The sequence below is a fragment of the Pseudomonas sp. SC11 genome (genome assembly GCF_047039205.1).
Lineage (GTDB): Bacteria > Pseudomonadota > Gammaproteobacteria > Pseudomonadales > Pseudomonadaceae > Aquipseudomonas > Aquipseudomonas boreofloridensis.
The window spans coordinates 1084692-1139692 of the sequence record NZ_CP178183.1; the positions used below are offsets into that span (position 1 = coordinate 1084692).

Below are 55001 nucleotides of genomic sequence, written 5' to 3' on the forward strand. Positions count from 1 at the left end.
CCGAACAGGCGCTGGCGCAACAGCGCAACTTCCTCTTCGAGATGAACGATCCTGCCCTTGTCGCACGTGCGCTCGTTGATCATCTGCTCAAGCAGTTGCTTGAGCAGAGCAGGATCGTCAGGGAGGTCTTCGGGCATGGAAATCATGCCGCGGATTATACCGAATCAGGCGACGTATCGAGGCGTCAAAACCTGATGCGGACGGTTGCGCCAGAGGTAGAAGCCGTCGAGTAGCCAGTTCAGTTCCTGAACGGTCAGTACGATGGCCACGTCAGTCGGATCGGGTGAGGTTTTGAACCGCTCGGAGTCCAGGCGTTTGAGCCAGAGGCAGAAGCCGTTGCGTTCCCAGTACAAGATCTTCACGCGGTTGCGCGGCTTGTTGAGGAAGACGAAAAGCACCGGGTCGAACACCGCCACTTTGATATCGAGTTCGACCAGCGCAGCCAGGCCATCGATGGACTTTCGGAAGTCGACGGACTTGGGGTAGAGGTAAACTTTTTCGACTTTGGCGTCGGGTCGCATCATGGTCGGCGAGCTCCAGAAAAAAATCGGGAGCACAGCATCGGGGATCAGGTAAGCGCTTTGAATGTGGGGTTCATGGAGCGCTTACGAATAATCCCTAGGCTTCCACACCTCAGTGTATGGATTGCCGGAAACCCTCACAATTTTGCGCGCAGGCTTGATTGTGGGTGTGAAACCAAATCGCGCCCAGCACACTCGATCAGTCACAATGGCGAAACTGCCGTCCTCTTGAATGCGAGCGTAGGCGCCTGGATGAGCGTCGGTACCTGTCCACCAGATCGGTTGATGGGCGGAGTTGTAAATCACGAACTGGCCATCATTCTGCATGGCCGCGAAAGCGCCATCTTTGTTCTGGGTGTAGGAGGCCCAGATCACCTTGTTGTTTTTTCCATAAAAGACCAAATTGCCATCGTTTTGGAAAATCAGGCGCGACGTACCAATTTCAAAGCTGTCACCATGGTTGATTATCGTGCCGGGTGGAATGATGGTGGCGGGTGTGCTTGGATCTTGAAGTGGCGAGCCAGGTGCATACCAGACGGGGAACAGATCAATAATGACGATGTTTCCATCATCTTGCAGCTGGAGATATGTACGAAGTGCCGCGCTGAAAGTATCTCCAACAGGAACAGAGGCGTTCACTGTATGCCAAATACGGCCATGTTCGAGATCATACACAGTAAGCTCATGACTGATATAAGTCTGGGATACATCACCTTTACTCCATCGTTTAGGATAGACCTGGCTGGAGTAGGCAGCACTTGCATTCGCGACCCACACTGCATTTGCTCCATCATAAAGAGCAAGATTACGATCATTCTGAGCATACAGTTTGTAGCGGCCGTTAGGCGACTGAAGATATTGATCAACGCCCAGCGTGGTGCGGGGCGGGAGAACTGAGCTGCCATTTCTCGTGAATGGACGTAGGTTCGTTTCCATACTATTCACCTTTGAGTCGATTTAATGTACAGGATGCCCTGCATGTCGTTCGCTCATAGGCGGTGGCTCGGGGCTCAAGTCCCTCGTGCTGACAGATTCAGGCTTAATGCTTTATGCAAGCTGGAATCTGAAGCTGATGGAATAAACCATGCCATACCAGAACTGTATATGCAACCAGTATTTTACGTTTTCAAATCTCCACGCTCTGCTGTGCTCGATTACTGCCGTGAGCATCGCGCTCTTTGGCCTTTGAACACTTGGGAGGGGTCACTGTGCTCTTTGGCGTGTGGGTAGGTCCGGCGCCTGTTCTCCTCGGATCCTGCGACACGCGAAGTCGGCTGGGTGGCCGTGTGGATTGGCTGTATTCATCGCGATGACTGCCCCGTCTAGTTTAATCGCACACTTCACGTCCTCAAGCTGGCCAGCCTCAGCAGTCTGAAGTATGTAATGGCCGCGCAACGCTGGCAGGTTGACTTGCAATGGAGCGCGGCCTTCAACGTTCACCGGGTCGACCGCTAGATAAGCTCCACCACGTTGCTCGTTGGCCGGAAACGGGCTGCTTGGAGACACTAAAAAGTCTGACTTTCAGCCGCTGGCAATTGGCTAATCAATAGAGCTATGGCTAGCCGCTACGGATATCTCTCTCCCGTAGCGAATCATAGCGGTTCGCGCACGATGTACAGTTTCGGAGATTCCACCGGAGTTTATGCTTTAACGTTCTCGACTTTGGATCTGGCTCTGCAGTGGCTAAGTTCTGATCAAGGCGGCTGCCTTTGCATCAATCGCTCAGCGCAAGCATTTCTCAGCCGCTCAACCCGCACTGCAAGAGGGTCAAGAATTCGTAAAATCAGCCAGGTGTAAAACGAACTGATGCCCAACTCAGCCCCCTTGCTCCAGGTCCTCCAAACCCCCCCCATCCTCAGCAACGGCCAAGCGGTGTGTCAACCCAACACCCTCTAGAAACGCCTCATCATGCGACACCACTACCAACGCACCCCGATACCCGCTCAGCATCACCTCCAACGCCTGAACCGAAGCCAGATCCAAATGATTACTAGGCTCATCCAGTAACAACAACTGCGCAGGTGGGGCAGCGTAGAGCACGCAAGCCAGCGCCGCCTTCAGGCGTTCCCCGCCACTGAGCGAACCGCTCGGCACGGTAATTTTCTGCGCATCCAGCCCAAGTTGCGCAAGGCGCATCCGCAGTTCCCCCTCTGTGGCAGCGCGGTTGGCCGCCAGCATCTGCTCCAGCACCGTACGCTGCGGCGCCAGATTCGATAGCCGCTGGTCTAGATAGAAGCCTTCCACAAACACTTGGCAACTCCCGGACAACGGCTGAAGTTGCCGGGCGAGCACTTTCAGCAAAGTGGACTTGCCGCACCCGTTGGGGCCGACGACGCCAACCCGCTGTTGTCCGGTCAACATCAAGCTGATGGTGCGAGTAGCACCCGACACGAACGGAAGTTCCACGTTCTCCAATTCAGCGATTCGTCTCTGGGAAGGGGATACCACAGGTAAAGCGTGCACCGTGATCGCCATGTTGTCTTCGACCTGTTGAGCGGCCTCACAGACGCGCTGGGTGAGTCGTTCGCGGCTCGCCGCCTGTTGTTGACGCAACTTGCCAGCCGAGCCCTCGCTACGTTCTTTCTGACGGCCCAGCAGCACTTTGGCTTGATTAGCGTCCTGAGCCCGACGATTACCACGGGCCTGGCGGCGTTCCAGGCCCTCGCGTTGTTCTTGCAAGGATCGTTCTTCGCGTTGACGCTCGAGCTTGCGCTGTTCAAGTTGCTGCTGGGCGTTCTGTAATTCCAGCGCTTTGCATTGCGCGTAAAACCCGTAGTTACCGCCATAGCTGCGCAGTCCCAGAGAGGACAACTCCACGATTCGCGCCATCGTTTCCAGCAACTGGCGGTCGTGACTCACCACCAGCAGCCCGCGCGTCCACTGCTGCAACTGCGCGATCAGTGCCTGACGGCTAGGTCGGTCGAGATGATTGCTGGGCTCGTCCAGAATGAGGAAGTCCGTGTCCGACAAGAAGGCGCCGATCAGCGCGACGCGCATGGCCTCGCCGCCACTGAGTGCGCTGGCAGGCGTGCGGGCATCGAGATAAGTCAGGCCGGCGCGGTCCAGCGCGTGTTGCAGGCGTGCGCGTATGTCCCAGCGCTCGCCCACCGCCTCGAAATCTTCGACCTCACTGCTGCCTGCCTCGATACGTTCGAGCGCGTCGAGGGTGGCCTGCACGCCGGCAAGGCCTGCGACGGTGATATCCGGCGCGGGCGATAGGTGCTGGCTCAGGTAATGCACGCTGCCCGACCGCGCGCAGCGCCCGGTCGTGGGCTGCACCTGTCCCGCCAGTAGGCGCGCCAGCATCGTTTTGCCGACACCATTGCGCCCGACCAGACCCGTGGGGCGCTGGTCGAATTGTTCGTTGAGTTCGCGGAATAAAGTGCTGCCGTCCGGCAGCACATGAGACACGCCTTCCAGCGTGAGAAAGGGGCTCGTCATAAGTCATTTCCATGGATGCCAAGAACTCCCCCTGCTCGTGGGGGTAGGTGGAGACTGGCCGTCGTGAAGACGGCGGCATCAATGGCGCATGACGAACACCTCGGGATGTGGGTTGTGGCGCAATTCTAGAAGCAACTGCGAGGGTGTGCAAAATCGTGGGGCATTGAGCGCCGTTTTCAGCACAGATTTGCTGTCTGAGATATCAGCGCTTGCTGGATCGCCTATGGCCCCACGCTTATCTGCCGTATAAGTCCTGCCAACACTTGGGCACTGAGAAAAAGTCCGGCCCCGAACACCAGGTGCGTGACCAAGCTCTTGATGCAATTAACCAACGGCGTCTGAGTTTTACACGCGAAGAACCCCGCCCCCATGGCCGGCTGCAGGATGCAGAGCGGTGCAACGACTGTAACGACCCCAACCATCAGCGCCGGCGCTAGCGTAGGTGCCAACAACCAACCCGTGCCCATGACAGCCACTAACGCCACCGCGAACATCACGCCAACGGCGTAATGAATCACCCAGCCCACCCAGCGCTCACGCCGCACCGACTCCGCTTTGGCAATCGCCGTGTGCTTGAAACGCCCCTTCAGCAAGTGCCCCGCCCAGCGGCCGACCATCGCGAAGTCGAGTGTGGCGACGCCCAGCCGCTTCAAGATCAAACTCCACATATCCATCACTACGGTGGCGCCTATACCAATCGTCAGGGCTGCAAAGAACAGTGCAGTGATCGTCATGTGAAACCCTCTCGTTGATTGACGTGGATCTTTACGCCGCGCAGCATACAAGTTGAAGTCGACTTCAACTCAAGAGGCAAAGATGGACATTGCAGACGTCGCCCGGCGCACGGGCGTGCCCGCTTCGACATTGCGTTACTACGAGAAGAAGGGCTTGCTCACTTCGCTGGCCGGTCACGGGCAACGGCGGCAGTTTGCGGCGGACGTGATAGACCGTCTGGCACTTATCGCGCTCGGGCAAGCGGCGGGTTTTTCCTTGGAAGAGGTGGGGGCCATGCTGGTCGAGGGGCAGGTCGATCGCAGCAAGTTGGTCGCCAAGGCCGATGAACTGGATGCACGTATCAAACGTCTGCAGGCCATGAGCAAAGGGTTGCGGCATGCGGCGAAGTGTCCCGAGCGTGATCATCTCAGTTGTCCGACATTCCAGAGAATCACCAAGATCGCTGCTGCGGGGTATTGGCTGGGAGGCAGGTCAGGGCAAACGCGGCTCAACGCGTGGGCGAGCGCCCGGGTGCCAGCCTTGGGCGCTGTGCGGTAGCGTGGATTACGAGGCCAGGACGATGATCCCGTCGTCCGTGAGCGCCCACTGGGCATGGACTTTTACTCGTGGTGTTGTCACCAGAGCGCGAACTCGTAGGTCAAGTAGATCCGGTTACTGTCGCGTCCGCGGGCGAAGTCAGAGCGGTAGACATAGTTGCGCAGTCTGACGCCCAGCCCTTTGATGGGGCCGGACTGCACGACATACGCCAGCTCCATGTCCCGCTCCCATTCGTTGATTTCGGCGTCGTCGGAGCGTCCATTATCTCCGCTCAGGTAGCGCGCCATGAAGGTAAGCCCTGGAACCCCTGCGGCAGCAAAATTGTAGGCGTAGCTGGCCATCCAGGTCTTCTCGTCTTCTTCGATGAACTTGCCGATGCCGACGTTGCTGAACGAGTAGACCGTCGCCCCGCTGATATAGGGCAAGCCCGCTTCGCCATTGAGAACCTGGTAGCCGGCCCCAACGGTGTGGCCGGAGTGGGTATAGGACAATTGCCCGCTGAACAGGTCGTTATCGATCACGCCCCCATAAGCGGCGCCACTGTCGCGGCTCTTGAAGTAGCGCAGGTCGGTAGTCAGAGCGCCGCCGGCGACGGGGAGTGTGTGGACCATGCCCAGGTAGTCCTGGCGATAGAAGTCTTCCAATCGGCCGTGGAAATAGCTGAGGCGTAGTTGCTTGCTCAGGGCGTAGTCAGCGCCAGCAAACGTGAAGTCCCCCGATTGCCCGCCGCCATAGCCATCAAGGTACAAGCCAGTGCTGTTGGACGAGTCACGCTGCTTGAAACGATCCAGGTAACCGGCGCTCAAGGTGAGCCCTTCGATGTCAGTGCTGGTCAGTTGGGTGCCTTGGTAGGTCTGCGGCAGCAACCGTGCGTCGTTGTAGACCAGCACTGGGATCTTGGGTAGCAACGTGCCATGTTTGACCACAGTCTGTCCCGCACGCAGCTTGGCCGTCACCCCGGCACTGGCGAATTCCTCGGCGGCGCGGCCACCCTCGTGTACCGGTAGCAGACCGGTCCCGCTGCGACCGCGCCCCGAATCCAGGCGTAGGCCAAAGAGCCCCAAGGCATCGACTCCGACGCCCACGGTGCCTTGGGTGAAGCCTGACTGGTAATCGAGCAGGGCACCTTGCGCCCATTCCACCCGCTCGCTTTTGGCGTTGGCGGCCGCGCGGGGGCTCATGCCCTGTTCGTCACGGAAATTTTCGTTGAAATACACGTTGCGCAATTGCAGCTTGAGCGCGCTGTCTTCGATGAAACCGGCAGCGCCGGCCACAGGCAACCAACCGCAGAGCACGCCACAGGCGGCCCCACGGAAAAGGATTCGGGACATGTGCGGTACTCTCTTGTTGTTATTGGATAAGCGGGCGCGCGCTGCGCCCTGGACAGATCAGACGAAGAAGGACAGTGCCCCGGTGAGCAACGCCAGCGCGGTAATGACCAGTGATGTCAGCACCGCCCATTTCACGGTCGCTTTCTGGAAGTCGCCGATATCCCGATCCACCATGCCGACCAACAGCAGGGTCGAGGCCACCAGCGGGCTCATCAGGTGCACCGGTTGGCCCAGTACCGAAGCGCGTGCGATTTCGATGGGATCAATGCCATAGGCAGCGGCGGCGTTGGCGAGAATGGGCACCACGCCGAAGTAGTACGCATCGTTCGAGAGAACGAACGTCAGCGGCATGCTGGTCAACGCCACCACGAGTGGGAACCAGTGGCTCCAGGCTTCCGGAATCCAGTCCACCAGCGTTTGGGCCAGCGCATCGACCATTTTCGTGCCGGAGAAGATGCCGGCGAAGATGCCGGCTGCAAAAACCAGCAGCACCACAGTCATGGCATTGCCCGAATGGGCCAGAATGCGTTCTTTCTGCAACTCCAGTTGCGGGTAGTTGATCATCAGGGCGGCGACGAAACCGATCATGAACAAGATGGCGGCGTGCATCACCCCCAGCACCAGTGCGGTCATGACGGCGATCACCAACACCAGGTTCACATAAGCCAGTCGCGGGCGTTTATGCGGCGCCTCCCCGAGAATCTGCTTGATGTAGCAATTCCCGCCGCCGGACTCCAGGGCAATGTTGCCGATACGCTTGCGCTCGGCTCGGCCCAGCAGGTACGCCGTGAAGACCACCCAGGCGGCTCCGCCGATCACAGTCGGCAGCATCGGGATGAAGTATTCGGTCGCATCCAGCCCGAGCGCTGCGATAGCGCGGGTCGCCGGTCCTCCCCAAGGGCTCATGCCACTCATGATGCTCAGCGACAGCATCGATACCGTGGCCAGGATCATCGGATTCATGCCGATGCGCTTGTACAGCGGCAGCATGGCTGCGCAGGTGATCATGTAAGTGGTGGTGCCATCACCGTCGAGCGCCACGAGCAACGACAGCAGCGCAGTACCGATGGCAATCTTGATCGGGTCGCCGTTGACGCGTTTGAGGATCATCCGGATCAGCGGATCGAACAGGCCAGCATCGATCATCAGGCCGAAGAACAGAATGGCGAACAGCAACAGCGCCGCTGAGGGGGCCACCATCTTCAAGCCATCGAGCATCATTTTTCCCAGCTCGGGGGCAAAGCCTCCGATCACCGCAAAGACGATGGGGACGACGGTCAGGGCAACGATTGGCGACAGGCGTTTACTCATGATCAGGTAGGTGAAGGTCACCACCATGATCAGGCCCAGAAGTGCGAGCATGGTTTTCTCTCTTGTTTTTATTGTCATGTGGCCATCTGCAAGGCAGACGGCCTCCTGTCCCATGGCATCTCTCAACGAGGTGCCGTGGGATTTCGATGCGACAGGAGGCGAATGAGGCGTTTAGCTTTGATGCCCAGACTCGGCAGACCAGGCGACCTGCGTTTTGGGCGAATCCGATGGGCGCTCATTCAACTGGCGCAGCAAGGTTTCGCGATCGCAGGCGTTTTCCGACAGGGACATGACCACGGTGGCCACGGCATTGCTGGCCAGGCTGGTCAGGGCACGTGCCTCAGACATGAAACGATCGATGCCGATCAACAACGCCAGTCCTGCCAGTGGGATGTCATGAATGACGGTCAAGGTCGAGGCCAGTGCCACGAATCCGCTTCCGGTGACCCCGGCCGCGCCCTTGGACGACAGCAACATGATCGCCAGCATGGTGACGGTCTGGCCGAGGGTCAGATCGATGTTGCAGGCCTGGGCGATGAACAGCGCGGCCAGCGACAGATAGATGGCTGTACCGTCCAGGTTGAAGGAGTAGCCGGTGGGCAGTACCAGTCCGACCACGCCTTTCTTGCAGCCCAGCCTTTCCAGCTTTTCCAGCATCCGCGGCAAGACCGGTTCGGTGGAGGAGGTCCCGAGCACGACTAGAAATTCCTCTCGGAAATAGCGCAACAGCTTCCACAGGCTGAAACCGTTGGCCCGGCACAGGCCACCGAGCACCACCAGCACGAAGAACGCGCACGCGATATAGAGCGTACCTATCAGCTTGGCCAGGGAACCGAGGGAGGACACGCCGTATTGTCCAACCGTGAAGGCAAGTGCGCCGAAGGCGCCCACTGGCGCGAAACGCATCAGATAACCGAAGATGCGGAACACCATGGTCGAGGCCGACTCCAGCACCTGCAATACAGGCTTGCCCTTGTCGCCCATTGACGACAAGGCGAAGCCACTGAGCACGGCGATGAACAGCACCGGCAGCACTTCGCCATGGTTGAACGCGCCGATGAAGGTGTCCGGGATGATGTGCAGGAAGAAATCGACCACGCTCAGCTTGGCCGCCGAGGCCGTGTACTGATCGAGCCCCGCAGTGCTCAGGGTGGCCGGGTCGATGTTCATGCCGACGCCGGGGCGCAGCAGGTTGACCGCTGCCAGGCCGATGATCAGGCTGATGATCGTGAGCACCAGGAACAGCATCAGCGTCTTGCTCATCAACCGACCCAGCGATCGCTTGTCGGTCATGCCGGCGATACCGGTGACGATGGTGCAGAAGACGACCGGGGCAATCATCATCTTGATCAACTTGATGAAGGCATCACCCAGTGGCTTGAGCGCAACGGCCTGTTGCGCCCAGAAATGACCGACCACCACGCCCAGCAGGACGGCGCAGAGAATCTGGAAATACAGTGATTTAGCGAGTTTCATGTTGCATCACCCATTATTGAAATTGTGCGGATGTGCGGGTAAGCGATGTGTGGCTAGGCCTGCCTAGCCCGCCAACCTACGCAGGGTTGGGGCGTATACGAAGCCAGAGAACAATCGACGGGCAGTCCGGACGACGGAAGCCTGCAACGTTTTACCGTCGGTGCCCGTGCGCGAGAGCGCCACATCGATGCCCCCACTGGGGTGTTCCAAACGGACCTCTTCCAAGTGCTGGGCCTGATCGCCAAGCATATCCATGATTACCGTGCCAGGGCTGACGCAGGCGGTCGCCAACCCGATCGCACCGGTGATGGCCAGTGCACGATGGCAGTTGTGAGGCATGAAGTAACGCACTTGCAGCGTCCCGTCATGACGCGGTTGGGAAACCAACACGGGCTTGGGAACCACCATTGCGCTGACGTCACCTAGGCCCATGGCCTTGCCCGCTTTGAGCCGCAGTGCTTCCAGGCGCCGCAGCAGGGGCTTGTTCGCATCCAGTTGCGCTGGGGTTTCCGAGCCGGTGATGCCCAACTGATGGGCATCGATGATCATCATCGGCATGGCCATGTCGATGCAGGTCACCGCTACGCCGTCGATCACTTCTTGGGCCTTGCCGGTCGGGAACAGCTTGCCGGTTTTGCTGCCCACCGCGTCGAGGAAGGTCAAGTGCACAGGGGCCGCCGTGCCCGGTACGCCGTCGATGGCCGTACGGCCCTCGTAGCGCACGATTCCTCCAGGCGTTTCCACCAGAGAATTGACCAAGGTATCGGTATTCAGATTGCGGATGCGCACCAGCGTCTTGCCATCTTCAGCCTTGACCAGTCCTTGCTCGATGGCGAAAGGGCCTACGGCGCAGAGCATGTTTCCGCAGTTGGGGGCCGTGTCGACTCGCCGATCAGCGACCATCACTTGGACGAACAGGTAGTCGACGTCCGCATCGGCATGCAAGGACGGACTGACGATCGCCACTTTACTGGTCTGTGGGCTGCCGCCACCGATACCGTCGATTTCCAGTTCGTGCCCCGAGCCCATCAGGTTGATTAGCAATTCGTCGCGTTCGACCACGTTGGCAGGGAGATCCCAGGCATGGAAAAAAGGCCCCTTGGAGGTGCCGCCGCGCATGAGCACGCAAGGAATTCGTTGCATAATTTCGCACTCTTGTTGATCAATGGGCATCATTGATGTTGTGCGGGCAAGAGTGACAGGGCCTCATCAATCAATCCAATGCAAAAATCGTCATGATTATTGCGTATAGCAAAATAGTTCGTTGGTAGTCAGAGAGTGATCCGAAATGGAATATGAGCTGCAAGATATTCGATCTTTCGTGAAGATCGCGGAAGTTGGCAGCTTTCATGAGGCAGCCGAGCTCCTGCATCTGTCCCAACCTGCGTTGAGCCGCCGAATAAAAAAATTGGAAGACGGGCTGGGCACGCCCTTACTCGAAAGGACCACGCGTCGCGTCAGCCTGACCAGCGTTGGACGGGATTTTCTGCCCAAGGCCCGACGCCTGCTCGATGACTTCGAGGATTCGATTCTGAGTATTCGGGAACTCGCTGAGCGTCAAAGCGGACAAGTCACACTGGCGTGCATTCCGACGGCGGCGTTCTACTTTCTGCCCTCGGTCATCCGCGACTACAACGAGCAGTACCCGAAAATCCGCATCCGCCTCTTGGACCTGAGCGCCAACGATGGCCTGGAGGCGGTGTTGCGCGGTGAGGCTGACTTCGGCATCAACATGATGAGCGGCCAGCATCCGGACATCGAGTTCGTTCCTTTGGTGCAGGAGCATTTCGTCCTGGCTTGCCGGCGTGACCACCCCTTGGCCAAACAGGATGTCGTGACCTGGACCGAACTGGCCGACTATCGATTGATTGGCGTAGGCCGATTGAGCGGCAACCGAATGCTGCTCGACCATGCGCTGGCCGGACTCACGCTGCGGCCGAAGTGGTTCTACGAGGTGCAGCACTTGTCGACTTCACTGGGCATGGTCGAGGCCGGCTTGGGCGTATCGGCCATGCCCAGCTTGGCGATGCCCAATGCCGACCATCCCACGCTGGTCAGTGTGCCGCTGATCGATCCCCAAGTCACCCGGACCCTGGGATTGGTGTATCGCCGAGGGGCGTCTCTGTCGCCAGCGGCGGAGAAGTTCGTATCGATTCTGTTGGCCAAATGGCCTAATCGTTGACGGTACGGGGCGGGGCGCGCATCGCCGTTGCCAGAGCTGTGGCCCAGGGCGGGCTCGGTTGTATGACCTGACCCGCGCGCGGGGGCTTGTCGGTCACCCGCTCAAGCCCCACGTTGCGCCCGGTTTGACGCGCATCAGTGTGCTGAATGAGCCACTGGCTTCAGGCCGCTGTCCTGGATCGCTTTATCAGCTTTCGTCGATGCCAGGTAATCGAGCAGCGCCTGGGCTGCTGCGTGATGCTCGCTCTTGCTGACGACTGCGCCAGAATACAGGGTCATCTTCTGCGCTTGGTCGGGAATCAGACCGACGATGTCGATACCCTGTACCGGCTTGAGTTCGCTTAGCTGTTGGAAGCCGATTTCGGCCTGGCCGCGAGCGACCACCGAGCCGACCGGTTCAGCAGGGATCATGTGAGCCTTGGCCAGAAACTGCTCGCCCAGTTGCATGCGCGGGAACAGAGTCTTGGACAGGTAGACACCGCTCGCGCTGTCGGAGTAAGCGACCGAGCTGCTGTTCAGGAGCACTGTGCGAAACTGCTCCATGGTGCCGATCTGCGGTTTCGGGGCGCCTTTACGCACGGCCATGGCAATGAACGATTCGCCGAGGTCGACACGGCTGGTTTTATCCACTTGGCCCGCTTTCACCAAATTGTCCAGCGCCGAACCTACCATGAGCACGACGTCAGCGTGCTCACCACGCGCCAGCCTGTTTGGAACGGCCTGAGGCGTGTCGCCCATCGAGGGCGCGGCAAGCACTTCGAGTTTCACGCCGAACTGCTTTTCATAAGTCGGCGCGACGGCCTGGATCGCACCCATGATGCCGCCGGAACTCAGAACGGTGAGGGTCTGTGCCGACGTTGCATCCGCGGCCGAGCATGTCATGGAAGCGACCATAAGGGCCGCAAGGGACAGTATGCGAGTCATCGGTATTTCTCTGGGTAAAAACGCCATGTTAGCGACCGCCAGGACCCAGCGGGACTAATGCGTTCTGAAGAATATTTCATGTAGTTCCGGTCCTAGCGCCGCCGCCTATCGCCCGTTTGGAGAGCGAGCCGCTTGATGAGCAATGCTCATGTCGATTGCCTTGGTGAAGGATGGCGCGCTTGTGCAACGCAGTGCTGCGCGTCGGACGGTTCCCAAAACTTACGTCGCAGCGCGGCGCACGCCCTCAGCGGCTTGCACTGAGTCAGCGATAGGCCTAAATTCTGTCTGTCGCGGCAATTTCCGCGATCGGGTTTGGCGACCCGAATGTAAAAGGCGCATCGGCGCCCCGATCACGATTGCAGGCGCTTTTTTTGTGTCCGCATTTTCGTGCAATGGCGGCTGTGCGTGGGAGACCTTCGGGTCTGCCGGGTTCCTTTTCCTCGGTTCGCCAACCTGCGTACAGCTGCCACCCAATCGTTTGGCGACGATTGACGTGGTGTTCAACTGAAAAGGAAATCATGCATGCTCACCGCTACCCCTCGCAGGATCCTCGCATCCGTTCTCCGCCGCTCTGCACGTGGCGCCCCTCCGTACCCCGCTCATACCGAATTCAAGCAACAGCCCAGGCAGGTGCGTCATGACTGACCGGGAGCGGCTTTCGACCATTCAATCCTATGCCTGGACACTCGTGTTACTGGGCGAGGCGCTGGCCCAGCAGGACGACTTGCTCGAGTGCGAGCACAATCCGCAGTTGGGTGTGCGCAGTACGGCGGGCATTCATCAGGCGATCCGTATCATCAGCCGGTTAATGGCAGAGCAATGCGGTGCGTTGTTCGACGGCTGTGGAGGAGAGGGCCAGTAGCCGGTAGGGGAGTTGCCTCGCGGTGAAGGGACTGGGTGTTCTCCAGGCGTTGCTTAGTAAGTACACAGCCTTGAGGCCTGTAACTCTGCGCGGATCTGTGGCGACACGAGGCTGCTCCCATAAGACGCGCGCGACAGTGTCGGATGGTGTGGATTTCAGAACGTGTGTGACAAGCGTTCACGCATTCGACGAATCACCTTTACCCGCTTGCACAACTGGCGGTAGCGGCGGCTGTTGAGGCAGGCCAACGCCGAGCTGGCCGTTACCGTTCCAACCAAAGCGTACAACGGCATATTTGACCTTACATAAGACCACATGCAGCACATCAGACAAAGAATCAGTAGCATGACAATTAACCACGTGGCTTCTCCCAAGCCTCGGATGACGGCGTATTGGGCAGTCGTGAGTATCAAAATGCAGAGCATCAACGTAGTGACCGCGAATTCATGGAAGTGGGGATTGCCGGATAAGTAAAGAGAGGCCATGCAGACGGTGGCTATCGAACTGGCGATGATCGTTAACAACATGCTGAGGGCAGCAATTGGGAAAAAATGTTTGAAGAAATGTTCCCAGTTGAATGGCATGAGCATGCTCTTTAGTTATCCTCAATCAATGTGGCCCCAGGAATTCTAAGATCTTTTGCATCCAACCTAGCGGTCTGGGAGGCATAGCAACAGATGTGCAGACTTCGTGGTCCTCGTTGATCACGGTTCAGATCGGCATTGCGCAATGAAACGTTCACGCATTCGACGAATCACCTTTACCCGCTTGCACAATTGGCGGTAGCGACGGCTGTTGAAGCAGGCGAGGGCCGCGCAAGATGACAGCATGCCGATCACAGAGAAGATCTCCATTCCGGGCTTCAAGTACATCAACGCGCTGGCCAGCAAGTTAAAGACCAGCAAGACGACGATCACCCATGTCGCTTCACTGGTGCCGCGCATGACCGCGTATTGAGCAGGCCCCACTGTGAACGCGCCCGCCGCCAGCATGCCGATGGAGTACAGGTGATAGTTGGGGTCAGATTTAAAAAAGAACGCCGCGACGGCATCGGTGGCTATGACCGATGCCGTTAACGTCAGTAAAAGGCCTAGGACCGCGACTGGGTAGAATCGCTTAATGAACGTAAAGATGGGAAATGTCAGTATCGTCATGGCGAATCCCGCAAATTAGCTCGGCACATGCTCAGAACTGCCTTCGACCTCTGCGCAGATGCCGATTGATGCATCGCGCGGCCCAATAGCGCAGCGAGTGCCCGGTGATGATGAGTTCGAGAGCTTAGAAATTCAGCGCTTGGATGTATGTCGGACGCGTCTTGAACAGAGCCGCGATGAGTCGGGTGCACGAGGTAGAAGGATGAACGGGGACGTCCCTCAACCCATTGACGCCCCCCAAACCCCACGCTACGTTGCCCCTCCCACACCGCCCGACCCCCAACCGCCATGAGCTACGACATCATCCTTCTCAAGCCAGACGACCTTGATATTGACAATCTGCAAGACCTCGACGAGGTGCACGAGATCGGCAGCGAGTCATTCGTACTCAACGCACTCAACGCCGTATTCCCCGGATGCATCGACGGCTTTTTCGCCCACGGCGAGGCCTATACGGTCGAAGGCAGCCTCAGCGGTCAGCCCGTCACGTCAGTGCATTTGTCGCTCAGGTTCGGCGCCGCCTGGTCCGATGCTTCGTTCAGCGAAGTCGAACAGCAAACGACGCGGCTGTGCCAATCGCTACAGGTGTGCGCATTCTCGGTGGATGACAACTCGCGCCTTGCCGGGCCGCTTTGATCGCATCGCTGGCGAGCCACCGTGCCTCGCGCTCAGCCGCGCAGCCGCTCCACCAGCGGCAATGCATTCACTTCAGGTTTGGCAAACAGATACCCCTGCATCAACTCCACCCCCAGCCCGGACAGGGCATCGCACTCGGCCTGGGTCTCGATGCCTTCGGCGACCAGCGTGATGTCCAGGCGCAGGGCCACCAGCACGATGCCGGCGACGATGGCCTGGCGCACGGGGTCTTTGCTGATGCGGCGGGTCAGGGCCATGTCCAGCTTGAGGATGTCCGGCTGGAACTCGGCCAGCAGGTTAAGGCCCGAATAGCCCGAGCCGAAGTCGTCGATGGCGGTGGTGAAACCCTGGTTCTTGTATTCGGCGAAGATCGACTTGAGGTGCTCGGGATCCTCCACGCGCTCGCCTTCGGTCACTTCGAAGATCAGTTTGTCGGCCGGGAAGTCGAAGGTGCGGGTGGCTTCCAGGGTGGCGCGGATGCAGGTGCTGGCGCGGTAGACGGCGTTGGGCAGGAAATTGATGCTCAGCTTGCAGTGGTCCAGGCGATTCAGGCCCAGTGCCGCGGCTTGCTCGATGGCTTTGACCCGGCAGGCCTGGTCGAAGCGGTACATGTTGTCGGCCGAGACCTTGGCCAGGATGTCCGCCGCGCCTTCGCCGTTTACCCCTCGCACCAGCGCCTCGTAGGCGAAGGGCTTGCCCGTGGGCACATGGACGATGGGCTGGAACGCCATGGTGATGTCGAAACCCAGGCTTTCCAGGTTGCGGCACTGGGCACAGCCAATGGCTTCGAAGGGCTGGGGAAAGATGGGCTGGCTCATGGCGGCTCCGGGCTAAGGCAGTGAAGTCGGCTGTGGGTTGGCGCTCTGGTGGCGCAATCCCCGTGCTTATTCGATCTCGGTCAGAGCTTGGACCACCGCCTGTCGCAGACGTGCCGAACGACGCTGAACAAAGCCGCTTACGGACGCGTCTGCGCCGCTTGCCCGTCACCCTGCGGCGGCACCAGCGAGGCCAGGGCCTGGCGCAGGCTGGCGAGATCCTCGAAATGACGCTCGCGCACCACCTTGCCCTGGTCCATGTCCAACCACTGCACCGTCTCGCGATCGCCCGCGTAACGTTCGGCCACCTGGCCGTCGCGGTCGAGCAGGATGCGGTAGTTGGCCGAGCGCATATTCGGCACCAGGAATTTGAGCACCAGCCCCGGCACGCGGGCGATGTCGGCGACGAAGACCACCTTGCGGGCATCCAGGTAGCCGGGCTGGGTGTGCTCCACGGCGCTGTTGACCAGGTTGGCGGTGGCGTGGCTGCGGGCGATCAGCACCACCCGTGTGGTTGGGTCCAGGGTGTAGGCCGTGTCGAACTGGTCCTTGAGGGTCCAGGCCGCCGGCGCGCTGGTCTGCGCTTGGGCGAGCGCGCTGGTGCAGGCCAGCACGAGGGGAATGAGGAAGCGACGCATCGGGGTGGCTCGAGCAATGAAGAGTGCCGAGAGTAACGGCAGGAAGGGGCGTTGGAAACCATCGACTCGCCGACCGGGGCCTATTTCATCCGCCCCGGCAACGACTCACCGGCGCGCGTGTCACACCGGCAGGCCGGTGGGGCTGCCCAGTTGCACGCGGTCCTTGCCGGCGCGCTTGGCCCGGTACAGGTTGCGGTCGGCATGGATGAGGATGTCCGACAGTGCCTGGCCGTGGATGAAGGGTACCAGGCCCGCGCTGAAGGTGAAGGGCGCGGGGGCGTCGCGCGACTGACGTACCTCCTGTAGCAGACTTTCTGCCCAGGCCACGGCCCGCGAAGCGTCCTGGGTATTGAGAATGATGCCGAACTCCTCGCCGCCCAGACGGCCGACGTAGTCGGCCCCAGCCTTGGCTTTCAGGCGCCGGGCCAGCAGGCACAGCACCTGGTCGCCCGCCGCATGGCCGAGGCTGTCGTTGACCCGCTTGAAGTCGTCGATGTCGATCATCATGAAGTAGCCCGCCGGGTGGCTGGCGACGAAACGCTCGAAGCGCTCCATGAGCGCGCGGCGGTTGAGCAGGCCGGTCAGGTGATCGGTCTCCGACAGCGTGCGGTAGTGCTGCTCCACGTCCAGGGTGACCTGCAGCGCGCGCAGGTAAGTGCGGCTGTTGATCCAGCCCAGACCAATGGAAAAGGTCACGAACAGCGCCAGATAGCTCCAGCGCGCGCTGTCGTGCGCGGAGCCGGCGAAGGGCCAGACCAGCACCCAGGTGAGCGAGGCGACCACCAGGTAATCCATCGGTCCGCGAATCAGCAGCGAGGCACCGACCACCGCGAGCACCGTCAGGGGCAGGGCGTAGTGTTCGTACAGCAGCGGGTATTCCTCGAAGATCAGGCGAAAGCCGCTGACCGCTGCCAACACGAACAGCAGCCCGGAAAACCGCCAGACGCGGTGGGAAACGGTGAAGGTCTGGATCAGAAACAGCCCTGACAACGCGGCCAGGGTGACCCAGGCGCCGGGTCGGCTGAGGCGTTCGGCCAGCATCACATGCACCAGGCCCCAGGTGACGATCACCAGCAACTGGACGGCAATGATGCCCTGGCGCAGCAGCAGCCGGATACGCTGTTCATGGCTAGCCGAGACACTGGGCATCGGGCTGAGCGATTCGAGATTCCTGGGCATCCACACACAACTCCATGCTGACCTGCGCGACGGCGAAATTGATTGCCATGGTGTGCCTGACCAGCTCGGCGAAGGCCGGTCGCATTTCCACCAGCGTGCCCACACAACGGAAGTAGCCCTTTTGCTCGCCTTCGCGTACCAGCCGCATCAGGTGGGTCTTGGACACGCACAGGCGCGCCGACAGCTCGGCGTAGGTCGAGACCTTGTAGCCGCCGCCCACCGAGCGATGGGCCAGGGCGTCGAGGTGCAGCGCCAGCATCGGCAGGTGGCCGCCGTCCTTGTTCATGATCCATTTGGCGCCCGGCAGCAGGCTGTCGAGCATCAGATCGGCCTCGAGCAACTGGCCCAGCCTGACGAAATAGTCGCGCAGCCAGGGCTGCGGGTTCTCCAGGTCCAGCGTTGGGGCGCTTGGGCGCAGCAACTGGGCGGGCAGCAGATAGGCGCGGGTGACATTGACGGCTTCCTCCAGCGCCGTGCGTGTCGGTCGGTACAGACGCAGCCGGGCGTCCTCCGGGTGCGTCCAGACATGCATGTAACCGGTGATGATGAAGAATGAGAAGTACGATTCGAGGCTGTTGCGCGACAGGTAGCCGCGCTGCTCGCAGAACTCCTTGACCCGTGACAGCGGTGTCAGCGGGTCGCGGAAGTGGAAGCACAGCAGCGCCATCACCACCATCAGCCGGTCGTACTTCATCAGGCTTTTGTAGAAGAAGGGTTTGCGCCGGTAGTGGCCGAGCATCAGCTCCAAGTGGCGAGTGACCGCTTCATCGATGTCGCCTCGGTAGCATTCGTCGATCCCGTGTTGCAATCGACCCATCAATTCGGCTCGCTTCATCGATTCCCCGCGTACCCGACAGAAGTGACAATCATTGCCATCATTTGGCCAGATGCGAGTATACGGCGTTGCTCTGGGTGTCCCGGTCCACCCCAAAAATGTTTCGCGCCAGCGCGACGGCGATGATCAGCCGGTGAGTACTTTTCAGGTGTAGCGGGCGAGGTTCACGCTTCGCCCATCGCCGCCCGCACCCGCGCCGCCAGCTCTTCCACGGCGAAGGGTTTGGTCAGCACCTGCATCCCTGCTTCCAACTGGCCATCGCCCACGGCGGCGGTCTCGGCGTAGCCGGTGATGAACAGGATGCCCAGGCCCGGACGCAGTTCGCGGCCGGCGTCGGCCATCTGCCGGCCGTTCATGCCGCCGGGCAGGCCGACGTCGCTGATCAGCAGGTCGATGTGCACGTCCGAGCGCAGCACCTTGAGCCCGGCGACGCTGTCCGCGGCCTCGATCACCGCGTAGCCCTGGTCGCGGAGCACATCGGTGAGCAGCATGCGAATGGTCGGCTCGTCGTCGACGATGAGGATGGTCTGCCCCGCGCGCGATGCGGCATCGTGCGACTGTTCTTCCAGGTTCTGTTCGCGCTCGACATCGCCCACGTAGCGCGGCAGGTAAATGCTCACTTCGGTGCCGACGCCTACCTCCGACTGCATGCGCACCTGGCCGCCGGACTGCTTGGCGAAGCCGTAGATCATCGACAGCCCCAAGCCGGTGCCCTGGCCGAGGGGCTTGGTGGTGAAGAACGGGTCGAAGGCCTTGGCCACCACGTCGGGGCTCATGCCGGTCCCGGTGTCGCTGACGCTCAGCGACAGGTATTGGCCCTGGACCAGGTCCAGGCTGCGTGCCACCTCGTGGTCGATCCAGCGGTTGGCGGTCTCGATGCGCACGCGACCGCCGTCGGGCATGGCGTCGCGGGCATTGATGCACAGGTTGAGCAGGGCGTTTTCCAGTTGGCTGGGGTCTACCCGCGCCGGCCACGGATGGCTGGCGCCGAGCGTCTCGATGCTGATGGCCGGGCCGACCGTGCGCTGGATCAGGTCGGTCATGCCCATGATCAGCGCGTTGACGTCGGTCGGCTGCGGGTCGAGGGTCTGGCGCCGGGAGAACGCCAGCAGCCGGTGGGTGAGGGCAGCGGCGCGGCGGGCGGCGCCCTGGGCGGCGGCGATGTACTTGTCCAGGTCGGTCAAGCGACCCTGGGCCAGGCGCGCATTCATCAGTTCCAGCGAGCCGGAGATGCCAGTGAGCAGGTTGTTGAAGTCGTGGGCCAGGCCGCCGGTGAGCTGCCCGACCGCTTCCATCTTCTGTGACTGCCGCAGTTTTTCCTCGGCCTGCATCAGCTCGGCGGTACGCTCGGCCACCCGCTGTTCGAGGGTGTCGTTGAGGGCGCGCAGGGCGGCGGTGGCGCGGTCGCGCTCGGCCTCCAGGGTGCGCCGGTCCTCGACATCGATGAGCACGCCGGGGAAATCCTTGGGCTTGCCATCGGCGTAATCGACCCGGCCGTTGGCTTCCAGCCAGTAGTAGCAGCCGTCGGCGCGGCGCACGCGGTACTGGTGGGCGTAGGCGCCGCCCCGGCCAATGGCGTCGTCGATGGCGGCGATCAACCCGGCGCGGTCGTCCGGGTGCACGGTGGCGATCACCTGTTCCAGGCTCAGCCCCGTGCGGCCCAGCGCCGGGTCGAGGCCGAAGGCCTGGGCGAAGGCCGGGTCGACGGTGAAGCAGTTGGTGGGCAAGTCCCAGTGCCAGGTACCGATGATGGCCCCGGCGGCCAGGGCCAGTTGCACCCGCTCGATGTTCGAGCGCGCCAGTTCCTCGCTTTCACGCAGCCGTTCCTGGGCGTTGCGGCGGGCGGTGACGTCGTTGAAGAAGATGCCGATCTGCCGCTCGCTGGGGTCGCCCACCGGCACGGCGCGCACGTCGAACCAGCGGCCGAAGGCCTCGGCGTAGTTCTCGAAAGTGGCGGGCTCGCGGGTCTTGGCGACATGGCCGTAGGTCTGGAACCAGAAGCTTTCCAGGTCTGGCGCGTATTCGGTGACCCACTTGCCGCGCAGGTTGACCCCCGACTCGCGCTCGAAGGCCGGGTTGACCTCGATGAAGCGGTAGTCGACCGGTTCGTCGCGTTCGTCGAACTTGACCTCGACGATGGCGAACGCGGTTTCGATGGTCTCGACGATGGTGCGAAAGCGCTCCTCGCTCTTGCGCAGGGCGGTGGCGGCCGAGCGGGTGTGGGTCAGGTCGAGCATGGCGCCGATCATGCGCACGGCCTGGCCCTGGGCGTTGCGGATGACGTGGCCTCGGTCGAGCACATCGGCATAGCCGCCGTCGCTGCGGCGGAAGCGGTACTCGTCGGTCCAGGCACTGCCTTCGCCATCGATCACGGCGTGGATCGAGGTGTGCACGCGGGCGCGGTCTTCGGGATGGATGTGCTCGAACCACCATTCGCCGGTCGCCAGGATCTGCACGGGCGAATGGCCGTAGGCCTGTTGCAGGGCGTGGTTCCACTGCACGTGGTTGCACACCAGGTCCCAGTCCCAGATCGCGTCGTTGGTGGCCTTGGCCGCCAGGCGATAGCGTTCCTTGGTTTCGTCCAGGTGCTCGACGTCCAGGCCGGCCGTGGTCAGGGCTTCGCGCAGGCGCGCCACCTCGGCTTCAAGTTGTTCGCGGGTCAGGTCGTTCACGGTCGTTTCCACTTGAAGCACTCACGAAAGGCTTCTCGATGATAGCATTTTGCCTTGCTTGCCGACGGCCCGGTGTTTAGCGCACCAGCCGCGGAATCAGTCGTACATAGACCAGCTCGCCGATCAATTCGATCAGCGTCTGGGTGATCACCGCGGCGGCGGCCAGCGCCCTCAACGGCTCCGGCAGGGCCAGGGCGAGCGGCAACACCACCAGCGAGTTGCGCGTGGCGGCGCTGAAGCTCACCGCACGCGCCTGCTCGGCCGGGAGACGCAGGCAGCGGGCGCAGGCCCAACCGAGCACAGGCGCCAGCACCATGAAGCCGATGTACAGCGGAATCAGCGGCAACAGGCGGGTGACATCCTCAGCCAGCGCGGCGATCTGCGAGCCGATCACGGCCAGCAGCACCAGCGCCATGGCGGGTACGGGCAGCCAGGCCCAGGCCGCGTTCCAGCGCGCCAACACGACCGAGCGACGAGCCCCGGCGCCGCTCAGCACGGCCAGGGTCAGCGGCAGGACGATCAGCAGCATGAAGGCTTCGACGAACGGCGCGACGGAAAGTGCCACAGGTGGCGAGCCGTCGAGCATGACGCCCAGGTACAGCGGCAGCAGGAGCAGTTGCAGCACCAGCAGCAGCGGCGTGGCCGCCAGCGTCAGGCGTGCGTCGCCTCGGCCCAGGTGGGTGAACACCACCACGTAGTCGATGCACGGAGTGAGCAGCACTAGCAAGGCGCCGATCAGCAGGGCGGGGTGGTCCAGCAGGGAACGGGTGGCCGCCCACACCAGCAGCGGAACGAGGACGAAGTTGGCCAGCAGCAGTGCGGCGATGAAGCGCCGGTTGGACAGGCTCTGGCGCAGGTCCAGAAATGGAATCTGCAGGAACATGGCGTACATCAGCACGGCGATGGCGGGCGTGATCAGCGCCTGCAGGGTGCTGCCCACGCCCGGCGCGAGCAGGCCGATGGCGAGGGCGATGCAGACGGTGCCGAGATAGACGGGAATCTGCTGGGTTTCGAGTTGATCGCGGGTCACGCGGGCATCCTGATCGGCGGGTGGACTGGGCGGCTCATGATGCCAGGGATGGCAGGCAACGCGGTTTTGGGCCGCGCCAGGCTAGCCCTGCGTCAATTCCTGCTGAGCCTCGTTGCCCACGCTCGTCGTGGATTCGGCAAACCACCGAGGCCACGAACTGCGCTGCCGCCCGCCCACCTCCACGCACGGAATCAGGCGCTGCGTGAGCACTTCGGTCTGCCCCACCGTCACCGCCGTGCGGTACTTGCGGCTATGGATGCATTCGCGGTCGCCGAACTCGCAGCGGTTCAGTTGCGTCCCGCCACACGGTCCGTTGGCCAGGCCTTTGGGGCAGGTTTCCGGGCAGATGTACAGGGTGTCCTGCAACCGGCACTGCCCGCAGGTATCGCACCCCACCAGCGGCCGCTTGAGGCTGCGCTCCAGCCGGTGCAGCAGGCTCGCCGCCTTGGGCGCGGACCACAGGGGCTGGCGCACGCCCCAGCCGAATGCCCTGCTGAGCAGCGTCTGGCGGTCGAACAGTTGATGGTGCAGGGCCGACAGCAGGTGGTAGCGGGTCTGTTCGAGCGCCGATGCACGCACCCCGCGCTGGCCTTCCTGCCAATGGTGGCCAGGCGGGTGGAAGCTCACCGTTTCCACGCCCGCCATCTGCCAGGCCTGGTCCCAAGCTGTCTGCCAGTCATCGAGCGTCTGCACCTGCGCCAGGCGGGTGTCGAGCGCCTGCTCCAGCGCCACGAACTGCTCCAGCGAATGCACCCCGGAGAGGTTGATCCCGGCATAGCCCAACAAACGCAGGCCGATGATCTGCAAGGCCAGGCGCTCGATGCCGCGCTGGTTGGCGAAGGCCTTGGACACGGCGGCCTCGGCGGCCAGCACCCGGCGCATGGCCGGGCTGACGGTGACGCCAGCGACATGCTCGAGCATCGCCGCACGACCTTCAGTGAGCGCCATGATGCAGGCCAGCATGGGCCGGGGCGTGGGCTGGCGCTGCATCCAGCGCTGGGCCTCGCGGTATTTCTGGAAGTCGAAGCCCAGTTGCAGGATGAAGAAGTCGGCCCCGGCCGCGAGCTTCTTTTCGGCCTTGAAATACTGCGCACCGCCTTCCTCTTCGCGGTACTTGAACGGATTCAGCGCCGCGCCCAGCAGCCAGTCGGGGCGCGCTTGGCGCACGATCTGCAGCGCCGCCACCGACTCCAGGTAACGCACCGGACGCTGCCCCGGCGTGTGACCGGGCAGGCGGTCGCCGGTCAGCACCAGCAACTGATCCAGGCCGGCGGCATCCATGCGCGGCAACTGCGCCAGCAGTTCCTGGCGCTCACGGTCCTTGCCAGAAAAGTGCAGCAGCGTCGGCACCGGCGTCTCGAAACTCTGGCAGGCGTCGAGCGGCGACAGGTCCAGCGCGCTGCCGACGCGATCGCCGATCGACACCGCCAGCGGCCAGCCGCACAGGTGCTCGCGGGCCATGATGCTGGCCAGCTCGGCGAAGCGCTTGGCCGAGGGCTTGGGCACGAACTCCATGACACAGACGAAGGAGTGGTCGTGCAGGGCTTGTCTGAGCAGGCTCATGAAAGATACCGAGGGACGGGCAGGATCACAGTGTCGCCTGGGCGCAGCGCGGCGGCTTGTCTGCACGCGTACGCGACCGCTCTGGAACAGACACAGGCGCCAGGGCGCGATGCAGAGGTTAGGTCAAACATGAGGAAAAATGAACTTGATCTCAAATTTTGTGAGTTTGTCTCACGTTCTGCGTAACGCCAGAATTCGCTTCATCGAATTTTCCATGGCAGGGGTAGGACAATGGCACTGGCACACAACCTGGGTTTCCCACGCATCGCACATGATCATGCGTTGCAAAAAGCCTTGGACGCCTTCTGCGCGGGTGAGTTGGATGAGGCCGGCCTGCGTGCCGTCGGTCGCACGCTGCGCACCAGCCACTGGCAGGCGCAGAAGGACGCCGGTATCGAGTTGCTGCCGGTCGGCGACTTCGCCTGGTATGACCCCGTGCTGACCCATTCGCTGGCCTTCGGTGTGATCCCCGAGCGCTTCGGTCAGGAGCCAGGCGCTGCCCCGACCTTGCACACCTTGTCCGACCTGGCCCGTGGCGCTGCCCATGGCCAGGACACCACCCAGTGGTTCGATACCCCTCACCACTACGTGGTCCCGCAATTGAGCGCCGACCAGCGTTTCGCCCTGAGCTGGGAGCCGTTGTTCGAGGAGGTCGAAGAGGCCAAGGCCCTGGGTCATGCGGTGAAACCCGTGGTGCTCGGCCCCTTGACCTATCTGTGGCTAGGCAAGGCCAAGGACGCCGGGTTCGACACGCTCGAACTGGTCGATCGCCTGCTGCCGCTGTACGACGACATCTTCAATCGCCTGGCTGCCCAAGGCGTGGAATGGGTACAGATCGACGAGCCGATCCTGGGACTGGACCTGCCTCAGGACTGGAAGAATGCCTACGAACGCGTTTACAACATCCTGCAACGCGCACCGCTGAAAAAGCTGGTGGCCACTTACTTCGATGGGCTTGGCGGCAACCTGGGGCTGGCCGCCAACCTGCCGGTCGATGGCCTGCACATCGATCTGGTGCGCGCCCCTGAGCAGTACCCGACCGTCCTCGACCGTCTGCCGGCTTACAAGGTGCTGTCGCTGGGGGTGGTCAACGGCGGCAACGTCGGTGCCTGCGACCTGGACAACGCCTTCGAAGTGCTGCGCCATGCCGCCGAGCGCCTGGGCGACCGACTGTGGGTGGCGCCGTCGTGCCCGCTGCTGCACGGTGCGGTGGAGCAGGGCGATGACCACTGCGTCGATTCGAAAAGCGCGCTGGCTTTCGCCGTGCAGAAATGCCGGGAAGTGGTGCAACTGGCCAAGGCCGCCAGCGCCCCGGAGCTGGCGGTCCTGCAGAAGACGGCGGCCTAGCGCTGCAGCGTCAGCGCCACGCCTTGGCCACCGCCGATGCACAGGGTGGCCAGACCTTTCTTCGCGTCACGCTTGATCATCTCGTGCAGCAGGGTCACCAGCACCCGGCAGCCCGAGGCGCCAATGGGATGGCCCAGGGCGATGGCGCCGCCGTTGACGTTGACCTTCGCGGCGTCCCAGCCCAGTTCCTGACCCACCGCCAGGGCCTGGGCGGCGAAGGCTTCGTTGGCTTCGATCAGGTCGAGGTCCGCCAACTGCCAACCGGCTTTGTCCAGGCAGCGACGGGTCGCCGACACCGGGCCGATGCCCATGATCGCCGGATCCACCCCGGCGCTGGCGTAGCCACTGATGGTGGCCAGCACCGGCAGGCCCAGCGCCTGGGCTTTTTCCACGCTCATCAGCAGCACCGCAGCGGCGCCATCGTTCAGGCTCGAAGCGTTGCCCGCGGTGACGCTGCCATCGGCTTTGAACGCCGCCCGCAGTTTGCCCAGCGATTCGGCCGTGGTGCCGGGGCGCGGTTGCTCGTCGGTGTCGAATACCCGCGGTTCGCCTTTGCGCTGAGGAATGTGAATGGGCGTGATCTCGTCCTCGAAGCGCCCGGCCTCGATGGCCGCCAGTGCTTTGCGCTGGGACTCGGCGGCGAAGGTGTCCTGGGCCTCGCGGCTGATGCCGTATTGGCTCACCAGGTTCTCGGCGGTGATGCCCATGTGGTAGTCGTTGAAGGCGTCCCACAGGCCGTCGGTGATCATGCTGTCGACCAGTTGACCGTGACCCATGCGCTGGCCGGTGCGTGCCGAGGGCAGCACGTACGGCGCCAGGCTCATGTTCTCCTGACCGCCGGCGATCACCACCTCGGCATCGCCGCAGCGAATCGCCTGGGCCGCCAGGTGCACGGCCTTCAGGCCCGAGCCGCAGACCTTGTTCAAGGTCAGTGCCGGCACCGCGTGGGGCAGGCCAGCCTTGACCGCCGCCTGGCGCGCGGGGTTCTGCCCGGCGCCTGCGGTGAGTACCTGGCCGAGGATCACCTCGTCGACCTGCGCCGGGTCCAGGCCGGTCTGGGCCAGCAGGCGCTGGATCACCGCAGCGCCCAGGTCGACGGCCGAAACGTTGGCCAAGGCCCCTTGGAAGCTGCCGATGGCAGTGCGGGTGGCGGCGACGATGGCGACTTCTTTCATTGTTGTTCTCCGCAGACGGTGAAGGATGGCACAGCATCCCTGGCGGGCGCTGATTTGAGAAGTTTGTTTTTCTTTGCCATTGATCGGCTTTGCAAATGAATCAGCTCGGCACCCGCACGCGCACGCCGAAGCCGCCGCCCTCGCGGTTGAAGAACTCCAGTGCGCCATCGAGCTGGTCGATCACCAGCGCCACGATCGCCAGCCCCAGGCCGGCGCCGGCCGGGTTGTTGGCGCTGTAGAAACGGTCGCTCAGGCGGGTGAGCGCTTCGCTGGCGACGCCGGGGCCTTGATCGAGCACCTGCAACTCGGTCCAGCCCGGTTGGCGGCGCAAGGTCACGGTGATTTCGCTGCCGGGCGGGCTGAATTGCAGCGCGTTGCCCACCAGGTTCTGCAGCATCACGGTCATGGCCGTCGGGTCGGCGTGTACCGGGCTGGGGCCGTCTTCGTCCAGCACCAGCTCCACGTCGCGGCGCAGCGCCAGCGGGGTCAGTTCGGCCAGCTCCTCGCGGGCCAAAGCGTCCAGCTCGATGCGTTGACGGGCCTGGGTCAGCGGTTCGAGGCGGGCCATGGTGAGCAGTTGGCTGGCCAGGCGCGTGGCGCGGGTCACGCCCTGTTCGAGCAAGGCCAGTGCTTCGTCGCGGGCTGCCGGGTCCGCCGCCCGGCGGGCGTTGCTGGCGTGGATCGCCAAGACCGCCAAGGGCGTGCGCAGTTCGTGGGCGGCGTCGGCGATGAAGCGTCGTTCGCGCTCCAGCAGGCGCGTGAGTTGCAGCAGTTGATGGTTCAGGGCATCGGCCATGGGCGCCAGCTCTACGGGCAGCGCGGCGCTCGACAGCGGTTCGAGGCTGTCGATGGGCCGCGCGCGCAAGTGGCGGGTGAGTCGGCGCAGCGGGCGCAGGCCCCAGCCCAGCAGCAGCCAGATCAACAGCGCCAGGCTCGGAATGCCGATCAGCGCCGGGGCCAGCGCCTGGTCGGCGATGCGCTGGATCAGGTCCTGGCGCAGGTCGTCGCGCTCGCCGACCCAGATCAGCAGCCCGCGCTGGCTGTCCTGAAGGAGCACGCCGCACCAGTCCTGGCCCAGGTACAGCACGTCGTGGATGCCGGGGGCAGGCGGCGTTTCCAGCGGTGGGGCGTCGGCCGAGCGCATCAGCAGTTCGCCGTCGCTGCGCCAGATCTGGAAGGCCAGGTTGATTTCGTAGGGATGACTGAGGATCGAGGCGCTGGACTGGTCCATGGCCTGGTCCAGTGCCTGGCGGATCGCCTGCCAGTCGGCGTCGGCGGGCATCTGTCGCAGCAGGCCCTGGAGCACTCGCGCGGCCTGCACCAGTTGGGCGTCGTAGACGTTCTCGATTTCCCGGTGGTGGTCGCGCAGCACGCTGAGCACCAGCCCGAGGCTGCCGATGACCACCAATAACAGGGTGGGCAGCAGGATGCGCGTGCGCATGGCGATCATGGCGTACCCTCGATCAGGTAGCCGACGCCGCGCACGGTGCGGATCAGCCGGCTGTCGAGCTTGCGCCGCAGGTTGTGGATCAGCACTTCGAGGGTGTTGCCCGGTCCGTTCTCCTGCCAGCCGTAGAGCCCGTCGGCCAGGCGTTCGCGGGTCAGCACATGACCGGGGCGGGCCAGCAGTTGGTGCAGCAACTGGAACTCCATGGCGGTGAGGGTGACCGGTGTACCCTGGTAGCTCACGGCGTGACGGGCCGGGTCCAGGCTGACCCCGGCGTGCTCGATCAATGGCTGCGCACGACCCTGGCTGCGGCGCAGCAGGGCGCGGATGCGCGCCTTGAGCTCGTCCACCTCGATGGGCTTGACCAGGTAGTCGTCGGCGCCGGCGTCCAGGCCGAGAATGCGGTCGCGGGTGGCGTCGCGGGCGGTGAGGATCAGCACCGGCACATCGCCGTCGGGCTGGGCGCGCAGGTCGCGCAGCAGGCTCAGGCCATCGCAGCGCGGCAGCCCCAGGTCGAGCAGCACCAGGTCGAAATGCTCGGCACGCAGCGCCGCCGCAGCGCTCAGCCCGTCGGCCAGCCAGTCGAGGGTATAGCCTTCGTCGCGCAGGGCGCTGCGGATGCCCTGCGCCAGGGACTGATCATCTTCAACCAGCAGGACGCGCATGCCAGGGGTCTCTTTCCCGTGAAAGCCGCCATGATGGGCCTTGCGGCCAGGCCCTCGTCCAGTGAAATGTAACCAGTGATGACTGACTAAGCTGGCATTAAGCTTGGCGGCCCATCGTGCCTGGCACCTTCACCACATGAGTTCGATGCCATGCGTACCTTCCTCGCCTTCGCCCTGCTGCTGGGCAGCAGCGCCAGCTTCGCCGCCACTCAATGCACCACCGCCGACAAGGCCACCTGGCAGGATCCGGCGGCGTTCCAGGCCACACTCAAGGACCAGGGCTACACCATCAACAAGTTCAAGGTCACCCAAGGCAACTGCTACGAGATCTATGGCTTCGACAAGGACGGGCGCAAGGTCGAGATCTACCATGACCCGGTCTCCGGCAAAGCAGTGAAGACCGAGATCGAAGACTGATGTGCGCGGCCAGCGTGCGGCTGTGGGACCCGCTGCTGCGACTGTGTCACGGGTCGTTCGCCGCGGTGTTCGTCGCCAACTACTTCCTCAACGAGGAGGGCGAGCGCTGGCACCAATGGCTGGGCTACTACGCGGCGGGCTGTCTGGCGCTGCGTGTGCTCTGGGGCTTCGTCGGTCCACGCAGCGCCCGCTGGGCCGACTTCTGGCCCACGCCGGCGCGCCTGGCGGCCCATGCCAGGGCCTTGCTGCGCGGGCAACCGTTTCACCGCCTGGGCCATTCGCCGATTGGCGCGTTGGTGATGCTGGCGATGCTCGGCTGCATCGGCGGTCTGGGCCTGAGCGGCTTTCTGATGCGCGAAGTGGACGCGCTGTGGGGCGCGGACTGGCCGGCCAACTTGCATGCCTGGCTGGCCGACGGACTGTTGGTGCTGGTGTGCGTGCACCTGCTGGCGGCGCTGGTGGAGAGCCTGCGTTTGCGCGAGAACCTGCCGCTGTCGATGCTCACCGGCCGTCGCCGCGTGCCTGACGATCACTGACCGCGAGAACCTTCATGTCGATGTTCTTCACCTTCATTCGGCGCAATGACAGCGCCGCCGCTTGGCTGCGCCTGCTCGTCCTGGCCAGCCTGAGCTGCGTGCTGCTGCTGGCCGACGATTTCATCCAGCAACGGTTCAGCCCCAACAACCGCGCCGAACTCGAGGCCGGCTGGGTGGCCGGGCTGTGGGTGTTCTGCCTGGCCCTGTGGCTGTGCAACCTGCGCGGGCTGGTGGTGGCGATCCTGGCAGTGTTCGCCGGCATGCAACTGCTGCAACTGGCCAACATCAGCTTTTTCGGCGAGCCGCTGAGCGCCATCGACATCCGCAGCCTGCTGCGCGAGCCTGGCGAAGTCGGGCAGACCGCCTGGCTCAGCCTGGGCGCGCACTGGCATGCGGCGTTCAGCGTGCTGTTGCCTTACAGCCTGGCGATTGCGCTGCACTGGCAGGTGCCTTCGCGGGTGACCCTGCCCGCCAGCCGCTGGGCGCTGGTGCTGATCGCCCTAGTACTGCTGGCCAAGCCGTACCGGGCCACCTACCGCAACCTCGATTCGTTCACTCCGGGGCCGACTCGCAGTGGGCTGCACAACAGCCTCAATGCCTATTCCGCCTGGGCCGTGCGCCTGGCGCTGCGCAGCGAGCCGAGCCTGCCCCCGGCGCCGTTCGCGCCGTATCGGTTGAGCGCGATCCCCAGCACTGCCAAGCATGTGTGGCTGGTGGTGGCCGATTCGCTGCGCAGCGAGCGCATGGGTGTGTACGGCTACTCACGACAAACCACGCCCAAGCTTCAGGCCTACTTGCGCGAGCATCCCAGTGCCGTGTTGCGCCCCGGGGTGTCGGCGGGCGTGGCGACCGATGTGAGCTTGCCTTATCTGCTCAACCCGATCCGCGAACCCGGCCAGGACCACTTGCTGCGCGAGGGCCAGGTCAATCTGTTCCGCCTCGCCCGCCAGGCCGGACTGCGCACGCACTGGATTTCCTCGCAGGAGTCGCGGCTGCTGGCGCACCTGGGCAGCCGCTACCTGGACGTGTCGATCACCCGCGAGGACCACCCGCTGTGCTTTCTCGAACGTCAGGACCATGCGCTGCTGGAGATTCTCGACCGCCAGCGCTTCGCCGAACGCAATTTCGTCGTGCTCAACCTGCGCACTGCGCATCTGCCTTATGCCCAGAACTACGTGCATCAAGGCGGCAAGGTGCCGTGGCCGGACCAGGGCGCGCAGGCCCAGGGCAACGCCTACGACAACTCGATCCATTACCTGGACGGGCTGCTCGAAGAGCTGATCGCCCGCTTTGACCAGCTCGACGGCGAGCGCTACCTGGTGATCACCGGCGACCACGGCCAGCGCCTGGGCGAGAACGGCCAGTGGGGGCACAACGACCTGGTGCCGGAAGTCAGCGACGTGCCGATGATCGTCATCAGCCGCGACGCGCCGCAGCAGGCGCTGGAGGCGCTGAAGCGCGAACGCTGGATCAGCCACTACGAGATCGGCAAATGGTTGGCGGCTCGGCTCGGTACGCGCATCGACAACCCCAACCTGCGCGCCAACGAGCATTTCGTGCACGGCAAGCTGCTGTTCAGCGACAACTTCATCCAGCCGGTGTGCGAAACCCCGGCGGGGCTGGTGCACCTGCCGCCGATGCAATTGAGTCAATGGCTGGGCAAGGCGCGGCTGCAGGGCTGTGGTTCGTGAGCAGGGCATCGGGCATGGAATCTCGCCCAGGCACTCCGTAATATGTGTCGGATGACCTGTGGGGGTAGTCTCACCCCCTGATCGAACGGAATCGCCCTCGACGGCGCTTCCCCAGCATAAACCTGACGAGGTACAGACATTGGCCATCATTCATCCCAAGGTACGCGGTTTCATCTGCACCACGACTCACCCCAAGGGCTGCGAGCTCAACGTCCGTGACCAGATCGAAGCCACCCGCAAACTGGGCGTGCGCGAGGATGGTCCGAAGAAAGTCCTGGTGATCGGCGCCTCCAGTGGCTATGGCCTGGCCGCACGCATCACCGCAGCCTTCGGCTTCAAGGCCGACACCCTGGGCGTGTTCTTCGAAAAACCAGGCACCGAGACCAAGGCCGGGACCGCTGGCTGGTACAACGCCGCCGCGTTCGATAAATTCGCCAAAGCCGACGGCTTGTACAGCAAGTCGATCAACGGTGACGCGTTCTCCGACGAGGCGCGGGCCAAGGTCATCGAGCTGATCAAGAACGAGATGGGCGGCAAGGTCGACCTGGTCATCTACTCCCTGGCCTCGCCTGTGCGCAAACTGCCGCAGACCGGCGAACTGGTGCGCTCGGCGCTCAAGCCGATCGGCCAGCCGTACAAGTCGACCGCCATCGACACCAACAAGGACAGCATCATCGAGGCCAGCATCGAGCCGGCCACCGAGCAGGAAATCGCCGACACCGTCACCGTCATGGGTGGCCAGGACTGGCAGCTGTGGATCGACGCCCTGAGCGGCGCCGACGTGCTGGCCGAAGGCGCGCGCACCGTGGCCTTCAGCTACATCGGCACCGAGATCACCTGGCCGATCTACTGGCATGGCGCCCTGGGCCAGGCCAAGCAGGACCTGGACGAGACCGCGCTGCGCCTGGACAAGAAGCTGGCCGCCGACGTGAAGGGTGGGGCCAACGTGGCCGTGCTCAAATCGGTGGTCACCCAGGCCAGCTCGGCCATTCCGGTGATGCCGCTGTACCTGTCGATGGTGTTCAAGATCATGCAGGAGAAGGGCGTCCACGAAGGCACCCAGGACCAGCTCGACCGCATGTTCCGCGATCGCCTGTACCGCGCCGATGGCGCCCCGGCCGAAGTCGACGAAAAGGCGCGCCTGCGTCTGGACGACTGGGAACTGCGCGATGACGTGCAGGACGCCTGCAAGGCCATGTGGCCACAGGTGACCACCGAGAACCTGTTCGAGCTGACCGACTACGCCGGTTACAAGAAGCAGTTCCTCAACTTGTTCGGCTTCGAGCGCGCCGATGTCGACTACGACCAGGACGTGGCCACCGACGTGCGTTTCGACTGCGTCGAGCTGTAAGCCAGACGACCGCCGCGCCGCCACATCTGGCGGTGCGGCGGCGCTTATTTTTGAAATACCTTGTAACAACTTCCCTGGCAATCCTTGCCGCTTCCCTTGACCTCCCTGTTCTATACAGCAGCTACTGGCCGCTCATTTTGCGCGGGCCACAGGAGCATGCATGGGCGTATTAGAAAAACTACAACAGCGCATCCGTCAGAAAGGCTTCAAGCGTGTCTGCAAGACCCTCTTCGAGCGCTACGTCTTCTTTCACTGGGAATTGCTCTGGACCGAGCGTGACCTGACCACGCCGGCGCCCGAACACCGGCTACGCGCCCATCCCCCCGTCACCCGACTCGAAATCACCCCCGACAACGTCGAGGCATTCGCCGCCAACTTCGGCGATCGCGTGCAGACCATGGCCGAGCTGGCCCGGGAAGGGCATACGGGTCTGATGTACGTGGACGAGCAAGGGCAGGCGGTCGCGTTCATCTGGGCCAGTACCGGCGACTACCACGACCGCCATTACTACGGCTGTACCTTCGCCATCGAGCCGGGCGAATACTTCCAATTCGGCGGCGAGATGACCCGGCGCTACTTCGGCAGCGAACTGTCGGTGACCGCCCAGGCCGATATGTGGCAGCTCATGCACGACAGGGGCTACCGCAAGCTGGTGGATGTGGTGGAGACGCACAATGTGCCGGCGATGAAGATGCACCTGCGCATGGGCTACCGCGAGCAGGGCCGGGTGACCCATATCTACGGGCTGTTCGGGCGTTGGAAGTTCTCCCGGCAGACGCGCTATCGCGGGGCGCGCCTGGAGGCGTTGCGCACGCCCGGGGTGACGCGGCCGCTGTCGTCCGGTTGAGGGGACAGCCGCCGCGCTTGCCGCCTCAGGCGTTGCGCGTGAGCGGCGGCGCTTCGAAGGTCACGCCGGCCAGGCCGTGGACCATCAGTGCGCGAATGTTGGCGTGGTCGCTGCCTTCGGGCGTGGCCAGTACGCTGCGGTAGTGCTCGCCGAACGCCAGCAGCGCTTCCTGGTCGCTCAGACCTTCGAGCAGGGCCAGGCCGAGGGTTTTGCACGAGCCTTCATTCTGCCCGGCGGCGCTTTTCACGCCGCCGTTATCGAAGGCCTGGGGCTGGTACTGGTAGTTCGCGGCGACGAAGGCCAGGGTGTCGGCGAAGGCGTGTTCGCCGCTGGCCAGACGGCTACGCAGGGTGTTCAGGTCAGTCACGGGGTTTTCCTTGTTCGAACGCCGCTCGCTGCTCGGCGCTGGCTTCTTTCTGGTGGAGGGCTTTCCACTCGGCATAGGGCATGCCGTAGACCGCCTCGCGGGCGTCGTCCAGGCTCAGCTCGACCTGGCGCTCGTCGGCAGCGGCCTTGTACCACTTGGACAGGCAGTTGCGGCAGAAGCCGGAGAGGTTCATCAGGTCGATGTTCTGCACGTCGGTGCGCTGTTGCAGGTGATCGACCAGGCGCCGGAAGGCGGCGGCTTCGAGTTCGAGTTTCTGTTGCTCGGTCATGGTCTTGCCTCAGGTCATGCGGTTCTTCAGATGGCGGCCACCGTTGATGACCACCTGGCTGCCGGTGCTGTACTGGCTGTCGAGCAGGAACATCACCGCCTCGATCAGCGGCTGGGCACCGGGTTCGAATTCCAGCAGGGCCTTTTTCAGGGTCTGCTGGCGATACTGTTCGTCGCCGCCCTCCTTGAGGATCAGCAGGCCGGGCAGGATACCGTTGACGCGCACCGTGGGCGCGTACTTTTCGGCGAACGACAGCACCATGTTCTGCAACGCAGCCTTGGTGGCGGCATAGCCGATGTGGCTCTTGCTGCCGCGCGAAGAGGTCTCGTCGCAGATGTGGATGATGTCGGCCTTGTCCAGCTTGGCCAGGTGCTCGCCGAGGGCCAGGTTCAGGTGGTAGGGCGCCTCGACGTGCAGGCGGAACATGGTGTCCAGGCTCTGCAGGTCGTCGTCCAGCCACAGCGACGCATTGTGGATGATCGCGCGCAGTCCGTCGTAGTGCTGCTGCAGGTGCTCGATCAGCGCCAGGCGGTCGGCTTCGCGGGTGAGATCGGCCTGGAATTGCCGGATGTTCGGGTGAGCCGCCTGTGGCTGCAGGCGGCGGCTGGCGCTGACCACCTGATGGCCGGCCTCGGCCAGCGCCAGCGCCAGGGCCAGCCCGACGCGCTGGCTGGCTCCGGTGATGAGGATTGGGCTGTTCATGTGCGGGGCAGTCTGTTCGTCCGTTCGTTCGGGCCCCAGCATACCCGAACTGTGCAGGCTTGCGAGTCGCCCGCTCAGCGGCTGCGCAGGCCGTCGCGCGGTGCCTGCGGCGTGCGGCGCGGCGCATGCAGCCACGCGGCCAGCAGCCGAGTGGACAGTGGGATGAACAGGTACACCATCAAGGGCGTCAGGGCCAAGGTGCTGACCAGCACGCGTGGCAGCAAGGGCAGCGGCGCCAACCAGTGGCCGAACAGCAGGTTGAACAGCAGCGACACTGGGAAGAACGCCAACCAGATGGCCGTGGCCTGCTTCCAGCGCGGCGGCGTGCGCACTGTTTCGGTGCCGAACCAACCCTCGATGCCGCTCACGCGCCGCTCTTCGGGGCGTTCGAACAGCCCGTCGCCGCGTTGCAGCCAGGCTCGCCGCGAGGCCGAGTGCTCCCAGGCGTGCAGGGTAGGCTCGTCGCTGAAGCGAAAGATGATCTGGAAGGCGTCGTCCTCGGCGGGTGGGGCGAGGATGCCGGAGCCGAGGTAGCCGGGAAAGTCGGTGGCCAATTGCTCGCCTTCGTGCAGCCAGGCCAGCAGGTCCTGGTAGCGGCCATCGGCGGCGCGGCGCGACACCATGAGGGTGACGGGTGCGGTAGACATCGTGTATCTCCTGACGACGGGGCTGGCGGGTAGCCGGCCCCTGGCCTGTGCCCGGGGTGGTGGGCGACGCAGGCTGGTATGCAAGAATCGGGCGCGGAGTATGACAGCCGTCGAGGTGATCGGTCAGGCCGAGGTGCGGGCGTTCAATTCGGGATGCGCCTGCAGGATGTATTCGCGCAGCCGGTCGATTTCATCAGGCGCGCTGTGGGCCAGGTCGTAGGCCGCCAGGTCGGCGTCGATGCACCGGCGCAGCGTGCCGATCAAGGCGATCGGATGCAGCCCGCACGGGGCGAAGAACAGCTCGAAGCGAGCCGGTGGCGGGCGCTTGCCGCGCACTTCCAGCAGCACCCCTTTGAACGAGATGTCGCGTACCCACAGCGTGCTGGACTTGCCCTGTGCATCGAGCAGGGCCGTGGGCGGGGCCAGCGACAGGCGCCAGGGCCGCAGCCTGGGGCCTTCTTCGTAGATTTCCGGGGAGCCCAGTTGCAGGTGCACCGCGTGGAATTCGTCCTCGACCAATTGCAGGGGAATGCTGATTTGCTGGTTGTCCAACTGCGCCTGCAACGTGACCTGCTCGCTGGCCACCAGGCGAGTGAGCAATTGCTGCAGGCGCGGGTCGCCGTTGACCAGCAGGCTCGCGCTAGGCGCTGGCTGGTTCAACTGCGGCACATGCTGCATGTCCTGGATGAAATCCAGCTCATCCTGGGTGAGGAGGGCGTCGGCTGGCATGATCGGGCTCGAATCAGGCGTGTTCACGGAGTTTTACGCAGCCATGGACTGAAAATGCTGGCGAAGGTTCAGGTGGCTGGACAGGCGGTCATCGCGCTCGAACTCCCTACCCAGCCTGAACGACCGGCAGCATTAGGCATTTTCCCGGCGTCGAGTGCTAGTATCCTACGCTTTTACTCGGTTTCGGAATCCTCTGTTGATGAAAGTCGCCATTATTTCCGGCTCGGTGTACGGCACCGCCGAAGAAGTTGCCCGCCACGCTGAATCGCTGCTCAAGGCCGCCGGTCTTGAGGCCTGGCATGCCGCCCGCGCCAGCCTCGACGACCTTCGCGGCTTCGCGCCCGAAGCCTTGCTGGCCGTGACCTCGACCACCGGCATGGGCGAGTTGCCAGACAACCTCATGCCGCTGTATGCCACCCTGCGCGATGTGCTGCCCGGCGAATGGCGCGGGCTGCCGGGCGCGGTCATCGCCCTGGGCGACTCCAGCTACGGCGACACCTACTGCGGCGGCGGCGAGCAAATGCGCGAACTGTTCGCCGAACTGGGCGTGCACGAAGTGCAGCCCATGCTGCGCCTGGACGCCAGCGAGACGGTAACCCCGGAAGCGGATGCCGAGCCGTGGCTGGCGCAACTGGCGGCGTTGCTCAAAGATTGATCTTCAGCGATCCGCCAGCGGCCCACGCTCGCGCACCAGGTCCAGCCAGGCCTGCGCGGCGTGCGACAGGTAAGCGCCTTGGCGCCAGATGAAGGCGATGTCCCAACGCAGGTGATCCGGTGCCAGCAGCGGCAGGCGTACCACGCCATCGCGCTGCAGGCGGCGGGCGACCACGCTGGGCAGCAGTACCACGCCCTGGCCAGCGGCGACCAAGGCGGCGAGGAAGTCGGCCTGGCCGCTGCGCCCCCCTTCCTTGGGGGTGAAACCGGCCTGTTGGCAGGCACTGAGCAGCTTGTCATTGAGCATGAAGCTGCGGTCGTAGAGCAGGAACGGTGTGTCTGCCAGCTCGCTCAGCGTTACCCCATCGCGCCCGGCCAGGGCATGCCCGGCCGGCAGTAACGCGTCGAGCGGTTCGTTGCAGAACGGCTGGCGGGCGAATGCCGGATCGCTCGGCGTGACGCTGCCGCCCAACTCCAGTTCGCCACTGCGCACGGCCTGTTCGACGATACGGCTGCCACCTTCGATCAATTGCACGCGGATGTTCGGGTAGCGCCGCCGGTACTCGGCGAACAGGCTGGCGAACAGCGCTTCCCCGCCGATCACCGGCAAGCCCAGGCGCAGTTCGCCGCGGGCCAGTTGGCTGAGGTCGTCGAGTTCGGTGAGTAAGGCCTGGCGCCCACGCCACAGGGCTTCGCCACGCTCGAGCACGATGCGCCCGGCGGCCGTGAGGTGAAGTTGCGAGCCCTGGCGTTCCAGCAGGGGCTGGCCGAGATCGGCCTCAAGCTGTGCCACCTGCTTGCTCACCGCCGACTGACTGATATGCAGCGTCAGCGCGGCCTGGGTGAAGCCGCCTCGGTTGACCACCTCGATGAAGCTGCGGAGCTGTTTGAAGTCCATCTTTTGAATTCTATTTTGGAATGGTAGGCAGTCTAACAATTCGCTTCTGGCCTGGGCAGCGGCTTTCTACAATGCGCGCATGTCGAGGATCCCACTATGAATCTTTCCCGCTGCACCCCGTTGTTGCGCCTGCTCGGCGAACTCGCCGTGCTGTTCGTGCTGTACCTGATCGGCGGCCGGTTGGCAGCCTGGTCCGGCTGGCCGATTCCGGCCGGTGTCATGGGCATGGCGCTGCTGCTGGTGCTGTTCGCCATCGGCGCCGTGCAGCCCGGCACCTTGCAGCGTGGCGCCGGCTGGCTGATGGCGCAGATGCTGCTGTTCTTCATCCCTGCGCTGATGAGCCTGCTCGATTACGGCAGTCTGGTGCGCAGCGAGGGGTGGCGGATTCTACTGGTGATCGCCTTGAGCACCCTGGTGGTGATGGTGGTGACCGCTACCACGGTGGAACTGGTGTGCCGCTGGAGCCTGCGCCATGAATCTTGAGCCGATGTCGCTGTTCTGGCTGGCGCTGACCTTGCTGGCCTACCTGTTCAGCCGCTGGCTGTACGGACGCACCGGGCGCTACCTGCTGTCGCCGCTGGTGCTGGTGCCGGTCCTGCTGTTGGCGGTGGCGGTGCCGCTGCACACCGCGTATGCCGACTATGCGCGCGACACCCAGTGGCTGGTCGGCGTGCTCGGCCCAGTGACGGTGGCCTTCGCTGTGCCGATCTGGCAGCAGCGGGCGATGCTGGCCCGGCACTGGCCGGCGCTGTTGCTGGGGATGCTCGCCGGTAGCCTGGCCTCGATCGGCAGTTCCTGGGGCCTGGCGCATCTGTTGGCGCTGGACGATGCGGTCAGTCGTTCGTTGCTGCCGCGTTCGATCACCACGCCCTTCGCCATGCCGATGGCCCACGACCTGGGCGGGGTGCCGGAACTGACGGCTGTGTTCGTGCTGTTCACCGGCGTGCTCGGGGCGCTGTTCGGCGGCGTGTTGCTCAAGGTGCTGCCGCTGCGCACGCCCTTGGCGCGAGGCGCCCTCTATGGCGTTGGCGCCCACGGCGCCGGGGTCAGCCGCGCCCATGAGGTGGGCGGCGAAGAGGGCTCGGTGGCGGGGCTGGTGATGGTGCTTACCGGTCTGCTCAACTTGTTCGCCGCGCCCTTGCTGCTGCACCTGCTGTGACCGTTCGTGCCCCTGTCCCGCACGGTCATCAAGCTGGCTGCCAAGGCAAGTTCCGCCGCGTGAGGGCCTGACTAGACTGGGCCTCGACACAGAGAGCACATGCAAGTGCCGAGGTGCAATGCAATGAACGCAGCCTTGTCGTACACCTTCATCGACACCGTCATTACCTGACCAGCGGGACTATTCCGATGCCTTTGGCCGAGATTCCATTGTGCGTCTGGCGTACCCGTGGGCGCAGTTTCATCTTTCGGGGCCAGAGCATTCGTTATTGGACAGCAGGGCAGGGCGCGCCCTTGCTGCTGCTGCACGGATTTCCTACCGCCAGTTGGGACTGGCACTACCTGTGGGCACCCTTGGCGCAGCGCTTTCGCGTGGTGGCGTGCGACATGCTGGGCTTCGGCGATTCGGCCAAGCCGCTCGATCACCGCTACAGCCTGATCGAGCAGGCCGACCTGCAACAGGCACTGCTCGAGCACCTGCGCATCGTCCAGCCGGTACACTTGCTGGCCCACGACTATGGCGGCAGCGTCGCCCAGGAACTGCTGGCGCGTCACCACGAAGGCCGGGCGAACATCGCCACTTGCGCCTTGCTCAACAGCCCGTTGTTTCCCGAACTGTGTCCTTCGCCGCTGATCCACAAGTTGCTGCTCAGTCCGCTGGGCTGGCTGGTGGCGCGCTCGTTCGGGCGTGACGACCTGGTCGACACGGTCAGCCAGTTGTACGGACCGTGCACGCACCCCAGCGAAAGTGCGCTGGACGACTGCTGGAGCCTGCTGCTGTCCAACCGGGGCACACGCATTCTGCACAAGCTGATGGCTTGGGTGCCGGAGCGTCATCGATACCGGCAGCGCTGGGTGGACGCGTTGCAAGCGCCAGGTGTGCCGCTGCGGCTGATCCAGGGCGCGGTCGATCCGCTGCACGGCGCGCGCGTGGTGGAGCGCTACCGGCAATTGCTGCCCGAGGCCGACGCCGTGTTGCTGCCGGGCATCGGCCACTTCCCGCATACCGAGGCGCCGGCGCAGGTGCTGCGTCATTACCTGGCGTTTCGCGAGCAGCCGCTGAAGTGGCTGCCGCAGCGGGTGGCCTGGTCCTGAGCGCGGCGATCATCGCTGGGTGTTATCGACGGTCATTCAGAGCGGGTGCGCTTGATTGCCCGTCGCCCGGTGCTGACCGACACTCCAGACTTTCCTGTCCTGCCTGGAGCCATGAGCATGAGCGAGCCGATCAGCCTGCAAGACCGTGTGGTCATCGTCACGGGGGCCGGCGGCGGCCTGGGCCGGGCCCACGCGCGGCTGTTCGCTGCGCGCGGGGCACGGGTGGTGGTCAACGACCTGGGCGGCTCCACCCACGGCGAAGGCGCCAGCGCCTCGGCAGCCGACCGCGTGGTCGAGGACATTCGCGCTGCGGGCGGTCAGGCGGTGGCCAACCACGACTCGGTGACCGACGGCGCGCGCATCGTCGAGCAGGCACTGGACAGCTTCGGGCGCCTCGACGTGCTGGTGAACAACGCCGGCATCCTGCGCGACAAGACCTTCCACAAGATGGACGCGGCCGACTGGGACCCGGTGTACCGCGTCCATGTCGAAGGTGCCTATCGAGTGACCCGTGCCGCCTGGCCACACCTGCGCGGGCAGAACTGGGGGCGGGTGATCTTCACCGCGTCTACCTCTGGCATCTACGGCAACTTCGGTCAGGCCAATTACGGCATGGCCAAGCTCGGCCTGTACGGCCTGACCCGCACCCTGGCACTGGAAGGACGCAAGCACGGCATTCTGGTCAATGCCATCGCCCCTACTGGGGGCACGCGCATGACCGAGGGTCTGATTGCGCCGCAGGTGTTCGAGCGGCTGCGGCCCGAGTTGGTCAGTCCGCTGGTGGTGTATTTGGGCAGCGAACAGTGCCAGGACAGCGGCCAGTTGTACGAAGTGGGCGGTGGATGGGTGGGCAAGGTGCGCTGGGAGCGTAGCCTGGGGGTGGGTTTTGACCCGAACGCTGGCTTTACTCCGGAACAGGTGGCCGAGCATTGGGCGCAGATCGGCGATTTCGACGGCGCCGTGCACCCTGAAGACAGCTTGCAGGCGTTGCAGCAGATGATGGCCAATCTTGAGCGCTATCCCGCCGATCAGTAGCGCCGCGAAGACGAAAAAAAGCCGCTGCACGGGCAGCGGCCAATCGAGACGTCAGATCAAGGAGCTTCAAAATCAACGTCGGTGAGCCTGGGACAGGCGAACGACGGAGGGGGATGGTGCCGTTCGCGCGACCCAACGATGCGCAGGATAAGCCTCTGATCCATCGGGAAAAATAGCGTCTTGCGACATTCACCTTTACCTCCGGGGTAAAAGTCGGGCAGCGCTTCCCGACTGACTCCTGGCGGCGCCGTGCTCACCATCGCGACTTTCCACAGCGGAGCGTCGGCGATGATTGATTCACTCGGTTTCGAGCTTTTTCCCCTAGGGCCTGATGGTCAGGCGGCGGTCGACGCGCAGGCGCCGCGTGAGGACCTGCTGCTGGAGCTGGCCAGGTGCTGCTTGCAGGTGCAGCGCTGTTTGCGTACCGCCCCCCATCTGCACACGATCGCTCCAGCACTGGAGGGAGTCGAGGGCCTGGACGCTGCGCGGTCAGGTCGCAGCGCCGCGCTGGCGCAGTGGTGGGCAATTCACTCGGTGGTCAAGCCGGACACCGCCTCGTTGGCGTCGCTGCTGCTGCGCCTGGTCGATCTCGAAGCGTTGACGTTCGTGCACACCCGCCAGAGCGAACGCGAGGCTGTCGAGGCGTTGCTGCTGACCCGGGGAGAGGCCTGCGAGTTGCAACGGGTGTGGTTGGTGGCGGGCGGGCAACGCATTGCACTGCCGGGCACCTATGCCGGTCTCCCTGACTCGGCGCCCGACGCGGCGCCGACCGATCTGCTGGTGCACTGCGTGGCCACCGGCGTGTGGTTCGATGCTCAACCCAAGCGCGTGGCCCGGCACCTGCGGGCCGCGTTGTTGAAGGGGGGCGTTTGGTTCGAACTGCTGAGCGAGACCAATCGGCAACAACTGCGGAACGCGCAGGATTGCGACCTGGAATTCGAGCCTCTGGAGCGTTCGCTGTACAAGGCGGTGGTGGAGGATCTGGGTCAGGTGCAGGCGATGCTGTCGAGCAGGGCGTTGCAACGGCATGCCGACACCGTCCAGACGGTCGCCCAGTGGGATGCCGCCGCGCGCCTGGATGCGTTCGTCGCCCAGGCGCAGCAGTATGCCGCCGCACAGATGGCCGCCTATCGCCACAGCCTGCTGCCGCAATGGCGGCGCAACCTGCGCGGCGCTGACCTGGAGCGCTATGTCCAGCTCGAACAGCAAATGCTGCAGGCCGAGCAGCAGTGCGTCGCGCACCTGGGGACGCTGGCCAGTGTCGATGCCTACGCCCAGCAGGCCGTGTCCGATTACCTACAGAAGCACCTGGCGCTGACCCTGGACCCTGCGACGGTGCAGCTTGAGATCGAGCGTCGGTTCGCCACCACCGACGCCGGCGACGGCAGTGGGCGCACGACGCTGCTTAACTGGGCGTTGCGCGGCGGCTACCGGGGCGAGCGCCTGGCGGTGAAGGTGCTCGACCCGCTGCTGGCATCGGCCCTGGACGTCGCCAGCGTACAGCGCATGATCGACACCCTCGATTTGCGCGTGCGTTACATCGAAGCGATCAAGCAGTTGTATCAGCAAGAACAGACCCAGCTCGACGTGCAGGCGGCCATTGCTGCACGTCTGGCGCTGGCCAGTTGCGCGGCGCGATTCCAAGGTGCGGCTGCCCCCGCCTGCGACCTGATCGAGGCCGCCATCGCCGACCAGATGGCGCAGCGGGGCATCAAGGCCGGGCTGCTGCGCATCGATCAGGCGACGTCCGCGCTCAAGCACCTGCTGTACCTGACCGATGGCAGCACGCATTTGCTTTACGCGCCGGGTTCGCCCGATGGCGATTTTCTCGTCTACCCATCGTTCACGGCGCTGTCCTTGGCCGTGGGAGGCTGGACGGCCCAGGCATCGGGGGTCGAGTACCTGGTGGAGCAATCGGCGCTGGCTGACCGCGAGGCGCTGTCGCGCCAGCTTGCCGAGGTCGTTCGCAAACCGACGCTGTGGACGCCGCAGACCGTCAACGTGCATTGGATCGATTCACAGACGTGGTCGCAGGTGCTGAAAGCCGTGTGCGCGCGACGCTGCCAGGCCATGCCCGAGGATCTGCTGGCGGCAACGCCACCGTGGTACCTCGAGGCGAGCGTCGCGCTGCGCCAAGCGCTCGGCGATACCGATCAAGAGCTGGAACAGGTGTTGGCGGTGTACCGCCTCGCGACGCCCTTGGTCAGCTTCCAGGACTACGCTCGGCACGAGGTGAGCCAGTACATCAATAGCTTGCCCGGCAATCGTGCCGGACGCATCGATCCGGACAAGGTGACCGTGCATTTGGACGAGGATCGCAGCTTGAGCCTCACCGAGCTGGTCATGAAAGGCCATGACACCAGCTACAACTTCGCGCAGTTTGCGCGGATCGATTCCACCACCCCGCTCGGCCAGGATGTCTCGCACTTGGATCGCGTCGTGCTGGCCAGCTATGTGCGCAGCGCCAGGCTCGGTGAACGCTACATCGAGTTGCTCAAAGGTCGCTACCTCGACCCGGCGGCGCCGGGCTACACCCGCCAGCGTGAGCTGCACCGGTTGCTGGTGTCGCTGAAGATGCGCCGCGACCTGCTGTGTCAACGGATGCAGGGGCAGATCCCGGAACAGGTCGCCGGTTGGCTGCTCGAGGGCGTCGAGAGTCTGGCCACGGCGCAGATCGCCGACGACTTCGCGGTGGTCGACTTGAGGCTGGACGGCTGTCGGATCGAAGGCGCCTACCGCTTGTACCGCGCCTCCAAACCCGAGGCCGGGGAAGCGCTCTACCTGCCAGACGTCGCCCAGGGTCCGGCCTATCGTTCCCGAACGCACTTGGCCCAACGCTGGCGCGAAGATCGGCTGGGCGATTATTTCTACGCCCGTGCCTCCTGGCGCAATCAGCCCAGGATCGGCAGCCTGCATCAACGGTTCATGCGCGACGGTGATGGGGGCCACGAGGTGGTGATGCGCGCCATTCAGGCTTACCGGGATGAGCCGTTGCGCGACCTGGCCGACGATCTGGCGCCCCGTGTGCGGCGTCTGATCGCCGATGCCGATCGCCATAGCACCAGCGTGGCGGAGCGGGTCTCGTCGCTGGTGGTCGAGTGGGTGATCGTCGCGGCGGGGCTGCTGACCATCCCTATTCCGCCAGCGAACATGCTGGTGGGCATCGGGTGCGCGGTGAGGTCGTTCTTCAGTGCGGGGCAAGCCTGGAAAGATGGCGACCGTGCCGCGTTCTACACCCGACTGGGCGTGGGCGCGCTGGGGCTGTTCGCTTCCAGCGGCGCCTTGGGGCGGGTGCTCGGCCGCGTGTCGCAGTCCTTGCGCGGCCTGTTGGGCCAGCAACCGCAGGCGCCGAGCATCGTGGTGAAAAAGGTGCCGTACGGCAAATGGATCGTGCAATTGGCGGACGACTTCGGCGCGGATGCTGCCTCGGAAGTGCTGCCCGCCCTGTACGACGGTTTCGACGACGAATTGCTCAAGCTGGTGGAGCTCAAGACCTGGAACACTTGAGTCAGCGAGGCTCGAAGCCCATGCGCCGACTCACTGCCTGAGTAGCCTGGAGCAATTGCACCGCGGCTGGCCCTGCGGCATCGGCATGGAACATGGAGGTGGGGCCGACCACGGTCATCACCGCGGCGATCTGGCCGAGGGCGTTGAACACCGGGGCCGACAGGGCATCGACCCCCGGCATCAGCAAACCGTGGACGTGGTGCAGGCCTCGTTCACGGATCTGCGCCAACGGCTCGACGTAGTCTTCGACGCGTTGCCCCAGTAGGGCCAATTCCCGGTCGCGCAACTCGAGGGTTTCGCGTTCCGGCAAGTGCGCGGCGAACACCAGGCCGGTGGACGAACTGAGCAGCGGCAGCACCGAGCCGATCTGGGTGACCACGGTGACCGCACGTACCGCCGGCTCGATGTTGACGACCGTCGCGCCCTGGTTGCCCCAAACGGCGATGAAGCAGCTTTCGTTCAGTGCATCGCGCAGGTCGGACAAGGGCCGCGCGGCCACCTTGAGCACGTCGATGCTGCCCAGCGCCGCCAGCCCCACGCGCAGGGCTTCGCGGCCCAGGCCGTAGTGGTTGGTGACCGGGTCCTGTTCGGCGAAGCCGCTGGCGATCAGCGCCTGGAGGTACCGGTGGACCTTGCTCGCCGGCATCTGCACATGCTCGGCCAGGCGCGACAGCGCAGTGGAGGGCGACAGCTCGGCCAGGGCCTTGAGGATGTCGGTGCCGACTTCGGCCGAACGCACTTTCTGCTTGGGGTTGTCGGGAGCGGGCGTGTCTTTGGCCATTGTCGGGCGGGTCCGGGAGTCGTCGTGGCGCCTTTATAGCTTGACGCGGGCGTAGCGGCAAATTACGTTATTCGTAATTGGATTACGATAAAAATAATTTCCCAGGGCGTGGGTTGCGCCAACAGTGCTCGGGCTGTGCCGAGCCGAAGCGACACCGCCCGCCAGCGACGGCTCCCCGAGCCCGGAGGCCCTGATGACCCGCGACACCTCTGCCGATCTCACCTACCTGAGCGGCTTCGGCAACGAGTTCGCCAGTGAAGCGCTGCCCGGTGCCCTGCCGGTCGGGCAGAACTCGCCGCAGAAAGCGCCCTACGGCCTGTACGCCGAACTCTTGTCCGGCACCGCGTTCACCATGCCGCGCAGCGAACTGCGTCGCACCTGGCTCTATCGCATCCGACCTTCGGCGCTGCACCCACGCTTCGAGCGCCTTGAGCGCCAACCCCTAGCTGGCCCGCTCGCACCTGGCAATCCCAATCGCCTGCGCTGGAATCCTCAGCCGATCCCCGACGCGCCCACCGACTTCATCGAAGGCTGGCGACCCATGGTGGCCAATGCCGAGGCCAGCAGCCCTGCTGGCGTGAGCATCTACCTGTATACGGCCAACCGCTGCATGGACCGGGTGTTCTTCGACGCCGACGGCGAGTTGCTGCTGGTGCCGCAACAGGGCCGACTGCGCATCGCCACCGAGCTGGGTGTGTTGCAGGTCGAGCCGCAGCAGATCGCGGTGATCCCGCGCGGCATGAAGTTTCGTGTCGAACTGCTCGACGGCCAGGCCCGCGGCTACATCGCCGAAAACCACCGCGCGCCGCTGCGCTTGCCCGACCTGGGGCCGATCGGCAGTAACGGTCTGGCCAACCCGCGTGATTTCCTCACGCCGGTGGCGCACTACGAAGACCGCCAGGCGCCTGTGCAACTGGTGCAGAAATTCCTCGGCGAGCACTGGGCGTGCGAGTTGCAGCACTCGCCGCTGGACGTGGTCGCCTGGCACGGCAGCAACGTGCCGTATCTGTATGACCTGAGGCGTTTCAACACCCTGGGCACCGTCAGCTTCGACCATCCGGACCCGTCGATCTTCACCGTGCTGACCTCGCCCAGCAGCGTGCAGGGCCTGGCCAACCTGGACTTCGTGATTTTCCCGCCGCGCTGGATGGTGGCCGAGAATACCTTCCGCCCGCCATGGTTCCACCGCAACCTGATGAACGAGTTCATGGGCCTGATCGACGGCGCCTACGACGCCAAGGCCGAAGGCTTCCTGCCCGGCGGGGCTTCGTTGCACGGGGTGATGAGCGCCCACGGTCCGGATGCCGAGACCTGTGACAAGGCCATCGCTGCCCAATTGGCGCCGCACAAGATCGAACAGACCATGGCCTTCATGTTCGAGACCAGCCAGGTGCTGCGACCCAGCCAGCAGGCCCTCGACAGCGCGCAGCTGCAAACCGACTACGACCGCTGCTGGGCAAGCCTGCCGAGCACCTTCAACCCGAACCGGAGATGACCGATGAACCAAACCGCCATGGCCCGTAGCTGGGTCGAACACGCCAACGGGCATCGCGATTTCCCCCTGCAGAACCTGCCGTTGGGCATTTTCAGCCCAGCGGGCCAGACGCCACGCTGCGGCGTGGCCATCGGTGATGCGATTCTCGATCTGGAGGCGGTGCTGGCCCTGGGCCTTCTGGAGGGGGAGGCCAAGGCGGCCGTCGAGGCCACCCGAGGCGGTGCGCTGAATGCCTTCTTCGCCCTTGGTCGAGGGCCGCGCGTGGCCTTGCGCGAGCGTTTGCAGGCATTGCTGGGCGAACACAGTGCGCATCAGCAGGCGCTGACCAGCGCGTTGCATGCGGCGCACGCGTGCCAGATGCACCTGCCGGCCAAGGTGGGTGACTACACCGATTTCTACGTGGGCATCGAGCACGCCCGCAACGTCGGCAAGCTGTTCCGCCCAGACAACCCGCTGCTGCCCAACTACAAGCATGTGCCGATTGCCTACCATGGCCGTGCGTCCACCCTGCGCCCGTCCGGTACCCCAGTGCGCCGTCCCAAGGGTCAGACCTTGCCGGCCGGGCACAGCGAACCGACCTTCGGTCCCTGTGCACGGCTGGACTATGAGCTGGAACTGGGCATCTGGATCGGCCAGGGCAACGAGATGGGCCAGGCCATCGCCATTGGCGATGCCGCCGAGCACGTGGCGGGCTACTGCCTGCTCAACGACTGGTCGGCGCGCGACATCCAGGCCTGGGAGTACCAGCCGCTCGGTCCGTTCCTGTCCAAGAGTTTCATCACCACGCTGTCGCCCTGGGTGGTGACGGCCGAGGCCCTCGCGCCGTTCCGCAGCGCCCAGGCACCGCGTCCGGAAGGCGATCCGCAGCCGCTGCCGTACCTGTACGACGAACGCGACCAGGCTCAAGGTGCCCTGGACATCGAGCTGGAAGTGCTGCTGCTCACCGAGCGCATGCGCGACGAAGGCCTGCCGGCCCATCGCCTGACGTTGAGCAACAGCCGCAGCATGTACTTCACCGTGGCGCAGATGGTCACTCACCACAGCGTCAACGGCTGTCAGTTGCAGCCGGGCGACCTGTTCGGTTCCGGCACCTTGTCGGGGGCCGAGCCCGGCTCGTTCGGCAGCCTGCTGGAGATCACCGAGGGCGGCAAGCAGCCGGTGCAACTGGCCAGCGGCGAGGTGCGCACATTCCTCGAGGACGGCGACGAGATCATCCTGCGTGCCCGTTGCAGCCGTGCAGGCGCTGCCAGCATCGGCTTCGGGGAGTGTCGCGGCAGGATCGTCGCGGCCAACTGAGGAGGGCAGGGCGATGCAACTGTTCACCTACTACCGCTCCACATCGTCGTATCGGGTGCGCATCGCCCTGGCGCTCAAAGGCCTTGGCTATCAGGCGCTGCCGGTCAATCTGCTGCAGGGCGAGCAGCGCGGCGCCGACTACCTGGCACTCAACCCGCAGGGCCGGGTGCCGGCGCTGCGCTGCGACAGCGGCGCGCTGCTGGTGCAGTCGTCGGCGATCATCGAGTACCTGGAAGAGTGCTTTGCCGACCCTCCGCTATTGCCCCAGGACGCCGAGGCACGCGCCAGGGTACGCGCGGTGGCCGCGCTCATCGGCTGCGACGTGCATCCGCTGCACAACGTCAGCGTGCTCAACCACCTGCGTCAGCTCGGCCACGACGAGGTGCAGGTCAAGCAGTGGATCAGCCACTGGATCAGCCAGGGGTTGGCGGCGGTGGAACGGCTGATCGGCGATGAGGGCTTCTGTTTCGGCACGGCGCCGGGGCTGGCGGATGTGTACCTGCTGCCACAGGTGTACGCGGCTGAGCGATTCGAGGTCGACTTGGCGCCGTTTGCGCGCATTCGTCGTGTCGCTGCCCTGGCTGGGCAGCATCCGGCATTCATTGCCGCGCATCCCGCGAATCAAGCCGATACGCCTTGAATCAGTGGATCGAGCGCGTGGCCGTGGGCAGTTGTCCGAGGCGATCGCTGAGTTTCAGGCGCTGCATCGGATCATCGGTCAACAGCAGCGCGTGCTCCAGGTCGAAGCGCTCGGCCTGGGGACAATCCAGTTGCTGGTAAAGCGCGGCGCGGGTCAGGTAGTCGGTGACCTGTACCGGCCCCAACTGCATCACCCGCTCGGCATCGATCAGCGCGGCCAGGGGCTTGTCGTTGCTGATGTGCAACTGGCGCAGGTTGCGTGACAGGCGCTGCAACATCAGCGCTGGCGTGGCGCCACGCAGGTGCTCGGCGCTCAGGGTCGTCTGCGGACCGTACTGGCGGGCCAGCAGTTCGCGGCAGTCGTTGGGGTACAGGCGTCGGCCACCGCAGGGGTCGAGCAGATGATCCGCCCCCGGCACCCGCAGCAGGAAGTGGCCGGGGAAGTTCACCCCTTCCAGCGGAATCGACAAGCGTCGTGCGAGCTCCAGCGTCAGAATCGCCAGCAGCAACGGCTGGCCGCGTCGGCGCTGCAGCACGTTGTCCATCAGCGCAGCCTGAGGCCGCAGCGGATGGAACTCGTCCTGCTGGAAACCCAGGGCACTGAGTTGGCGCAACAGCGGCTGAGCCAGCTCGACCACTGGCAGCATCGGCAGGCGGGCATTGATGTCCTGATACAGGCCGTTGAATTGGCTGATGCAGGCAGGCACATCCACGTCGCGGTGGTGCTCCGCAGCGATCCACAAGGTGGCTTCCAACAGGGCGACCGGTGAGCGGTCGAGGCAGGCCAGGCAGGCGTGACGTGGGTTCATGGGACTTCTCCGCACACACAAATGCCCTGTCTCGAAAATCCGCGGTTTCAGTTGGGCCGAGTGGCTTGGGGGGAAGCGGTCACTGGCAAACCTGAGCAGCACATGTTCGAGACAGGACACTTGAGGTGTAGCCTCGGTAGGCGCGTTCGTCCAGTGGTCTGGCCGACGCCCGGGCGATGGCGAACTGCCTATACTGGATGAGCACCGCGAAGGGGAGCCCGTCGATGTTCGCGCTCATGCAAAGCACCCGCACCCAGTCCCTGCACCTGTGGACCGATCCGGACACGGGCCTGAAGGCCGTGGTGGCCATCCACAGCCAGCACCTGGGACCGGCATTGGGCGGCTGTCGCTACCTGCCCTACGCCGATGAGCAGCGTGCACTGAGCGAGGCGCTGCAACTGGCGCAGGTGATGAGCTACAAGGCGGCGTTGGCCGGTTTGCCGTTCGGCGGGGGCAAGGCGGTGATCCTGCGCAATGTCCATGTCGAGAATCGGGCGGCGTTGTTCGAGGCATTCGGGCGCTTCATCGACACCCTGCAAGGGCGTTTCATCACGGCGGTGGACAGTGGCACGTCCGTCCTGGACATGGACTGCATCGCCCGAGCCACGCCCCATGTCAGCAGCACGACAGCCTGTGGCGATCCTTCGCCGCACGCGGCGTTGGGGGTGTTCGCAGGCATTCGCGCCACGGCCATGGCGCGCCTGGGCAGCGACAACTTCGAAGGGCTGCGGGTGGCCGTGCAGGGCCTGGGCAACGTGGGCTATGCACTGGCCGAGCAACTGCATGCGGCAGGCGCCGAACTGCTGGTCAGCGACCTGGACCCCGGGCGGGTGAGGCTGGCGGTGGAGCAGCTCGATGCGCACCCCGTGGCGCACGACGCGCTGATCAGCACGCCCTGCGACCTGTTCGCACCCTGTGGTGTCGGACCGGTGCTCAATGCACAGAATGTGATGACCTTGCGCTGCGCAGCGGTGGCCGGTGCCGCCAACCAGCAACTGGCCGACTTGCAGGTGGCCGACCGACTGGAGACGCGCGGCATTCTCTATGCGCCGGAGTATGTGATCAACGCCGGTGGCCTGATTCACGTGGCCCTGACCCACCGTGGCGCCGACCCACGCACCATCACCGCGCATCTGGCCCGCATTCCCGAGCGGCTGACCGAAGTGTTCGCCCACGCCCAAGCCGAAAAACGCTCGCCTGCGCGCGTGGCGCACTGGCTTGCCGAGCGGCTGTTGTACGGCTGAGGCGCCGGTAGCGTTACGGCCTATTCGGCTTCGGCAGGCGTGTCTTCGAGCAACTCGGCCAATGCGTCGGGCTGGCTCTTGAACGCGCGGGCGAACACGTCGCGGTTCTTGGCCATGTAGATACCCGCTTCCTCCACCTGCTGCTCGTTCAGCGACGGCACGGCTTTTTGCAGGACTTCGGCCAGGCGCTCGGCCAATTCGAGCATCTTGTCATGACGATCGGCTTCGGCTTTATCCATGAACAAGCGCTCCGGGTCGCGGCTGCTGCGGTACACCACTTCGACGGCCATTCATCACCTCTGTGCCTTATGCGTATGTGGGTTGGAAAATATGGGGTGCACGATAACTGTATTTTTATACAGTGTCGAGCATAGTCTATCGCCACCGACCTGGCGAGTGGCCATTTGATTTTAGCGGGCGCCCTGTCGCCAGTTGATGACCACAGGTGTCGTGCGGCACTCGGCCGCCTTCCAAGCACGGGGCCTGGCCCTTTAACTGCATGCCACAAGCGTCACAAGGCTGATGCATCATGCTGCCTGTCGTCATGGGGAATCGAACGATCGTGAACATCAAATGGGCTGAAAAGCTGCGCAAGGGCCTGCACGGCTCCGCCGACTCACTGGGCAACCTGTGCGTCGAGTCCTTCCACTACCTGGCGTTGTTCGGCATCGGGGCGATAACCGCCTACGCGGCGGTGCTGACCTTCATCGACATGCTGTCCAAGGGCGGCATCAGCGTCGATGACATCCTGCTGCTGTTCATCTACCTGGAGCTCGGGGCGATGGTGGGGATCTATTTCAAGACCAACCACATGCCCATCCGCTTCCTGCTCTACGTGGCGATTACCGCGCTCACCCGCCTGCTGATCGGCGATGTGTCGCACCACAAGGCGCCGGACGTAGGGCTGCTGTACGTCTGCGGAGGGATTCTGCTGCTGGCGTTCGCGATCCTGGTGGTGCGCTACGCTTCGTACCGCTATCCGTCGACCCGGGTGATCGACGCCAGCGGCAAGGACATGGACGACGGCAAGGTCTGACGCTTAGGCTCTGTCTGAAAAGCCCTGATACTTGGTGATCCTGCGTTGAAAACAGCCTGGATCGCCAGCCCGGTCGGAATGCTCATTTACAACCAGTAAAGTCGAGCGCGACTCCGACCGTTCCTCGGCTGTTTTCGCCTTGTCTCCCCGGCGTTCAGAACTCTTCAGACAGAGCCTAGCGCGCGATGCCCGCCATCTGCAGTACCCGCTCATGGGCACCGCGGTCGGTCATGGCGGCCAGCAGTTCCAGCGCGTCTTCGCCCTGCTCGATGGCCAGTCCCAGGCGGATGCTGTCGACCACACGGCGCAGGCGCACCGGGTCGTTGCGCTGCGCGGCGCTGATCAGGCGTTTGGCGACCACGCCGGTGTCCTTGGACAGGGTCAGCATGATGCTGCCGTCCAGGCGTTCGATACTGAGGTTGACCCGGTAGTGCGGGGCAAAGGCGTCGCTGATCAGGTCGAAGGGATTGGTCATGGGCCTGCATCTTCGCAAAGGTGTGCAAGCATTGACCGAAGGACAGGGCAGATGGTTCAGCGTCGTCGCTGAGGTGACCCGCGTCAGGGCTCCCAGCATGCTCTGAAGGCCGCACACGAAAACGCCCGGTGCAGTGCACCGGGCGTTTTCAGTGAACCGTCATTCTTCTTCGACGGGCTGCAACACGCTGCGCTTGCTACGCAGCTTGCCGAACAGATGTTCCAGGGCATTGTTCAGCTTGTTCGCCGCGCCTTCGATCGCATGATCCAGCGAATCGGCGGTGTGGCTGACGGAAATCGGTTGATGGCCTTTTGGCCGCGCCTCCATTTGGCAGCGTTTGTCTTGCGGACCGGCCTTGTCGCCGTTCTCGTCACGCAAGTGGACCTCGATGCGGGTGAGGTCATCCTCGTAGCGCTGCAGCGTGCTTTCCAGCGTGCTGCGGACCCATTCGTTCAGACGGCTGCTGCTGTCGATATGGTTGCTGCTGTTGACCTGGATTTGCATGATTCAATCCTTATTCAGCTTGCTCGCGTGGAGGCGTGCTCAGGCCCTTGAGGCCCCTGGAAATGCTTCGCCTCTTGACTCTAAAGTCAGGCAAGCGCCAAGGGATTTCAACCCCTGGCTGAAAATAAATGTTCTGTTGCATTCGCGCCCGCGCTACGACGGGCGAGTCTCTGGAGGCGGACCGTCTCGAAGCTTTGCTTATGAGAATTGAAATCATTACTATTGCACGTCTTCATCTTCGCTTCGGACCGCCGCACCATGAAAAGCCAAGCCGCCGGCCTGCCTTTGCGCTATCGCCTGGCCGTCACCTCGCGCAGTCTCGCCGCCTTGTTCGGCGGTTATCTGCTGGCTTCGGCGGTGAGTGTCTGCACCAGCCTGCTGATGCCGGGTGCCCAGGTCGATGCGGCGCTGACCGGGATGATGCTGTCGTTCGTGTTCTACGTGCTCGCCTTCCTCTGGTGCTTCGCTTGCCGTAGCGCGCTGCGCGCCTGGTTGGGCGTGCTGCTGCCGGCATTGGTGCTGGGCGCGGTCGGTGTCTTGGCCTGGTGGGTGAAGCAGCCATGAAGGAAGGCTTCCGTCAGGCCATGGCCTGGTTGCACACCTGGACCGGGTTGATCTTCGGTTGGCTGCTGTTCGCCATCTTCCTCACCGGCACGCTGTCGTACTTCAAGGAAGAGATCACCCACTGGACCAAGCCGGAGATCCAGAGCCATCCGTTGAACCGGGCCGCGAGCCTCGATCTGGCCCAGCGCTACCTGCAAGCCCATGCCGCCCAGTCCAGCACCTGGTTCATTCGCCTGCCCAGCGAGCGCGAGGCGGCCTTGAGCGTTGGCTATCGTGAACCCGAGCATTCGGGGCGGCGCGGCTTCAACGGTCAGGAACTGGATGCTGCCAGCGGCCAGCCGGTCGAAGGTCGAGACAGTCGGGGAGGCGAATTCTTCTATCGCTTCCATTTCCAGTTGGAGATGCCACACCCCTGGGGCCGTTGGTTGTCGACGTTCTGCGCCTTCATCATGCTGCTGGGGCTGGTGACCGGCATCATCACTCACAAGAAAATCTTCAAGGAATTCTTCACCTTCCGACCCGGCAAGGGCCAGCGCTCGTGGTTGGACGGCCACAACGCCATCGGCGTGCTGGTGCTGCCGTTTCACCTGATGATCAGCTACAGCAGCCTGGTGATCTTCATGTACATGGTGATGCCTGCCGGGATTCTCGCCAGTTATGGCGACACCAACAGTTACTTCAACGACTTGTTCGGGCGCGACGAAAGCATCGAACGCGTCGGCGTTGCCCCGCAGGTGCCGCTCTCGACCCTGTATCACAAGGTGCTGGAGCAAGCGCCAGGCGCACAGATCAATCTGATTCGTGTGGAGAATCCGGGCGATGCCAGCGCGCGGGTGACCCTCAGTCGCGCCTCGGCCGACAGCGTCGCCTACAGGCGCAGCGCCAATTGGACCTTCAACGGTGCCGACGGCGCGCTGCTGTCGCAGGGCGCGGCGGAGAGCACGGCGATGATGACCTCCTTCACCTTCGTCGGCCTGCACATGGGTAATTTCGCTGGCCCCTGGCTGCGCTGGCTGTATTTCGTGTTCGGCGTCGCCGGCACGGCGGTCATCGGCACGGGCTTGGTGATGTGGCTGGGCAAGCGCCAGCTCAAGCACGCCAAGCGCGAGCGTCAGCCGCCCGAACTGCGCCTGGTCGAGGTGCTCAACATCGCCAGCATGGCCGGGCTGCTGCTTGGCGTGGCCGCGTTCTTCTGGGCCAATCGGCTGGTGCCGGTGGCGCTGGAAGGCCGCGCCGAGTGGGAGATCAGGGCCTTCTTCGTGGCTTGGGGACTGTCGCTGGTGCATGCCACGCTGCGTCCCGGCCGGCGTGCCTGGGGCGAGCAGTTGGCCCTGGGCGCGGCGGCGTTCGGCCTGCTGCCGCTGCTCAACGGCCTCACCACCGGACAGGGCCTGAACCATTCGATCGCCGTGGGCGATTGGGCCATGGCCGGCTTCGACCTCACCGCCCTGGGCACTGGGCTGCTCCTGGCTTGGGCGGGGGCGAAGATGTTGCGCGCGCCCAAGCCCGTGGCCAAGCGCGCGGGCCGTGACAAGGCTGCCGGTCCCACTCTGGAAGCGAACTGATGCTGAGCGTTGCCCTGTTCAACTTCGCGGCGCTGGTCGCCCTGTGCCTGGCCATGGACAAGCACTTCACCGAGTTGCTCGCACGCAAGCCACGCGCAGTGGAATTGCGGGTCTTGCGCGTGGGCGGCGCGACGCTGTTGCTGCTGGGGCTGCTGCTGGCCGTGCACGTGCGCGGGCTGGCGTTGGGGCTGGTGG

56 protein-coding genes and 1 pseudogene (2 of these 57 cut by a window edge) are annotated in these 55001 nt (G+C 64.0%); 24 read left to right on the forward strand and 33 right to left on the reverse strand.

Annotated elements, in window-relative coordinates:
• From tnpC to ACK2SD_RS04995, 5 genes are all read right to left on the reverse strand, one after another.
• Positions 1 to 146, reverse strand: partial view of an IS66 family transposase gene (tnpC, locus tag ACK2SD_RS04975; RefSeq protein WP_412461511.1) — the beginning only. 1387 nt of this gene lie to the left of the window's left edge; the window shows 146 of its 1533 coding nt (coding positions 1–146); it begins with the start codon at positions 144 to 146; its stop codon lies beyond the left edge, outside the window.
• 18 nt (positions 147 to 164) lie between these two features.
• Positions 165 to 524, reverse strand: coding sequence for an IS66 family insertion sequence element accessory protein TnpB (tnpB, locus tag ACK2SD_RS04980; protein ID WP_412461512.1), 360 nt, complete (start codon positions 522 to 524; stop codon positions 165 to 167).
• Positions 525 to 605: 81 nt separating this feature from the next.
• Positions 606 to 1457, reverse strand: a complete 852-nt coding sequence (locus ACK2SD_RS04985) for a putidacin L1 family lectin-like bacteriocin (RefSeq protein ID WP_412461513.1) — start codon at positions 1455 to 1457, stop codon at positions 606 to 608.
• Positions 1458 to 2336: 879 nt separating this feature from the next.
• A complete protein-coding gene (locus ACK2SD_RS04990) occupies positions 2337 to 3962 on the reverse strand; it encodes an ABC-F family ATP-binding cassette domain-containing protein (RefSeq protein WP_412461514.1) in 1626 nt (541 codons plus the stop codon).
• Between the two features lie 221 nt (positions 3963 to 4183).
• Positions 4184 to 4696 (reverse strand): DUF2938 domain-containing protein, encoded by a 513-nt coding sequence (locus ACK2SD_RS04995; RefSeq protein ID WP_412461515.1) that lies wholly within the window; start codon positions 4694 to 4696, stop codon positions 4184 to 4186.
• An 82-nt stretch (positions 4697 to 4778) separates the two neighbouring features.
• Here ACK2SD_RS04995 and ACK2SD_RS05000 point away from each other — a divergent pair, with 82 nt between their 5' ends.
• Positions 4779 to 5234, forward strand: a complete 456-nt coding sequence (locus tag ACK2SD_RS05000; RefSeq protein ID WP_412461516.1) for a helix-turn-helix domain-containing protein — start codon at positions 4779 to 4781, stop codon at positions 5232 to 5234.
• 77 nt (positions 5235 to 5311) lie between these two features.
• Here the strand turns inward: ACK2SD_RS05000 and ACK2SD_RS05005 are convergent, their stop codons facing one another.
• The 4 genes from ACK2SD_RS05005 to ACK2SD_RS05020 all read right to left on the reverse strand — a co-directional run bounded on the left by ACK2SD_RS05005 (position 5312) and on the right by ACK2SD_RS05020 (position 10495).
• On the reverse strand, positions 5312 to 6565 hold the full coding sequence (locus tag ACK2SD_RS05005; RefSeq protein ID WP_412461517.1) for an OprD family porin: 1254 nt from the start codon (positions 6563 to 6565) through the stop codon (positions 5312 to 5314).
• A 57-nt stretch (positions 6566 to 6622) separates the two neighbouring features.
• Entirely contained in the window at positions 6623 to 7927 is a 1305-nt protein-coding gene (locus ACK2SD_RS05010; protein ID WP_039580104.1) for a CitMHS family transporter, read from the reverse strand.
• Positions 7928 to 8047: 120 nt separating this feature from the next.
• A complete protein-coding gene (locus tag ACK2SD_RS05015; protein WP_412461518.1) occupies positions 8048 to 9352 on the reverse strand; it encodes a dicarboxylate/amino acid:cation symporter in 1305 nt (434 codons plus the stop codon).
• 63 nt (positions 9353 to 9415) lie between these two features.
• Positions 9416 to 10495, reverse strand: coding sequence for a 4-oxalomesaconate tautomerase (locus tag ACK2SD_RS05020; protein ID WP_080754761.1), 1080 nt, complete (start codon positions 10493 to 10495; stop codon positions 9416 to 9418).
• Positions 10496 to 10640: 145 nt separating this feature from the next.
• Between ACK2SD_RS05020 and ACK2SD_RS05025 the strand changes: the two genes are divergently transcribed.
• Positions 10641 to 11534 carry a LysR family transcriptional regulator gene (locus tag ACK2SD_RS05025; RefSeq protein WP_039580095.1) on the forward strand — a complete coding sequence of 298 codons (894 nt, stop codon included), beginning with the start codon at positions 10641 to 10643 and terminating at the stop codon, positions 11532 to 11534.
• Between the two features lie 134 nt (positions 11535 to 11668).
• Here the strand turns inward: ACK2SD_RS05025 and ACK2SD_RS05030 are convergent, their stop codons facing one another.
• The gene (locus ACK2SD_RS05030; protein WP_304484565.1) at positions 11669 to 12457 is read right to left on the reverse strand and encodes a substrate-binding domain-containing protein; all 789 of its coding nucleotides are present in this window, start codon (positions 12455 to 12457) and stop codon (positions 11669 to 11671) included.
• 637 nt (positions 12458 to 13094) lie between these two features.
• Between ACK2SD_RS05030 and ACK2SD_RS05035 the strand changes: the two genes are divergently transcribed.
• Positions 13095 to 13319: a hypothetical protein gene (locus ACK2SD_RS05035; RefSeq protein WP_412461519.1), complete on the forward strand. Its 225-nt coding sequence runs from the start codon at positions 13095 to 13097 to the stop codon at positions 13317 to 13319.
• Between the two features lie 155 nt (positions 13320 to 13474).
• Here the strand turns inward: ACK2SD_RS05035 and ACK2SD_RS05040 are convergent, their stop codons facing one another.
• Positions 13475 to 13903, reverse strand: coding sequence for a hypothetical protein (locus ACK2SD_RS05040; protein ID WP_412461520.1), 429 nt, complete (start codon positions 13901 to 13903; stop codon positions 13475 to 13477).
• Between the two features lie 120 nt (positions 13904 to 14023).
• Positions 14024 to 14473, reverse strand: a complete 450-nt coding sequence (locus ACK2SD_RS05045; RefSeq protein WP_412461521.1) for a hypothetical protein — start codon at positions 14471 to 14473, stop codon at positions 14024 to 14026.
• Between the two features lie 288 nt (positions 14474 to 14761).
• Between ACK2SD_RS05045 and ACK2SD_RS05050 the strand changes: the two genes are divergently transcribed.
• Positions 14762 to 15109 (forward strand): hypothetical protein, encoded by a 348-nt coding sequence (locus ACK2SD_RS05050; protein WP_412461522.1) that lies wholly within the window; start codon positions 14762 to 14764, stop codon positions 15107 to 15109.
• Positions 15110 to 15141: 32 nt separating this feature from the next.
• On the opposite strand, the gene ACK2SD_RS05055 is transcribed toward ACK2SD_RS05050, so the two are convergent.
• The 7 genes from ACK2SD_RS05055 to ACK2SD_RS05085 form a co-directional block, all read right to left on the reverse strand.
• Positions 15142 to 15927 (reverse strand): EAL domain-containing protein, encoded by a 786-nt coding sequence (locus ACK2SD_RS05055; RefSeq protein ID WP_412461523.1) that lies wholly within the window; start codon positions 15925 to 15927, stop codon positions 15142 to 15144.
• Between the two features lie 137 nt (positions 15928 to 16064).
• Entirely contained in the window at positions 16065 to 16562 is a 498-nt protein-coding gene (locus ACK2SD_RS05060; RefSeq protein ID WP_317871715.1) for a hypothetical protein, read from the reverse strand.
• Between the two features lie 120 nt (positions 16563 to 16682).
• Positions 16683 to 17741, reverse strand: coding sequence for a diguanylate cyclase domain-containing protein (locus tag ACK2SD_RS05065; RefSeq protein ID WP_412461524.1), 1059 nt, complete (start codon positions 17739 to 17741; stop codon positions 16683 to 16685).
• Positions 17692 to 18558: a hypothetical protein gene (locus ACK2SD_RS05070; RefSeq protein WP_412461525.1), complete on the reverse strand. Its 867-nt coding sequence runs from the start codon at positions 18556 to 18558 to the stop codon at positions 17692 to 17694. The genes ACK2SD_RS05065 and ACK2SD_RS05070 overlap by 50 nt, the downstream gene beginning before the upstream one ends.
• 182 nt (positions 18559 to 18740) lie before the next feature.
• A complete protein-coding gene (locus tag ACK2SD_RS05075) occupies positions 18741 to 21248 on the reverse strand; it encodes a PAS domain-containing protein (RefSeq protein WP_412461526.1) in 2508 nt (835 codons plus the stop codon).
• A 76-nt stretch (positions 21249 to 21324) separates the two neighbouring features.
• Positions 21325 to 22278, reverse strand: a complete 954-nt coding sequence (locus ACK2SD_RS05080) for an arsenic resistance protein (protein WP_412461527.1) — start codon at positions 22276 to 22278, stop codon at positions 21325 to 21327.
• An 81-nt stretch (positions 22279 to 22359) separates the two neighbouring features.
• Positions 22360 to 23841 (reverse strand): methylenetetrahydrofolate reductase C-terminal domain-containing protein, encoded by a 1482-nt coding sequence (locus tag ACK2SD_RS05085; RefSeq protein WP_412461528.1) that lies wholly within the window; start codon positions 23839 to 23841, stop codon positions 22360 to 22362.
• Between the two features lie 231 nt (positions 23842 to 24072).
• On the opposite strand from ACK2SD_RS05085, the pseudogene ACK2SD_RS05090 reads away from it, so the two are divergent.
• Positions 24073 to 25185, forward strand: a pseudogene (locus ACK2SD_RS05090) (5-methyltetrahydropteroyltriglutamate--homocysteine S-methyltransferase); the annotation flags it as partial.
• Here ACK2SD_RS05090 and ACK2SD_RS05095 read toward each other — a convergent pair.
• The 3 genes from ACK2SD_RS05095 to ACK2SD_RS05105 all read right to left on the reverse strand — a co-directional run bounded on the left by ACK2SD_RS05095 (position 25185) and on the right by ACK2SD_RS05105 (position 28475).
• Entirely contained in the window at positions 25185 to 26363 is a 1179-nt protein-coding gene (locus ACK2SD_RS05095) for an acetyl-CoA C-acetyltransferase (protein WP_029614392.1), read from the reverse strand. The pseudogene ACK2SD_RS05090 and the gene ACK2SD_RS05095 sit on opposite strands and share 1 nt — an antisense overlap.
• A gap of 100 nt (positions 26364 to 26463) precedes the next feature.
• A complete protein-coding gene (locus tag ACK2SD_RS05100) occupies positions 26464 to 27813 on the reverse strand; it encodes an ATP-binding protein (protein ID WP_412461529.1) in 1350 nt (449 codons plus the stop codon).
• The gene (locus ACK2SD_RS05105) at positions 27810 to 28475 is read right to left on the reverse strand and encodes a response regulator transcription factor (RefSeq protein WP_039580070.1); all 666 of its coding nucleotides are present in this window, start codon (positions 28473 to 28475) and stop codon (positions 27810 to 27812) included. The genes ACK2SD_RS05100 and ACK2SD_RS05105 overlap by 4 nt, the downstream gene beginning before the upstream one ends.
• A 150-nt stretch (positions 28476 to 28625) precedes the next feature.
• On the opposite strand from ACK2SD_RS05105, the gene ACK2SD_RS05110 reads away from it, so the two are divergent.
• The 5 genes from ACK2SD_RS05110 to ACK2SD_RS05130 all read left to right on the forward strand — a co-directional run bounded on the left by ACK2SD_RS05110 (position 28626) and on the right by ACK2SD_RS05130 (position 33317).
• Complete coding sequence (locus tag ACK2SD_RS05110; RefSeq protein ID WP_116889088.1) at positions 28626 to 28892, forward strand: PepSY domain-containing protein; 267 nt, start codon at positions 28626 to 28628, stop codon at positions 28890 to 28892.
• The gene (locus ACK2SD_RS05115; RefSeq protein WP_295487320.1) at positions 28892 to 29428 is read left to right on the forward strand and encodes a cytochrome b/b6 domain-containing protein; all 537 of its coding nucleotides are present in this window, start codon (positions 28892 to 28894) and stop codon (positions 29426 to 29428) included. The genes ACK2SD_RS05110 and ACK2SD_RS05115 overlap by 1 nt, the downstream gene beginning before the upstream one ends.
• A gap of 14 nt (positions 29429 to 29442) precedes the next feature.
• Complete coding sequence (locus ACK2SD_RS05120) at positions 29443 to 31119, forward strand: phosphoethanolamine transferase (protein ID WP_412461530.1); 1677 nt, start codon at positions 29443 to 29445, stop codon at positions 31117 to 31119.
• Positions 31120 to 31258: 139 nt separating this feature from the next.
• Positions 31259 to 32470, forward strand: coding sequence for an enoyl-ACP reductase FabV (gene fabV, locus ACK2SD_RS05125; RefSeq protein ID WP_029614389.1), 1212 nt, complete (start codon positions 31259 to 31261; stop codon positions 32468 to 32470).
• A gap of 160 nt (positions 32471 to 32630) precedes the next feature.
• On the forward strand, positions 32631 to 33317 hold the full coding sequence (locus tag ACK2SD_RS05130; RefSeq protein ID WP_412461531.1) for an N-acetyltransferase family protein: 687 nt from the start codon (positions 32631 to 32633) through the stop codon (positions 33315 to 33317).
• Positions 33318 to 33342: 25 nt separating this feature from the next.
• Here the strand turns inward: ACK2SD_RS05130 and ACK2SD_RS05135 are convergent, their stop codons facing one another.
• The 5 genes from ACK2SD_RS05135 to ACK2SD_RS05155 all read right to left on the reverse strand — a co-directional run bounded on the left by ACK2SD_RS05135 (position 33343) and on the right by ACK2SD_RS05155 (position 36051).
• Positions 33343 to 33684 carry a HopJ type III effector protein gene (locus ACK2SD_RS05135; RefSeq protein WP_412461532.1) on the reverse strand — a complete coding sequence of 114 codons (342 nt, stop codon included), beginning with the start codon at positions 33682 to 33684 and terminating at the stop codon, positions 33343 to 33345.
• Positions 33677 to 33973, reverse strand: a complete 297-nt coding sequence (locus ACK2SD_RS05140; protein ID WP_412461533.1) for a DUF1244 domain-containing protein — start codon at positions 33971 to 33973, stop codon at positions 33677 to 33679. The genes ACK2SD_RS05135 and ACK2SD_RS05140 overlap by 8 nt, the downstream gene beginning before the upstream one ends.
• Positions 33974 to 33982: 9 nt before the next feature.
• Complete coding sequence (gene folM, locus ACK2SD_RS05145; protein WP_412461534.1) at positions 33983 to 34675, reverse strand: dihydromonapterin reductase; 693 nt, start codon at positions 34673 to 34675, stop codon at positions 33983 to 33985.
• A gap of 74 nt (positions 34676 to 34749) precedes the next feature.
• Positions 34750 to 35322, reverse strand: a complete 573-nt coding sequence (locus tag ACK2SD_RS05150) for an antibiotic biosynthesis monooxygenase (protein WP_304484578.1) — start codon at positions 35320 to 35322, stop codon at positions 34750 to 34752.
• 123 nt (positions 35323 to 35445) lie between these two features.
• A complete protein-coding gene (locus ACK2SD_RS05155) occupies positions 35446 to 36051 on the reverse strand; it encodes a hypothetical protein (protein WP_412461535.1) in 606 nt (201 codons plus the stop codon).
• A gap of 199 nt (positions 36052 to 36250) precedes the next feature.
• On the opposite strand from ACK2SD_RS05155, the gene ACK2SD_RS05160 reads away from it, so the two are divergent.
• The gene (locus tag ACK2SD_RS05160; protein WP_412461536.1) at positions 36251 to 36706 is read left to right on the forward strand and encodes a flavodoxin; all 456 of its coding nucleotides are present in this window, start codon (positions 36251 to 36253) and stop codon (positions 36704 to 36706) included.
• 3 nt (positions 36707 to 36709) lie between these two features.
• Here ACK2SD_RS05160 and ACK2SD_RS05165 read toward each other — a convergent pair whose 3' ends face one another.
• Positions 36710 to 37603: a LysR family transcriptional regulator gene (locus ACK2SD_RS05165; RefSeq protein WP_317871703.1), complete on the reverse strand. Its 894-nt coding sequence runs from the start codon at positions 37601 to 37603 to the stop codon at positions 36710 to 36712.
• Between the two features lie 96 nt (positions 37604 to 37699).
• On the opposite strand from ACK2SD_RS05165, the gene ACK2SD_RS05170 reads away from it, so the two are divergent.
• From ACK2SD_RS05170 to ACK2SD_RS05190, 5 genes are all read left to right on the forward strand, one after another.
• Positions 37700 to 38086: a CidA/LrgA family protein gene (locus tag ACK2SD_RS05170; RefSeq protein ID WP_412461537.1), complete on the forward strand. Its 387-nt coding sequence runs from the start codon at positions 37700 to 37702 to the stop codon at positions 38084 to 38086.
• Positions 38076 to 38762: an LrgB family protein gene (locus ACK2SD_RS05175; protein ID WP_039580041.1), complete on the forward strand. Its 687-nt coding sequence runs from the start codon at positions 38076 to 38078 to the stop codon at positions 38760 to 38762. Before ACK2SD_RS05170 ends, ACK2SD_RS05175 begins: the two co-directional genes overlap by 11 nt.
• 188 nt (positions 38763 to 38950) lie before the next feature.
• Positions 38951 to 39856 carry an alpha/beta fold hydrolase gene (locus ACK2SD_RS05180; protein ID WP_412461538.1) on the forward strand — a complete coding sequence of 302 codons (906 nt, stop codon included), beginning with the start codon at positions 38951 to 38953 and terminating at the stop codon, positions 39854 to 39856.
• Positions 39857 to 39973: 117 nt separating this feature from the next.
• Entirely contained in the window at positions 39974 to 40891 is a 918-nt protein-coding gene (locus ACK2SD_RS05185) for an SDR family oxidoreductase (protein WP_412461539.1), read from the forward strand.
• Between the two features lie 288 nt (positions 40892 to 41179).
• A complete protein-coding gene (locus ACK2SD_RS05190) occupies positions 41180 to 44398 on the forward strand; it encodes a hypothetical protein (protein ID WP_412461540.1) in 3219 nt (1072 codons plus the stop codon).
• Between the two features lies 1 nt (position 44399).
• On the opposite strand, the gene ACK2SD_RS05195 is transcribed toward ACK2SD_RS05190, so the two are convergent.
• Positions 44400 to 45179, reverse strand: a complete 780-nt coding sequence (locus tag ACK2SD_RS05195) for an IclR family transcriptional regulator (protein ID WP_295487350.1) — start codon at positions 45177 to 45179, stop codon at positions 44400 to 44402.
• A gap of 193 nt (positions 45180 to 45372) precedes the next feature.
• On the opposite strand from ACK2SD_RS05195, the gene hmgA reads away from it, so the two are divergent.
• From hmgA to maiA, 3 genes are read left to right on the forward strand one after another with little or no spacing between them, the layout of a single operon-like run.
• Positions 45373 to 46674, forward strand: coding sequence for a homogentisate 1,2-dioxygenase (hmgA, locus tag ACK2SD_RS05200; protein ID WP_412461541.1), 1302 nt, complete (start codon positions 45373 to 45375; stop codon positions 46672 to 46674).
• A gap of 3 nt (positions 46675 to 46677) precedes the next feature.
• On the forward strand, positions 46678 to 47970 hold the full coding sequence (gene fahA / locus ACK2SD_RS05205; RefSeq protein ID WP_412461542.1) for a fumarylacetoacetase: 1293 nt from the start codon (positions 46678 to 46680) through the stop codon (positions 47968 to 47970).
• Between the two features lie 13 nt (positions 47971 to 47983).
• The gene (gene maiA, locus ACK2SD_RS05210) at positions 47984 to 48610 is read left to right on the forward strand and encodes a maleylacetoacetate isomerase (RefSeq protein ID WP_412461543.1); all 627 of its coding nucleotides are present in this window, start codon (positions 47984 to 47986) and stop codon (positions 48608 to 48610) included.
• A 1-nt stretch (position 48611) separates the two neighbouring features.
• On the opposite strand, the gene ACK2SD_RS05215 is transcribed toward maiA, so the two are convergent.
• Positions 48612 to 49418, reverse strand: a complete 807-nt coding sequence (locus ACK2SD_RS05215; RefSeq protein ID WP_029614663.1) for a SirB1 family protein — start codon at positions 49416 to 49418, stop codon at positions 48612 to 48614.
• A 224-nt stretch (positions 49419 to 49642) separates the two neighbouring features.
• Between ACK2SD_RS05215 and ACK2SD_RS05220 the strand changes: the two genes are divergently transcribed.
• Positions 49643 to 50662: a Leu/Phe/Val dehydrogenase gene (locus ACK2SD_RS05220; RefSeq protein ID WP_412461544.1), complete on the forward strand. Its 1020-nt coding sequence runs from the start codon at positions 49643 to 49645 to the stop codon at positions 50660 to 50662.
• A gap of 20 nt (positions 50663 to 50682) precedes the next feature.
• On the opposite strand, the gene ACK2SD_RS05225 is transcribed toward ACK2SD_RS05220, so the two are convergent.
• Positions 50683 to 50952 carry a YebG family protein gene (locus ACK2SD_RS05225; RefSeq protein WP_029615010.1) on the reverse strand — a complete coding sequence of 90 codons (270 nt, stop codon included), beginning with the start codon at positions 50950 to 50952 and terminating at the stop codon, positions 50683 to 50685.
• Between the two features lie 272 nt (positions 50953 to 51224).
• Here ACK2SD_RS05225 and ACK2SD_RS05230 point away from each other — a divergent pair, with 272 nt between their 5' ends.
• Positions 51225 to 51698, forward strand: a complete 474-nt coding sequence (locus ACK2SD_RS05230; protein ID WP_037028783.1) for a phosphate-starvation-inducible protein PsiE — start codon at positions 51225 to 51227, stop codon at positions 51696 to 51698.
• Positions 51699 to 51873: 175 nt separating this feature from the next.
• Here ACK2SD_RS05230 and ACK2SD_RS05235 read toward each other — a convergent pair whose 3' ends face one another.
• Both ACK2SD_RS05235 and ACK2SD_RS05240 read right to left on the reverse strand, forming a co-directional pair.
• A complete protein-coding gene (locus ACK2SD_RS05235) occupies positions 51874 to 52173 on the reverse strand; it encodes a DUF3509 domain-containing protein (RefSeq protein ID WP_039580015.1) in 300 nt (99 codons plus the stop codon).
• Between the two features lie 159 nt (positions 52174 to 52332).
• On the reverse strand, positions 52333 to 52677 hold the full coding sequence (locus tag ACK2SD_RS05240; protein WP_029615012.1) for an HPF/RaiA family ribosome-associated protein: 345 nt from the start codon (positions 52675 to 52677) through the stop codon (positions 52333 to 52335).
• A 258-nt stretch (positions 52678 to 52935) separates the two neighbouring features.
• Between ACK2SD_RS05240 and ACK2SD_RS05245 the strand changes: the two genes are divergently transcribed.
• The 3 genes in view from ACK2SD_RS05245 to ACK2SD_RS05255 are tightly spaced (each overlapping or abutting the next) and all read left to right on the forward strand, a layout consistent with a single transcriptional unit that may run on beyond the window.
• A complete protein-coding gene (locus tag ACK2SD_RS05245) occupies positions 52936 to 53241 on the forward strand; it encodes a DUF3649 domain-containing protein (RefSeq protein ID WP_295487369.1) in 306 nt (101 codons plus the stop codon).
• Positions 53238 to 54806 carry a PepSY-associated TM helix domain-containing protein gene (locus ACK2SD_RS05250; RefSeq protein ID WP_412461545.1) on the forward strand — a complete coding sequence of 523 codons (1569 nt, stop codon included), beginning with the start codon at positions 53238 to 53240 and terminating at the stop codon, positions 54804 to 54806. Before ACK2SD_RS05245 ends, ACK2SD_RS05250 begins: the two co-directional genes overlap by 4 nt.
• Positions 54806 to 55001 carry the 5' portion of a DUF3325 domain-containing protein gene (locus tag ACK2SD_RS05255; RefSeq protein ID WP_412461546.1) on the forward strand. Its footprint extends 131 nt past the window's final position, so only the first 196 of its 327 coding nucleotides appear in the window; its start codon is at positions 54806 to 54808; its stop codon lies off the right edge, out of view. The genes ACK2SD_RS05250 and ACK2SD_RS05255 overlap by 1 nt, the downstream gene beginning before the upstream one ends.

Coding starts and splice junctions, on each gene's coding strand:
- ACK2SD_RS05215 (WP_029614663.1), bottom strand. CDS start 49,418: ATGAACCCACGTCACGCCTGCCTGGCCTGCCTCGACCGCTCACCGGTC.
- ACK2SD_RS05180 (WP_412461538.1), top strand. CDS start 38,951: ATGCCTTTGGCCGAGATTCCATTGTGCGTCTGGCGTACCCGTGGGCGC.
- ACK2SD_RS05040 (WP_412461520.1), bottom strand. CDS start 13,903: ATGCCATTCAACTGGGAACATTTCTTCAAACATTTTTTCCCAATTGCT.
- ACK2SD_RS05010 (WP_039580104.1), bottom strand. CDS start 7,927: ATGCTCGCACTTCTGGGCCTGATCATGGTGGTGACCTTCACCTACCTG.
- ACK2SD_RS05120 (WP_412461530.1), top strand. CDS start 29,443: ATGTCGATGTTCTTCACCTTCATTCGGCGCAATGACAGCGCCGCCGCT.
- ACK2SD_RS05155 (WP_412461535.1), bottom strand. CDS start 36,051: ATGCCAGCCGACGCCCTCCTCACCCAGGATGAGCTGGATTTCATCCAG.
- ACK2SD_RS05225 (WP_029615010.1), bottom strand. CDS start 50,952: ATGGCCGTCGAAGTGGTGTACCGCAGCAGCCGCGACCCGGAGCGCTTG.
- ACK2SD_RS04995 (WP_412461515.1), bottom strand. CDS start 4,696: ATGACGATCACTGCACTGTTCTTTGCAGCCCTGACGATTGGTATAGGC.
- ACK2SD_RS05115 (WP_295487320.1), top strand. CDS start 28,892: ATGTGCGCGGCCAGCGTGCGGCTGTGGGACCCGCTGCTGCGACTGTGT.
- ACK2SD_RS04985 (WP_412461513.1), bottom strand. CDS start 1,457: ATGGAAACGAACCTACGTCCATTCACGAGAAATGGCAGCTCAGTTCTC.
- ACK2SD_RS05095 (WP_029614392.1), bottom strand. CDS start 26,363: ATGAAAGAAGTCGCCATCGTCGCCGCCACCCGCACTGCCATCGGCAGC.
- ACK2SD_RS05235 (WP_039580015.1), bottom strand. CDS start 52,173: ATGACCAATCCCTTCGACCTGATCAGCGACGCCTTTGCCCCGCACTAC.
- ACK2SD_RS05045 (WP_412461521.1), bottom strand. CDS start 14,473: ATGACGATACTGACATTTCCCATCTTTACGTTCATTAAGCGATTCTAC.
- ACK2SD_RS05015 (WP_412461518.1), bottom strand. CDS start 9,352: ATGAAACTCGCTAAATCACTGTATTTCCAGATTCTCTGCGCCGTCCTG.
- ACK2SD_RS05140 (WP_412461533.1), bottom strand. CDS start 33,973: ATGACCGAGCAACAGAAACTCGAACTCGAAGCCGCCGCCTTCCGGCGC.
- ACK2SD_RS05025 (WP_039580095.1), top strand. CDS start 10,641: ATGGAATATGAGCTGCAAGATATTCGATCTTTCGTGAAGATCGCGGAA.
- ACK2SD_RS05105 (WP_039580070.1), bottom strand. CDS start 28,475: ATGCGCGTCCTGCTGGTTGAAGATGATCAGTCCCTGGCGCAGGGCATC.
- ACK2SD_RS05190 (WP_412461540.1), top strand. CDS start 41,180: ATGATTGATTCACTCGGTTTCGAGCTTTTTCCCCTAGGGCCTGATGGT.
- ACK2SD_RS05110 (WP_116889088.1), top strand. CDS start 28,626: ATGCGTACCTTCCTCGCCTTCGCCCTGCTGCTGGGCAGCAGCGCCAGC.
- ACK2SD_RS05245 (WP_295487369.1), top strand. CDS start 52,936: ATGAAAAGCCAAGCCGCCGGCCTGCCTTTGCGCTATCGCCTGGCCGTC.
- ACK2SD_RS05250 (WP_412461545.1), top strand. CDS start 53,238: ATGAAGGAAGGCTTCCGTCAGGCCATGGCCTGGTTGCACACCTGGACC.
- ACK2SD_RS05050 (WP_412461522.1), top strand. CDS start 14,762: ATGAGCTACGACATCATCCTTCTCAAGCCAGACGACCTTGATATTGAC.
- folM (WP_412461534.1), bottom strand. CDS start 34,675: ATGAACAGCCCAATCCTCATCACCGGAGCCAGCCAGCGCGTCGGGCTG.
- ACK2SD_RS05005 (WP_412461517.1), bottom strand. CDS start 6,565: ATGTCCCGAATCCTTTTCCGTGGGGCCGCCTGTGGCGTGCTCTGCGGT.
- ACK2SD_RS05240 (WP_029615012.1), bottom strand. CDS start 52,677: ATGCAAATCCAGGTCAACAGCAGCAACCATATCGACAGCAGCAGCCGT.
- ACK2SD_RS05065 (WP_412461524.1), bottom strand. CDS start 17,741: ATGCCCAGGAATCTCGAATCGCTCAGCCCGATGCCCAGTGTCTCGGCT.
- ACK2SD_RS05085 (WP_412461528.1), bottom strand. CDS start 23,841: ATGAGCCTGCTCAGACAAGCCCTGCACGACCACTCCTTCGTCTGTGTC.
- ACK2SD_RS05150 (WP_304484578.1), bottom strand. CDS start 35,322: ATGTCTACCGCACCCGTCACCCTCATGGTGTCGCGCCGCGCCGCCGAT.
- ACK2SD_RS05160 (WP_412461536.1), top strand. CDS start 36,251: ATGAAAGTCGCCATTATTTCCGGCTCGGTGTACGGCACCGCCGAAGAA.
- ACK2SD_RS05220 (WP_412461544.1), top strand. CDS start 49,643: ATGTTCGCGCTCATGCAAAGCACCCGCACCCAGTCCCTGCACCTGTGG.
- ACK2SD_RS05060 (WP_317871715.1), bottom strand. CDS start 16,562: ATGCGTCGCTTCCTCATTCCCCTCGTGCTGGCCTGCACCAGCGCGCTC.
- ACK2SD_RS05035 (WP_412461519.1), top strand. CDS start 13,095: ATGACTGACCGGGAGCGGCTTTCGACCATTCAATCCTATGCCTGGACA.
- fahA (WP_412461542.1), top strand. CDS start 46,678: ATGAACCAAACCGCCATGGCCCGTAGCTGGGTCGAACACGCCAACGGG.
- tnpB (WP_412461512.1), bottom strand. CDS start 524: ATGATGCGACCCGACGCCAAAGTCGAAAAAGTTTACCTCTACCCCAAG.
- ACK2SD_RS05030 (WP_304484565.1), bottom strand. CDS start 12,457: ATGACTCGCATACTGTCCCTTGCGGCCCTTATGGTCGCTTCCATGACA.
- ACK2SD_RS05195 (WP_295487350.1), bottom strand. CDS start 45,179: ATGGCCAAAGACACGCCCGCTCCCGACAACCCCAAGCAGAAAGTGCGT.
- ACK2SD_RS04990 (WP_412461514.1), bottom strand. CDS start 3,962: ATGACGAGCCCCTTTCTCACGCTGGAAGGCGTGTCTCATGTGCTGCCG.
- ACK2SD_RS05020 (WP_080754761.1), bottom strand. CDS start 10,495: ATGCAACGAATTCCTTGCGTGCTCATGCGCGGCGGCACCTCCAAGGGG.
- ACK2SD_RS05170 (WP_412461537.1), top strand. CDS start 37,700: ATGAATCTTTCCCGCTGCACCCCGTTGTTGCGCCTGCTCGGCGAACTC.
- hmgA (WP_412461541.1), top strand. CDS start 45,373: ATGACCCGCGACACCTCTGCCGATCTCACCTACCTGAGCGGCTTCGGC.
- ACK2SD_RS05070 (WP_412461525.1), bottom strand. CDS start 18,558: ATGGGTCGATTGCAACACGGGATCGACGAATGCTACCGAGGCGACATC.
- ACK2SD_RS05165 (WP_317871703.1), bottom strand. CDS start 37,603: ATGGACTTCAAACAGCTCCGCAGCTTCATCGAGGTGGTCAACCGAGGC.
- ACK2SD_RS05130 (WP_412461531.1), top strand. CDS start 32,631: ATGGGCGTATTAGAAAAACTACAACAGCGCATCCGTCAGAAAGGCTTC.
- maiA (WP_412461543.1), top strand. CDS start 47,984: ATGCAACTGTTCACCTACTACCGCTCCACATCGTCGTATCGGGTGCGC.
- ACK2SD_RS05185 (WP_412461539.1), top strand. CDS start 39,974: ATGAGCGAGCCGATCAGCCTGCAAGACCGTGTGGTCATCGTCACGGGG.
- ACK2SD_RS05000 (WP_412461516.1), top strand. CDS start 4,779: ATGGACATTGCAGACGTCGCCCGGCGCACGGGCGTGCCCGCTTCGACA.
- ACK2SD_RS05100 (WP_412461529.1), bottom strand. CDS start 27,813: ATGATCGCCATGCGCACGCGCATCCTGCTGCCCACCCTGTTATTGGTG.
- ACK2SD_RS05175 (WP_039580041.1), top strand. CDS start 38,076: ATGAATCTTGAGCCGATGTCGCTGTTCTGGCTGGCGCTGACCTTGCTG.
- ACK2SD_RS05055 (WP_412461523.1), bottom strand. CDS start 15,927: ATGAGCCAGCCCATCTTTCCCCAGCCCTTCGAAGCCATTGGCTGTGCC.